General features: G+C 61.1%; 55 protein-coding genes and 1 tRNA gene (2 of these 56 running past the window's edge). 28 read left to right on the top strand and 28 right to left on the bottom strand.

The window, feature by feature from the left end:
• Both MF4836_RS17205 and MF4836_RS17200 read left to right on the top strand, forming a co-directional pair.
• Positions 1-260: the final stretch of an HlyD family secretion protein gene (locus MF4836_RS17205; protein WP_078471258.1), read on the top strand. It extends 787 nt beyond the left edge of the window; only the last 260 of its 1,047 coding nucleotides appear in the window; its start codon lies beyond the left edge, outside the window; its stop codon occupies positions 258-260.
• Positions 250-1,800 carry an MDR family MFS transporter gene (locus MF4836_RS17200; protein ID WP_078471257.1) on the top strand — a complete coding sequence of 517 codons (1,551 nt, stop codon included), beginning with the start codon at positions 250-252 and terminating at the stop codon, positions 1,798-1,800. Before MF4836_RS17205 ends, MF4836_RS17200 begins: the two co-directional genes overlap by 11 nt.
• 66 nt (positions 1,801-1,866) lie before the next feature.
• On the opposite strand, the gene uvrB is transcribed toward MF4836_RS17200, so the two are convergent.
• The gene (gene uvrB, locus MF4836_RS17195; RefSeq protein WP_078471256.1) at positions 1,867-3,882 is read right to left on the bottom strand and encodes an excinuclease ABC subunit UvrB; all 2,016 of its coding nucleotides are present in this window, start codon (positions 3,880-3,882) and stop codon (positions 1,867-1,869) included.
• Positions 3,883-4,219: 337 nt separating this feature from the next.
• Between uvrB and MF4836_RS17190 the strand changes: the two genes are divergently transcribed.
• A complete protein-coding gene (locus tag MF4836_RS17190; RefSeq protein ID WP_078471255.1) occupies positions 4,220-5,416 on the top strand; it encodes an amino acid aminotransferase in 1,197 nt (398 codons plus the stop codon).
• 123 nt (positions 5,417-5,539) lie between these two features.
• Positions 5,540-5,737, top strand: a complete 198-nt coding sequence (locus MF4836_RS17185; protein WP_078471254.1) for a hypothetical protein — start codon at positions 5,540-5,542, stop codon at positions 5,735-5,737.
• Between the two features lie 5 nt (positions 5,738-5,742).
• Here MF4836_RS17185 and MF4836_RS17180 read toward each other — a convergent pair whose 3' ends face one another.
• Positions 5,743-5,976 carry a hypothetical protein gene (locus tag MF4836_RS17180; RefSeq protein ID WP_078471253.1) on the bottom strand — a complete coding sequence of 78 codons (234 nt, stop codon included), beginning with the start codon at positions 5,974-5,976 and terminating at the stop codon, positions 5,743-5,745.
• Positions 5,977-6,243: 267 nt separating this feature from the next.
• On the opposite strand from MF4836_RS17180, the gene MF4836_RS17175 reads away from it, so the two are divergent.
• Positions 6,244-6,319: transfer RNA gene (locus MF4836_RS17175), tRNA-Asn, on the top strand.
• 191 nt (positions 6,320-6,510) lie between these two features.
• Here MF4836_RS17175 and MF4836_RS17170 read toward each other — a convergent pair.
• The 3 genes from MF4836_RS17170 to MF4836_RS17160 all read right to left on the bottom strand — a co-directional run bounded on the left by MF4836_RS17170 (position 6,511) and on the right by MF4836_RS17160 (position 10,614).
• Positions 6,511-9,036 carry a TonB-dependent siderophore receptor gene (locus tag MF4836_RS17170; protein WP_078471252.1) on the bottom strand — a complete coding sequence of 842 codons (2,526 nt, stop codon included), beginning with the start codon at positions 9,034-9,036 and terminating at the stop codon, positions 6,511-6,513.
• Positions 9,037-9,133: 97 nt separating this feature from the next.
• Positions 9,134-10,081: a FecR domain-containing protein gene (locus tag MF4836_RS17165; protein ID WP_078471251.1), complete on the bottom strand. Its 948-nt coding sequence runs from the start codon at positions 10,079-10,081 to the stop codon at positions 9,134-9,136.
• The gene (locus tag MF4836_RS17160) at positions 10,078-10,614 is read right to left on the bottom strand and encodes a sigma-70 family RNA polymerase sigma factor (protein WP_078471250.1); all 537 of its coding nucleotides are present in this window, start codon (positions 10,612-10,614) and stop codon (positions 10,078-10,080) included. The genes MF4836_RS17165 and MF4836_RS17160 overlap by 4 nt, the downstream gene beginning before the upstream one ends.
• A 536-nt stretch (positions 10,615-11,150) precedes the next feature.
• On the opposite strand from MF4836_RS17160, the gene MF4836_RS17150 reads away from it, so the two are divergent.
• A complete protein-coding gene (locus MF4836_RS17150) occupies positions 11,151-12,308 on the top strand; it encodes an MFS transporter (protein WP_078471248.1) in 1,158 nt (385 codons plus the stop codon).
• A gap of 95 nt (positions 12,309-12,403) precedes the next feature.
• Positions 12,404-12,820 carry an SH3 domain-containing protein gene (locus MF4836_RS17145; protein ID WP_078471247.1) on the top strand — a complete coding sequence of 139 codons (417 nt, stop codon included), beginning with the start codon at positions 12,404-12,406 and terminating at the stop codon, positions 12,818-12,820.
• 62 nt (positions 12,821-12,882) lie between these two features.
• Here the strand turns inward: MF4836_RS17145 and MF4836_RS17140 are convergent, their stop codons facing one another.
• Positions 12,883-14,427 (bottom strand): nucleobase:cation symporter-2 family protein, encoded by a 1,545-nt coding sequence (locus MF4836_RS17140; RefSeq protein ID WP_078471246.1) that lies wholly within the window; start codon positions 14,425-14,427, stop codon positions 12,883-12,885.
• A 239-nt stretch (positions 14,428-14,666) separates the two neighbouring features.
• On the opposite strand from MF4836_RS17140, the gene MF4836_RS17135 reads away from it, so the two are divergent.
• The gene (locus MF4836_RS17135; protein ID WP_078471245.1) at positions 14,667-15,119 is read left to right on the top strand and encodes a hypothetical protein; all 453 of its coding nucleotides are present in this window, start codon (positions 14,667-14,669) and stop codon (positions 15,117-15,119) included.
• A 25-nt stretch (positions 15,120-15,144) separates the two neighbouring features.
• Positions 15,145-15,570 carry a DUF4952 domain-containing protein gene (locus MF4836_RS17130; protein WP_178102958.1) on the top strand — a complete coding sequence of 142 codons (426 nt, stop codon included), beginning with the start codon at positions 15,145-15,147 and terminating at the stop codon, positions 15,568-15,570.
• A gap of 40 nt (positions 15,571-15,610) precedes the next feature.
• Here MF4836_RS17130 and MF4836_RS17125 read toward each other — a convergent pair whose 3' ends face one another.
• Positions 15,611-16,447: an arylamine N-acetyltransferase family protein gene (locus MF4836_RS17125; RefSeq protein WP_078471244.1), complete on the bottom strand. Its 837-nt coding sequence runs from the start codon at positions 16,445-16,447 to the stop codon at positions 15,611-15,613.
• A gap of 204 nt (positions 16,448-16,651) precedes the next feature.
• Between MF4836_RS17125 and MF4836_RS17120 the strand changes: the two genes are divergently transcribed.
• A complete protein-coding gene (locus tag MF4836_RS17120) occupies positions 16,652-17,242 on the top strand; it encodes a GNAT family N-acetyltransferase (protein WP_078471243.1) in 591 nt (196 codons plus the stop codon).
• Here MF4836_RS17120 and MF4836_RS17115 read toward each other — a convergent pair.
• On the bottom strand, positions 17,239-18,810 hold the full coding sequence (locus MF4836_RS17115) for a sensor domain-containing diguanylate cyclase (RefSeq protein ID WP_078471242.1): 1,572 nt from the start codon (positions 18,808-18,810) through the stop codon (positions 17,239-17,241). The genes MF4836_RS17120 and MF4836_RS17115 overlap by 4 nt on opposite strands.
• 191 nt (positions 18,811-19,001) lie before the next feature.
• Between MF4836_RS17115 and MF4836_RS17110 the strand changes: the two genes are divergently transcribed.
• The 5 genes from MF4836_RS17110 to tal all read left to right on the top strand — a co-directional run bounded on the left by MF4836_RS17110 (position 19,002) and on the right by tal (position 22,896).
• Positions 19,002-19,490 carry a hypothetical protein gene (locus tag MF4836_RS17110; protein WP_078471241.1) on the top strand — a complete coding sequence of 163 codons (489 nt, stop codon included), beginning with the start codon at positions 19,002-19,004 and terminating at the stop codon, positions 19,488-19,490.
• A 146-nt stretch (positions 19,491-19,636) separates the two neighbouring features.
• The gene (gene dusA / locus MF4836_RS17105; RefSeq protein WP_078471240.1) at positions 19,637-20,638 is read left to right on the top strand and encodes a tRNA dihydrouridine(20/20a) synthase DusA; all 1,002 of its coding nucleotides are present in this window, start codon (positions 19,637-19,639) and stop codon (positions 20,636-20,638) included.
• 137 nt (positions 20,639-20,775) lie between these two features.
• Positions 20,776-21,246, top strand: a complete 471-nt coding sequence (gene parS / locus MF4836_RS17100) for a type II RES/Xre toxin-antitoxin system antitoxin (protein ID WP_078471239.1) — start codon at positions 20,776-20,778, stop codon at positions 21,244-21,246.
• Positions 21,243-21,743 (top strand): RES family NAD+ phosphorylase, encoded by a 501-nt coding sequence (locus tag MF4836_RS17095; RefSeq protein ID WP_078471238.1) that lies wholly within the window; start codon positions 21,243-21,245, stop codon positions 21,741-21,743. The genes parS and MF4836_RS17095 overlap by 4 nt, the downstream gene beginning before the upstream one ends.
• A 226-nt stretch (positions 21,744-21,969) precedes the next feature.
• On the top strand, positions 21,970-22,896 hold the full coding sequence (tal, locus tag MF4836_RS17090; protein ID WP_078471237.1) for a transaldolase: 927 nt from the start codon (positions 21,970-21,972) through the stop codon (positions 22,894-22,896).
• A 76-nt stretch (positions 22,897-22,972) separates the two neighbouring features.
• Here the strand turns inward: tal and rssC are convergent, their stop codons facing one another.
• Positions 22,973-23,455, bottom strand: coding sequence for an anti-sigma factor antagonist RssC (gene rssC, locus MF4836_RS17085; RefSeq protein ID WP_068587814.1), 483 nt, complete (start codon positions 23,453-23,455; stop codon positions 22,973-22,975).
• Positions 23,455-24,636: a two-component system response regulator RssB gene (gene rssB, locus MF4836_RS17080; RefSeq protein ID WP_078471236.1), complete on the bottom strand. Its 1,182-nt coding sequence runs from the start codon at positions 24,634-24,636 to the stop codon at positions 23,455-23,457. The genes rssC and rssB overlap by 1 nt, the downstream gene beginning before the upstream one ends.
• A 275-nt stretch (positions 24,637-24,911) precedes the next feature.
• Here rssB and MF4836_RS17070 point away from each other — a divergent pair, with 275 nt between their 5' ends.
• A complete protein-coding gene (locus tag MF4836_RS17070; protein ID WP_078471235.1) occupies positions 24,912-25,211 on the top strand; it encodes a PilZ domain-containing protein in 300 nt (99 codons plus the stop codon).
• 58 nt (positions 25,212-25,269) lie between these two features.
• On the opposite strand, the gene MF4836_RS17065 is transcribed toward MF4836_RS17070, so the two are convergent.
• Complete coding sequence (locus MF4836_RS17065; protein WP_421547604.1) at positions 25,270-25,908, bottom strand: MlaA family lipoprotein; 639 nt, start codon at positions 25,906-25,908, stop codon at positions 25,270-25,272.
• Positions 25,909-26,152: 244 nt separating this feature from the next.
• On the opposite strand from MF4836_RS17065, the gene MF4836_RS17060 reads away from it, so the two are divergent.
• On the top strand, positions 26,153-26,761 hold the full coding sequence (locus MF4836_RS17060; protein WP_078471233.1) for a phosphatase: 609 nt from the start codon (positions 26,153-26,155) through the stop codon (positions 26,759-26,761).
• Positions 26,762-26,884: 123 nt separating this feature from the next.
• Entirely contained in the window at positions 26,885-27,148 is a 264-nt protein-coding gene (locus tag MF4836_RS17055) for a DUF4404 family protein (RefSeq protein ID WP_078471232.1), read from the top strand.
• 45 nt (positions 27,149-27,193) lie between these two features.
• Here the strand turns inward: MF4836_RS17055 and queF are convergent, their stop codons facing one another.
• Both queF and copI read right to left on the bottom strand, forming a co-directional pair.
• A complete protein-coding gene (queF, locus tag MF4836_RS17050) occupies positions 27,194-28,024 on the bottom strand; it encodes an NADPH-dependent 7-cyano-7-deazaguanine reductase QueF (protein WP_078471231.1) in 831 nt (276 codons plus the stop codon).
• Between the two features lie 67 nt (positions 28,025-28,091).
• Positions 28,092-28,664, bottom strand: a complete 573-nt coding sequence (copI, locus tag MF4836_RS17045) for a copper-resistant cuproprotein CopI (RefSeq protein WP_078471230.1) — start codon at positions 28,662-28,664, stop codon at positions 28,092-28,094.
• A gap of 155 nt (positions 28,665-28,819) precedes the next feature.
• On the opposite strand from copI, the gene MF4836_RS17040 reads away from it, so the two are divergent.
• Both MF4836_RS17040 and MF4836_RS17035 read left to right on the top strand, forming a co-directional pair.
• Positions 28,820-29,500, top strand: a complete 681-nt coding sequence (locus MF4836_RS17040; RefSeq protein ID WP_078471229.1) for a heavy metal response regulator transcription factor — start codon at positions 28,820-28,822, stop codon at positions 29,498-29,500.
• Complete coding sequence (locus MF4836_RS17035) at positions 29,500-30,861, top strand: heavy metal sensor histidine kinase (RefSeq protein WP_078471228.1); 1,362 nt, start codon at positions 29,500-29,502, stop codon at positions 30,859-30,861. Before MF4836_RS17040 ends, MF4836_RS17035 begins: the two co-directional genes overlap by 1 nt.
• 27 nt (positions 30,862-30,888) lie before the next feature.
• Here MF4836_RS17035 and MF4836_RS17030 read toward each other — a convergent pair whose 3' ends face one another.
• The 3 genes from MF4836_RS17030 to MF4836_RS17020 form a co-directional block, all read right to left on the bottom strand.
• Positions 30,889-32,133 carry a lipoprotein-releasing ABC transporter permease subunit gene (locus tag MF4836_RS17030; RefSeq protein WP_078471227.1) on the bottom strand — a complete coding sequence of 415 codons (1,245 nt, stop codon included), beginning with the start codon at positions 32,131-32,133 and terminating at the stop codon, positions 30,889-30,891.
• A 72-nt stretch (positions 32,134-32,205) separates the two neighbouring features.
• Positions 32,206-32,889 carry a lipoprotein-releasing ABC transporter ATP-binding protein LolD gene (gene lolD, locus MF4836_RS17025; RefSeq protein ID WP_178102957.1) on the bottom strand — a complete coding sequence of 228 codons (684 nt, stop codon included), beginning with the start codon at positions 32,887-32,889 and terminating at the stop codon, positions 32,206-32,208.
• Between the two features lie 7 nt (positions 32,890-32,896).
• Positions 32,897-34,147: a lipoprotein-releasing ABC transporter permease subunit gene (locus tag MF4836_RS17020; protein WP_078471225.1), complete on the bottom strand. Its 1,251-nt coding sequence runs from the start codon at positions 34,145-34,147 to the stop codon at positions 32,897-32,899.
• A 94-nt stretch (positions 34,148-34,241) separates the two neighbouring features.
• Here MF4836_RS17020 and MF4836_RS17015 point away from each other — a divergent pair, with 94 nt between their 5' ends.
• Together MF4836_RS17015 and MF4836_RS17010 are read left to right on the top strand one after the other, a co-directional pair.
• Entirely contained in the window at positions 34,242-34,829 is a 588-nt protein-coding gene (locus MF4836_RS17015; RefSeq protein ID WP_078471224.1) for a PilZ domain-containing protein, read from the top strand.
• Between the two features lie 51 nt (positions 34,830-34,880).
• Positions 34,881-35,603, top strand: coding sequence for a glycerophosphodiester phosphodiesterase (locus tag MF4836_RS17010; protein ID WP_078471223.1), 723 nt, complete (start codon positions 34,881-34,883; stop codon positions 35,601-35,603).
• A gap of 42 nt (positions 35,604-35,645) precedes the next feature.
• Here the strand turns inward: MF4836_RS17010 and sthA are convergent, their stop codons facing one another.
• Entirely contained in the window at positions 35,646-37,040 is a 1,395-nt protein-coding gene (gene sthA / locus MF4836_RS17005) for a Si-specific NAD(P)(+) transhydrogenase (RefSeq protein WP_078471222.1), read from the bottom strand.
• 201 nt (positions 37,041-37,241) lie between these two features.
• The gene (locus MF4836_RS17000; RefSeq protein ID WP_078471282.1) at positions 37,242-38,219 is read right to left on the bottom strand and encodes an FAD:protein FMN transferase; all 978 of its coding nucleotides are present in this window, start codon (positions 38,217-38,219) and stop codon (positions 37,242-37,244) included.
• A gap of 332 nt (positions 38,220-38,551) precedes the next feature.
• Here MF4836_RS17000 and MF4836_RS16995 point away from each other — a divergent pair, with 332 nt between their 5' ends.
• A complete protein-coding gene (locus MF4836_RS16995; protein WP_078471221.1) occupies positions 38,552-39,844 on the top strand; it encodes an MFS transporter in 1,293 nt (430 codons plus the stop codon).
• Positions 39,845-39,907: 63 nt separating this feature from the next.
• On the opposite strand, the gene MF4836_RS16990 is transcribed toward MF4836_RS16995, so the two are convergent.
• Entirely contained in the window at positions 39,908-41,371 is a 1,464-nt protein-coding gene (locus MF4836_RS16990; RefSeq protein ID WP_078471220.1) for a glyceraldehyde-3-phosphate dehydrogenase, read from the bottom strand.
• A gap of 339 nt (positions 41,372-41,710) precedes the next feature.
• Here MF4836_RS16990 and mfd point away from each other — a divergent pair, with 339 nt between their 5' ends.
• The 3 genes from mfd to MF4836_RS16975 are packed head-to-tail and all read left to right on the top strand — an operon-like array spanning position 41,711 to position 48,439.
• Positions 41,711-45,160, top strand: coding sequence for a transcription-repair coupling factor (mfd, locus tag MF4836_RS16985; protein ID WP_078471219.1), 3,450 nt, complete (start codon positions 41,711-41,713; stop codon positions 45,158-45,160).
• Positions 45,161-45,170: 10 nt separating this feature from the next.
• Complete coding sequence (locus tag MF4836_RS16980) at positions 45,171-45,737, top strand: CsiV family protein (protein ID WP_078471218.1); 567 nt, start codon at positions 45,171-45,173, stop codon at positions 45,735-45,737.
• A gap of 11 nt (positions 45,738-45,748) precedes the next feature.
• The gene (locus MF4836_RS16975) at positions 45,749-48,439 is read left to right on the top strand and encodes a DEAD/DEAH box helicase (RefSeq protein WP_078471217.1); all 2,691 of its coding nucleotides are present in this window, start codon (positions 45,749-45,751) and stop codon (positions 48,437-48,439) included.
• Between the two features lie 45 nt (positions 48,440-48,484).
• On the opposite strand, the gene MF4836_RS16970 is transcribed toward MF4836_RS16975, so the two are convergent.
• The 3 genes from MF4836_RS16970 to MF4836_RS16960 all read right to left on the bottom strand — a co-directional run bounded on the left by MF4836_RS16970 (position 48,485) and on the right by MF4836_RS16960 (position 51,151).
• Positions 48,485-49,228, bottom strand: a complete 744-nt coding sequence (locus MF4836_RS16970; RefSeq protein WP_078471216.1) for an S-methyl-5'-thioinosine phosphorylase — start codon at positions 49,226-49,228, stop codon at positions 48,485-48,487.
• 12 nt (positions 49,229-49,240) lie between these two features.
• A complete protein-coding gene (gene nagZ, locus MF4836_RS16965) occupies positions 49,241-50,239 on the bottom strand; it encodes a beta-N-acetylhexosaminidase (RefSeq protein WP_178102962.1) in 999 nt (332 codons plus the stop codon).
• 204 nt (positions 50,240-50,443) lie between these two features.
• A complete protein-coding gene (locus MF4836_RS16960; protein ID WP_078471214.1) occupies positions 50,444-51,151 on the bottom strand; it encodes a TetR/AcrR family transcriptional regulator in 708 nt (235 codons plus the stop codon).
• 252 nt (positions 51,152-51,403) lie between these two features.
• Here MF4836_RS16960 and lexA point away from each other — a divergent pair, with 252 nt between their 5' ends.
• On the top strand, positions 51,404-52,012 hold the full coding sequence (lexA, locus tag MF4836_RS16955) for a transcriptional repressor LexA (RefSeq protein ID WP_078471213.1): 609 nt from the start codon (positions 51,404-51,406) through the stop codon (positions 52,010-52,012).
• A gap of 10 nt (positions 52,013-52,022) precedes the next feature.
• On the top strand, positions 52,023-52,496 hold the full coding sequence (gene sulA / locus MF4836_RS16950; protein WP_078471212.1) for an SOS-induced cell division inhibitor SulA: 474 nt from the start codon (positions 52,023-52,025) through the stop codon (positions 52,494-52,496).
• A gap of 106 nt (positions 52,497-52,602) precedes the next feature.
• Here the strand turns inward: sulA and MF4836_RS16945 are convergent, their stop codons facing one another.
• The 6 genes from MF4836_RS16945 to topA all read right to left on the bottom strand — a co-directional run.
• On the bottom strand, positions 52,603-52,836 hold the full coding sequence (locus tag MF4836_RS16945; RefSeq protein WP_078471281.1) for a hypothetical protein: 234 nt from the start codon (positions 52,834-52,836) through the stop codon (positions 52,603-52,605).
• Positions 52,837-52,983: 147 nt separating this feature from the next.
• Positions 52,984-53,541 (bottom strand): LemA family protein, encoded by a 558-nt coding sequence (locus tag MF4836_RS16940; protein ID WP_078471211.1) that lies wholly within the window; start codon positions 53,539-53,541, stop codon positions 52,984-52,986.
• 2 nt (positions 53,542-53,543) lie between these two features.
• Positions 53,544-54,560 carry a hypothetical protein gene (locus tag MF4836_RS16935; protein WP_078471210.1) on the bottom strand — a complete coding sequence of 339 codons (1,017 nt, stop codon included), beginning with the start codon at positions 54,558-54,560 and terminating at the stop codon, positions 53,544-53,546.
• Between the two features lie 154 nt (positions 54,561-54,714).
• On the bottom strand, positions 54,715-55,731 hold the full coding sequence (locus MF4836_RS16930; RefSeq protein ID WP_078471209.1) for a hypothetical protein: 1,017 nt from the start codon (positions 55,729-55,731) through the stop codon (positions 54,715-54,717).
• A 49-nt stretch (positions 55,732-55,780) separates the two neighbouring features.
• Positions 55,781-56,305, bottom strand: a complete 525-nt coding sequence (locus MF4836_RS16925) for a DUF6586 family protein (protein WP_078471208.1) — start codon at positions 56,303-56,305, stop codon at positions 55,781-55,783.
• Positions 56,306-56,461: 156 nt separating this feature from the next.
• Positions 56,462-56,707, bottom strand: partial view of a type I DNA topoisomerase gene (topA, locus tag MF4836_RS16920; RefSeq protein ID WP_078471207.1) — the 3' end only. 2,364 nt of this gene lie beyond the right edge of the window; the window shows 246 of its 2,610 coding nt (coding positions 2,365-2,610); the start codon falls outside the window, past its right edge; it ends in the stop codon at positions 56,462-56,464.

Raw genomic sequence — 56,707 nt, 5'->3', positions numbered from 1 at the left:
CTGGGCAGAAAGCCGAGCTGATTTTCGACGCCTACAGCGACACACCGATCGAGGGCCGGGTCGAGAGTCTGTTCGCCGCCTCCGGCGCGCAGTTCAGCCTGCTGCCACCGGACAACGCCACCGGCAACTTCACCAAGGTGGTGCAACGCATTCCGGTGAAGCTGACCTTCGCCGCCGACAACCCGCTGCACGGCAAGATCCGCCCGGGCATGTCGGTCACCGTCAATGTGAATATCAAAGACCCTGTCGATGGCCGGTGACCAACTGCTGCGCCCGGTCGGCGAACCGACCCGGCGCGACTGGATTGCCGTCATGAGCGTGATGCTCGGCGCCTTTATGGCGGTGCTCGACATCCAGATCACCAACTCTTCGCTCAAGGACATCCAGGGCGCGCTGTCCGCCACCCTGGAGGAAGGCTCGTGGATTTCCACTTCCTACCTGGTGGCGGAGATCATCATGATCCCCCTCACCGCCTGGCTGGTGCAGCTGTTGTCGGCACGCCGGCTGGCGGTCTGGGTCTCGGTGGGGTTCCTCCTGGCGTCGCTGCTGTGCTCCATGGCCTGGAGCCTGGAGAGCATGATCGTGTTCCGCGCCCTGCAGGGTTTTACTGGTGGCGCGCTGATCCCGCTGGCGTTCACCCTGACCCTGATCAAGCTCCCCGAACATCACCGCGCCAAAGGCATGGCGATGTTCGCCATGACTGCCACCTTCGCCCCCTCCATCGGCCCCACCATCGGCGGCTGGCTCACGGAAAACTGGGGCTGGGAGTACATCTTCTATATCAACATCCCGCCGGGCCTGATCATGATCGCCGGCCTGCTGTATGGCCTGGAGAAGAAAGCCGCGCACTGGGAACTGCTGAAAAGCACCGACTACACCGGCATTTTCACCCTGGGGGTGGGTCTGGGATGCCTGCAGGTGTTTCTCGAGGAAGGCCACCGCAAGGACTGGCTCGAATCAAACCTGATCGTGGCTCTGGGCAGCATCGCGCTGCTCAGCCTGATCACCTTTGTCATCGTCCAGGTGTCCAAGCCCAACCCGCTGATCAACCTCGGCATCCTGCGCAATCGCAATTTCGGCCTGGCAAGCATTTCCAGCCTGGGAATGGGGGTCGGTCTCTATGGCTCGATTTACCTGCTGCCGCTGTACCTGGCGCAGATTCAGAATTACAACGCCCTGCAGATCGGCCAGGTGATCATGTGGATGGGCATTCCCCAGCTGTTCCTGATTCCGCTGGTGCCCAAGCTGATGAAGTACATTTCGCCGAAATGGCTATGCACCCTGGGCTTCGGCCTGTTCGGCCTGGCGAGTTTCTCCTCCGGGGTGCTGAACCCGGACTTCGCCGGGCCGCAGTTCAACCAGATCCAGATCATCCGCGCCCTGGGCCAGCCGCTGATCATGGTCACCATCTCGCTGATTGCCACCGCCTACATACAGCCACAGGACGCAGGGTCGGCGTCGAGCCTGTTCAATATCCTGCGCAACCTGGGCGGCGCGATCGGGATTGCCCTGCTGGCCACCCTGCTGGATGCGCGAACCAAGACCTACTTCGACTACCTGCGCGAAGCCATTGTCCCGAGCAACCCGCAAGTGGCCGAGCGCCTGGCGAGCCTGGCCGAGAAGTTCGGCAGTGACAACGCAGCGCTGGGCAAACTCAGCGAAATCACCCACCAGCAGGCGCAGATCATGGCCTACAACGACGCCTTTCATTTTGTCGGGATTGCCCTGGGCATCAGTATGCTCGCGGTGTTGCTGACCAAGGCCTTGCCGGCGGGCGTGAAGGCGGGGGAAGCGCACTAGACAGGACTGCACTGCAGCCTGGCGCGAGCACGCTCCCTTGCCACGGGAGCCCTGCCCCACAACCAATCAAACGGCGAGCAGACGCTCACGCAGCTTGCCGATTTCATCGCGCATCTGCGCGGCGGCCTCGAACTCCAGGTCGCGGGCCAACTGGTACATCTTCTCTTCCAGCTGGCGGATGCGCTTGGTGATCTCGCTCGGCGAACGCAGTTCGTTTTCGTACTTGGCGTTTTCCTCGGCCGCCTTGGCCATGCCCTTGCGCTTCTTGCTGCGCGAACCTGGCACGGTGGCGCCTTCCATGATGTCGGCGACATCCTTGAACACGCCCTTGGGGGTAATGCCATTGGCCAGGTTGAAGGCGATCTGCTTTTCCCGGCGACGATCGGTTTCGCCAATCGCCCGCTCCATGGAACCGGTGATCCGGTCGGCATAGAGAATCGCCCGGCCATTAAGGTTGCGCGCGGCGCGGCCGATGGTCTGGATCAGCGAGCGCTCGGAGCGCAGAAAACCCTCCTTGTCCGCATCCAGAATCGCCACCAGCGATACCTCGGGCATGTCCAGGCCCTCACGCAGCAGGTTGATCCCCACCAGCACATCAAAGGTGCCCAGGCGCAGATCGCGGATGATCTCGACCCGCTCCACGGTGTCGATATCCGAGTGCAGGTAACGCACTCTGACGCCGTGGTCGGCCAGGTAGTCGGTCAAATCCTCGGACATACGCTTGGTCAGAGTGGTAACCAGCACGCGCTCCTCCAGGGCCACGCGTTTGGTGATCTCCGACAGCAGGTCGTCGACCTGGGTCAGGGCCGGGCGAATTTCAATCTGCGGGTCCACCAGACCGGTGGGCCGTACCAACTGCTCGATCACGCGGCCGGCATGTTCGGCCTCATAGTTGCCCGGGGTGGCCGAGACAAAGATGGTTTGCGGGCTGACGCTTTCCCACTCGTCAAAGCGCATTGGCCGGTTGTCCAGCGCCGACGGCAGACGGAAGCCGTACTCCACAAGGGTTTCCTTGCGCGAACGGTCGCCCTTATACATCGCGCCGACCTGGGGCACGCTGACGTGGGACTCATCGATGACCAGCAAGGCATCGGCCGGCAGGTAGTCATACAAGGTCGGCGGCGCTGCACCCGAGGGGCGGCCCGAGAGGTAGCGCGAATAGTTTTCGATGCCGTTGCAGTAACCCAGCTCGAGGATCATCTCCAGGTCGAAACGGGTGCGCTGCTCAAGACGCTGGGCTTCCACCAGCTTGTTGTTGGAGCGCAGGTACTCCAGGCGCTCCTGCAACTCGACCTTGATCCCCTCGATGGCGTCGAGCAGGGTTTCCCGCGGCGTCACGTAGTGGCTCTTGGGGTAGAAGGTGAAGCGCGGCAGTTTGCGAATGACCTCACCGGTCAGCGGGTCGAAGGCAGACAGGCTCTCGACCTCGTCATCGAACAGTTCGATGCGGATCGCTTCCAGGTCGGATTCCGCCGGGTAGATGTCGATCACATCGCCGCGCACACGAAAGGTCGCACGGGCGAAGTCCATGTCATTGCGGGTGTATTGCAGGTCGGCCAGGCGGCGCAGCAGGGCGCGCTGGTCGAGTTTGTCGCCGCGGTCCACGTGCAGGACCATTTTCAGGTAGGTTTCCGGACTCCCCAGGCCGTAGATACAGGACACGGTGGTGACGATGATCGCGTCCTTGCGCTCCAGCAGCGCCTTGGTCGCGGACAGGCGCATCTGCTCGATGTGGTCGTTGATCGAGGCGTCTTTCTCGATAAAGGTGTCGGACGACGGTACATAGGCTTCGGGCTGGTAGTAGTCGTAATAGGAAACGAAGTACTCCACCGCGTTATTCGGGAAGAACGCCTTGAACTCGCCATACAGCTGCGCGGCCAGGGTCTTGTTCGGTGCCAGCACCAGGGTTGGGCGGTTGATCTGGGCAATCACGTTGGCAATGCTGAAGGTCTTGCCCGAGCCGGTCACACCCAGCAGCGTCTGGTGCGCCAGCCCGGCCTCGATGCCCTCGACCATCAAGCGAATGGCTTCCGGCTGATCGCCGGCGGGCTCGAAGCGGGTGACTAGCTGGAAGTCGGACATAACATACCTCTGGATTCACTCCTGGGCCGGGGGGTGGCCAGGCAGGAATGAGAAAGACCGCGAACGACGACTGTCGCCGGGGAAACGGGGATTGTCCTAGATGTGGTGGCAAATACCACCGCTTTCAAGGCAAAGGTCATACACCCCTTAACGCCTTTGACGTTGCAATAAGACTAACGGTCGAAAAATAAACCGAAAAACTTGCGGCAAAAGCTCAATCGCCTGTCGCCGCCCGCAGTGATGGCCTCTATACTAGCTCCCCGTTTGTGCACCGCTCTAGTGCATTCGGCTGGAGCGCGACACGTCCCTCCACACTCCATTCAGAGCCGCCGTAAAAATGAGCCTGTTCTCCGCTGTCGAAATGGCACCACGCGATCCAATCCTGGGCCTCAACGAAGCATTCAACGCTGACACCCGTACCAACAAGGTCAACCTTGGGGTCGGTGTTTACTGCAACGAGGAGGGGCGAATTCCACTCCTGCGCGCCGTTGTCGAAGCCGAGACGATTCGCGTAGCCCAACACGCTTCCCGGGGCTACCTGCCGATCGACGGTATTGCTGCCTACGACCAAGCCGTGCAAAAACTGCTGTTCGGTAACGATTCGCCGCTGATCAGCGCTGGTCGAGTCATCACTACCCAGGCCGTTGGTGGCACGGGTGCCCTGAAAATCGGCGCTGACTTCCTCAAGCAGCTGCTGCCCAATGCCGTAGTCGCCATCAGCGACCCAAGCTGGGAAAACCACCGCGCGCTGTTCGAAACCGCCGGTTTCCCGGTGCAGAACTACCGCTACTACGACGCCGCCACCCACGACGTTAACCGTGCCGGCCTGCTGGAAGACCTCAACGCCCTGCCCGCCCAGTCCATCGTGGTGCTGCACGCCTGCTGCCATAACCCGACCGGCGTCGACCTGAGCCCGGCCGACTGGAAAGACGTGCTGGAAGTGGTCAAGGCGAAAAACCTGGTGCCGTTCCTCGACATGGCCTACCAGGGCTTTGGCGATGGCATCGACGAAGACGCCGCCGCCGTGCGCCTGTTCGCCGAATCGGGCCTGAACTTTTTTGTTTCCAGCTCGTTCTCCAAATCGTTCTCGCTGTATGGCGAACGTGTTGGCGCGCTGTCGATCGTCAGCGAGTCGAAGGAAGAAAGTGCCCGCGTACTGTCGCAAGTCAAACGCGTGATCCGCACCAACTACTCCAATCCGCCGACCCACGGCGCCAGCATCGTCGCCGCGGTCCTCAACAGCCCGGAACTGCGCGCCCAGTGGGAGCAGGAACTGGCAGAAATGCGCCTGCGCATTCGTGGCATGCGCATGCAAATGGTCGACATGCTGGCCAAGGCCGCGCCGCAGCGCGACTTCAGCTTCGTCGGTCGCCAGCGCGGCATGTTCTCCTACTCCGGCCTGACCGTTGAACAAGTGACGCGTCTGCGCAGCGAGTTCGGCATCTATGCCCTGGACACCGGCCGCATCTGCGTCGCCGCGCTGAACCAGAACAACATCGAAGCCGTGACCAAGGCCATCGTGCAGGTGATCTGAGTCCAACCCGGCAACACAAAAAAGGGGAAGCCAATCGGCTTCCCCTTTTTAGTCCACACTACGCTCACCTGTAGAAGCCGGCTTCTACCACGATCCGCCTCCTCTTCCCTGTCGAGAATGCCTATGAAAAACGATGACCTGCGGGCAGACCGCGACGAGCTTGACCATTTCATCCCACGCCAGCAAAAGCGTGAAAAAAGCCTGGTACTGCAAGTTGCCCTGGGGGTGTTTCTCGGCGGCCTGGCGCTGTGGCTGGTGCAATTGGCTGCGACCACACTGGCCGCCAAGTTCATGCTGGGCACCCTCACCTTCGGCGGCTGAGAAACTCAGCCAGCCAGCTCGGCGGCACGCTGGCTGGCAGCGTCGTCAAAGGCGACATACAAGGATTCGGCAACCTGGCTCTTGATCGCCTTGGCGCTTTCCAGGCCCAGGACAAAACCCTCGGCCTTGCCCCCGGCGCGATTCAGATCCTCGGCGGTGCCGGCCTGGGTAATGGCGTCCCACAACTTGCTGGCCTGTGGACCTACGCCCTTGGGCAGGCTGATCTGGTCGATGCTCATGCGAACACCTCCCACAGGGCGCAGAAAATGGCAGGTGCAACGGGTGAAACCATGAAGCGGGTCATAAAGCGTACCTTTGCGGCTTGAGGCCGGCAGCGCGTGAAACCACTTCCGGGGCGCCATGGTAGACCGCTACCGCCGTTCTGGTAACCGCCAACTGCCGATTGACCCTTAACCGCCGCGCGCGCGACGGTTGACCCCCCCAGCACCGACAAAATCGCTTCTCGCGCTTGACTTCTCTTTTCCAATCAGTAAGATACGGCGCATTCCGCGATAGCTCAGTTGGTAGAGCAAGTGACTGTTAATCACTGGGTCCCTGGTTCGAGTCCAGGTCGTGGAGCCATACAAGGTTGCGGAGAAGGCTTTCAAAAGCTCTGAAACCACCAAAAAACCCGCCTTCTGGCGGGTTTTTTCGTTTTGGCCTGGCGCTGGTTGCTCGCCGTTTTAAACAGCGTTGCGCTGAATGAGCCCAAACCGGTCACGGGCCATCGCAGACGAGGGAGGTTACCCCTCGCCCACGAAGCGGCTACCGGCTTAGAAGCTGTATTTGGTGCTCACCATCAAGTTGCGCGGCTCGCCGTATGAACCGCTGTAGAAGTTGCTATCCAGGGAACTGATGTACTTCTTGTCAAACAGGTTGTTGACCGTGGCAGTGGCCGACCACTGGGGCGTCAGTTGATAGCGGGTCATCAGGTTCACGGTAGCGTAGTCGCCCTGCTTGACCTGTGTCGGGGCAGGCAGGCGCCCGCTATCGATCGTCATGTGGATCCCGCTTTGCCAGTTCACACCCCCGCCTATGGTCAGGCGATCCAACTCGCCGGGCAGGCGGTAGGTGGTCCAGATTTTCAGCAGATCGGCAGGGATCGTGGTTTTGATCCGCTCGTGGTCATCGTCCTTGACCACGCTGTGGCTGTAACTGGCAGCCAGGTTCCAGTCCGGTAGCAGCTCGCCGCTGGCTTCCAGATCGACGCCCCGGGTCCTGGTCTTTTTCGCCACATAGGCCGTCAATGTATCGCTGCCAGCGACCATGCCATCGGCCACGGCATCATTCTCCAGATCAACTTCGAACAACGCGATGGATGTGTTCAGCCGACCGTCGTAGTAATCACTTTTGAGGCCGATCTCGTAGTTGTTGCCTTCCCGGGGATCCAGCATCTTTCCCGCGCTGGTGCGGTACGGCTGCGGCTTGAAGATGCTGGTGTAGCTGGCATAGACCGAGTGGTTGGGAGTCAGGTCGTAAACCACGCCGGCATAGGGCGTGACCTCACCGTTGACCCGCAATGTATCGTCGGTGTTATAGGCCACCATGTTGGCCACGTTGTAGTGCAGCGAGGCATCGTAGCGGTAGTTGCTTACCCGTGCCCCGAAGATCAGCGATAGCTCATCGGTGGGCTTGAGACGAGTCGCCAGGTAGGCGCCATTCTGCCATTGGTCGATGTTGTCGTCTTCGCGGTTGAAATTGTAGGCAGCGCGGGGCGCATAGTTGTCCCAGCTGTAGATATTCACCGGTTTGCCACTGACGCCGTTGTTGCTGGTGCCATTGGCCAGCAGGTTGCCAAAGCCGTTGCGGCGGTTTTCGTAGTCCTGGAAGTTGAAGCCAAACACCAACTCATGCTCGCGCCCCATGAACTGGAACGGGCCCGAGAACATGATATCCAGGCCTTTTTGTTCCTGGGTGTTGTCACCCTTGGTTGCGGTGTAGCTCAGGCCGCTGCCGGTCTGCGCGTTAACGAAACCGGTGGTGGTACCGACGATGATCGAGTCGTAATCCCGGGTGCCATACATGGCGTTGGCGGAGACTTTCAAGGTCCAGTCATACGCCAGCTTGTGCTCGATCGAGGCGAAGGTGTTCACCGATTCCTGGCGATTGCTGCTGTCGCGGCTGGCAGGGTTATCGCTGCGCGAGGTGTGCAGGCGATTGCCCTTGCTGTCGAGCAACGGCAACCCGGTGGTGGAGAACCCACGCGGGTCATTGTCGAGGTACTCGACACCCAGGGTCAGCAGCGTGCTGTCGCTCACATCAGCTTCCATCACTGCATAGAGGATGGTTTTTTCCTGCTGCAGATGATCGGTAAAACTGTTGCCCTGCTGATAGGCCGCCACTGCACGCCCGCGCAAAGCACCGTTCTCGGTGAGCGGGCCGGACACATCCACTTCGCTGCGATACAGGTTCCAGGAGCCCATGCCGGCACTGATGTACCCCTGAAACGTCGAGGTCGGTTTTTTGCGAATCAGATTGATTGTGCCGGAAGGATCACCAGCCCCGGACAGCAACCCTGAAGCCCCGCGCAGCACCTCGACCCGGTCATAGATCGCCATGTCGGACAGCGATTGCGGCAAGGCCTGGGTGAAGGCAAAGGACGTGGTGGGCATGCCGTCATATTGATAGTTATCAATGGCCAGACCCCGGGAGAAAACATACAGCCGGTCACTGCCCGGGCTTTGCACGTTGATTCCGGGCGTCTGTTCCAGCACCTGCCCGATACTGCGCAAGTTCTGGTCGTCGATGCGCTGGCGGGTCATAACGCTGACCGACTGCGGCGTTTCGCGCAGTGAAAGGTTCAGTTTGGTCGCGGTGCTGGTCACACCCGTGGTGTACGAGCCCGTCCCCTCAGTCGTGCCCTCCATTTCCTGGGCATCGATGCGGACGGCGCCAAGATCCAATGCTCCGTTAGGCTCCAGGCGGGAGACCAGATAGGTTCTTGCATCAATCTTCTGTGCCCGCAGACCGCTGCCTTCGAGCAATACGGCGAACCCCTGCTCGATGCTGTAGGCGCCATTCAACCCGGAAGTCTTGCGCCCGGCGGCCAAGCTGGCATCGAACGACACCACCACCCCGGCCTCTGCGGAGAAGCGGGTAATCGCCGCCCCCACCGGGCCTGCCGGGATCCTGAAGCTTCGCTGTTCGGTACTGGGCTGAGCCTGCCCGGCGTTGACGCCCATGGGCGTCAGGAGCATGCACTGCAAGGCCAGGCTTGCGCAGAGAATGGCCTTGGCCAGCGGCGATTTGCGAGCCCGATAGGGGCGATCATCAAGGTAGTTGATTTGCCGGGGGGACATGAAAGCTCCTGAAATGTTTGGCAGAGTTTTATAAGTTCAGGAGTAGGTCGAACAGACTCGGGCCTTTCTACAGAGACCCGAGTGATTTTTTTGCCGATCAGGTTTTCTTCAGCACACGGGTCCAGTAGCGGGTGCGCTGGAGCACCTGCACCGGAAGTGCACGAGCGATGGCGGCCAGGGCCAGCTCGGTGTTGTCCAGCGGGAACACACCCGACAGGACCAGGCTGCCTGCGTCGTCCGAGCAACCCAGGTAGCCCGGACGATAGCGGCTCAACTCGCCAAGCAGACGCTGCAAGGGCCAGTCGTCAACCCGCAACAAGCCCTCCACCCAACTGTCACTGCCCAGCGCCGCCGCTTGCAGTGGGCCGAAATCGTCGCGGCTGAAACTCATCGTCTGCCCGGCGTCGACCCTTTGAGTCCGACCGTTACCCAGGCGGACCTGCACCGCATGTTCCGACACGCTCAACGTGGTAGTGCCGGCATGCTGCCGCACGTCAAACCGGGTGCCCAACGCCTGCATATCGCCCTGGGCGCTACGCACGATAAAGGGCCGGGGGTCTTTGCCGGTCTGGACCTGGATTTCCCCGGCCCGCAGCTTGATCAAGCGCACTTGGGCGTCGAACTGGATATCCACAGCGGTCGAGGTGTTGAGGGTCAGCCGGGTGCCATCGGCCAATTGCAGGCTGCGCCGCTCGCCGATCGCGGTGCGCTGATCAGCCATCCACAGGGGTGCCTGCCGGTAGCCCGACCACCCCAGACCGCTGACACCACCGATCACGATGATTCCTTTGAGCAGTGAACGACGGTTCAGCTGCGCCAGCGCGACAGGCGCGTGATCAAGCACCTCGTACGCCATGGCACTCGGCAGTTTGCCCAATTGCAGTTGCAGTCGCTCAACTCGCTGCCAGGCCCAGTGGTTGGTCGGGGTTTCCATGCACCAGCGGCGCCAGGCGTCTTGCAGCGCCGTATCGTCTGGCGCCCCCGACCGGCGGGCTAACCATTGTGCTGCAGCGCGCAATGCCTGACGTTTTTCGTCGGCAGTCACAGCTCGGATTCCAGGGCGAACAACAGGCAATGCTCGGAAGCCTTGGCCACATACTGGGTAATTGAACTGACCGATACCCCCAGTTTGGCGGCGATTTCCTTGTAGCCCATGCCCTGCAATTGCGAGAGGAGAAACGCCTGTTTCACCTTGCGCCCCAAGCCGTCGAGCATGGCATCTACCGCATGCAGCGCTTCGACCATCAGCAGCTTGTCTTCAGGTGACAACGCATAGGCCTCCGGCTGCTGGGCCAGCGCTTGCAGATAAGCCTGCTCCAGCGCTCTACGGCGGAAACTGTCGACCATCACTCGCCGTGCGATAGTCGCCAGGTAGTAGCGAGGCTTTTGCAGCAGAGGAGTGGCCGGGCCTTTGCGTTCACTGAGCAGCAACCGCACAAAGGTGTCCTGGGCCATGTCTGCCGCCTGATGAGAACATCCCAGGCGCATCCGCAACCAGCGCACCAACCAACCATGGTGGTCACAGTACAGGCTGGTGATGGACTGAGGAGCTTCGGGTGGAGAGGCACCGGAGGACATGGTAATGATACGCAGTTGAGAACCAATCTCAATTTAACCGAAAAGGCATTCTGATGGCAATTACACGTAGACCAGCGTGCTCTCGATACCCGCAATTGCTTTGCCCTCCGGGCCTGGCGTAGGCTGTGCGACTCTTTTAATCCGACCCGACCAATCCGATGTATGTCCCTGCCCTATCCGCTTGCGCTTTTACCTCAATGAGCCCAACGGACATCCTCGCCGTCACCCGACACGACTGCGCGATCAATCGCCGGCGCCGCAGCGTGCTGTTCGCCTTCACCTTCTCGCCGCACCACGCCACCCACGGTTGCGACTGAACCCCGCGCGACTTTGATACCCCGGCAGCCCTGATGCCACGGATCAAAGCTGTTGACGCCTTTCACCGCAGAACCCGAAACCGCTAGCGCCCCCGCGCTTCGGAACCTCGTGCTGCGTCCAGAAAAGCGCCTTGCCCGGCAGTCATGTACAGGCCCGGCCCTTGCGGCCAGACCATGGAACAACCTCGATGCCTGATAACCCAGGCACAGGCACTTTTTATGAACAGCAAACTATTAGCAGCACTTATTCTCGGCATCTCGATCGTCGGCCTCAGCATCGGCTCGACAGTACCGGTGATTGCGCTACGCCTGTACCAGGCCGGCGCCTCCAATGCACAGATCGGCATCATGTCGGCACTGCCCGCCGCCGGGATGATGCTCTCGGCCTTCCTGGTGGACTGGCTGTGCCTGAAACTCAGTCGGCGGCAGATCTACCTGCTGTGCTTCAGCCTGTGTGCCTTGAGCATCGCCCTGCTGGAGATTCCCGGCGTCGGCCTCTATGGCCTGGGCATGGCGCGCATTGTCATGGGCCTCGGCGCCGGCCTGATCATCATCCTCGGGGAAACCTGGGTCAATGAAATGGCCGAAGAGGCCACCCGCGGGCGCATCATCGCGGTCTACACCACCTGCTTCACAGTGTTCCAATTGATCGGTCCGGGCCTGGTCGCCCTGCTGGGTACCGACGGCCCCCAGGTGCTGGCCATCGTTCTCGCCGGCTACGTACTGGCCATCGCGGTGATCTGGCTGACCCTGCCCCATCAGCACATCCTGGCCGATCACACCCAGAGCAAGACCTTTTCGGTGCTCGGCTTCATCCGTGTGGCGCCGGCCCTGTGCGTGGGCATCCTGTTCTTCGCGTTCTTCGATACGGTGATTCTCTCGCTGTTCCCGGTCTATGCCGCAGGCCACGGCTACAGCATCAAGCTCGCAGCCTTGATGGTCAGCATCATTCTGCTCGGCGACGCAGTGTTTCAGTTTCCCCTGGGCTGGCTATCGGACAAGACCGGCCGCGCCGCCATCTACCTCGGCTGCGGGTTGGTGTCACTGCTGATCGGCTTGGGCCTGCCGCTGCTGATCGGCTATCCGGCACTGCTCTGGCCCAGCCTGGTGGTACTCGGGGCCGCGGCCGGCGGGGTGTATACCCTGGCAATCATCCTGATCGGGCAAAAATTCAGCGGCCCGGACCTGGTCACGGCCAATGCCAGTGCCGGCCTGCTATGGGGCATCGGCAGCCTGCTCGGGCCGCTGCTCAGCGGCGCCGCCATGAGCGGCGGCTCCCATGGTTTGCCATTGACCCTCGCGGCCACCGCAGCGGTGGTGGTGCTGTTTGCCTGCTCGCTGCTCAGGCAACACCAGGCGCAACAGATCACGGAGTAATACGCGCCAGCCAAAGGGCATGTAGCCGGGGTGGGCAGCCTCGGCTTTTGTCACTACTATCGCGCCACCCGCCCCCTCGCCCTGGACCCACACCGATGGACCGATCCCTGCGCCTGCTGCCGTCCTGCCTGCTGCTCAGCCTGCTGCCCCTGGCTGTCGCCCAGGCCGAAACCATTGATTGCGACACCCTGGGCGACAACGCGTCCCTGGAGGCTGGCAGCTATCGTCCGCCCCTGGAGGCCACCGTCATCGACCAGGGCCGACTGTATTTCCACAGTGCTCCCAGCCCGGCCTGCATCAACAAGAAGCTGTTTGTCATCCCGGGTGACAGCCTGACGGTATATGCCTCCAGCCAAAGCGGCTGGGCGCAGGTGATGTACATCGCCAAGGACGGTCAGGACTACAGCGGCTGGGTCGAAGAAAAACGCCTGAAACTGGGCGACCACTACGGTGGCAACGATGCCGACGACGCCGAACCCGCGCCCGAGCAGCAAGCGCCTGCAACCCCATGAACAAAAAAACCGACGCCCTTGGGGGCGCCGGTTTGCTCAGGCTTCACTGCTGTCGGACGCACCTAGACCTTGCTGGTCTCGGCTGCGCTTCTGGCATGGCCGACCGCCGGCCCTTCCCCCCCATGTGCGCCCGCCTTGCCAACCGGCTCGACCACCACCGGCACTTCATTGCCTTCGGCATCGTGCAACTTGCCATCGCTGAAGTAATCGCCCTCGCGCAGCGCCGCCAGATCCTGGAAGCGCAGGGTGCGTTCGGTGCCCGCGGCAAATACTGACTGCTGATCCGAGTTGCCGGTGGTGAAATGGTTGAAGGTCAGGTTGAGGATAATCGCCATGATCGCCGACGAACTGATGCCGGAATGGAAGATAGTCGCGAACCAGCTGGGGAAATGATCGTAGAAGTTGGGTGCCGCGATCGGAATCATGCCGAAGCCAATGGAGGTGGCAACGATGATCAGGTTCACGTTGTTGCGATAGTCGACCTTGGACAAGGTGCGAATGCCGCTGGCCGCCACGGTGCCGAATAATACGATACCGGCGCCGCCGAGTACCGAGGTCGGTACGGCAGCGATCACCCGCCCCATGAATGGCAGCAGGCCGAGGATCACCAGGAACACCCCGCCGGTGGCCACCACGAAGCGGCTCTTGACCCCGGTGACCGCCACCAGCCCGACGTTCTGCGCAAAGGCGCTCTGGGTAAAGGAACCGAAGATCGGTGCCAGCACGCTCGACAGCATGTCGGCCCGCAAGCCGTTGCCCAGGCGCTTGGAATCGACCTTGGTGTTGATGATTTCACCGACCGCGAGAATATCGGCCGAGGTCTCCACCAGTGTCACCATCACCACGATGCACATCGACAGAATCGCCGCCAGATGGAAGGTGGGCATGCCGAAGTGGAAGGGGGTCGGCAAGCCGAACATCGGCCCCTGGGTCACGCCGGAAAAGTCCGCCATGCCGACCATGACCGCGATCAACGTGCCAAACACCATCGCCAGCAGGATCGACAGGCGAGAAATGGTCGCACTGCCGATTTTGCTCAACAGCAGCACCAGCACCAGGGTGATTGCCGCCAGGCCGATATTGGACATGCTGCCGAAATCCGCCGCCCGGCTGTTGCCGCCCATGGCCCAGCGCGCGGCCACCGGCATCAGCGTCAGGCCGATGGTGGTGATGACAATGCCGGTCACCAACGGTGGGAAAAACTTGGTGATACGCGAGAACACCGGAGTAATCAGCAGCCCGATCAACGAAGCGGCGATCACCGCCCCCAACACCGACTGAAAACCACCTTCGCCGCCACTGCTGACAATCGCCACCATGGTCGAGACGCCGGCGAAGGACACCCCCTGAACCAGCGGCAAACGGCAGCCAAAGAATGGAATGCCCAGGGTTTGCAGCAAGGTTGCCAGCCCCCCTGCGAACAACGACGCAGCGATCAGCAGACCGATTTCCGCCGCAGACAGCCCGGCCGCCTGGCCGACAATCAGCGGTACCGCAACGATGCCACCGTACATGGTCAGCACGTGTTGCAGGCCGTAGGCCATGTTGGCGCCCAGACCCAGGTTTTCATCTTCCGGGCGCTGCTGTGAATCGAGGGGGGTAGTCATGGTTTGGGGTTCCCTGTTTTTGTTATGGGCACACTGTATTCAACATCCAAGACAACTGTCCATACAATTGTATACAGTTTGTCGGACAATACAGGACGGATTTTGTGCCATAACACCCCACTGATGCTTCGCAACTCCCGTCCAAGTGGCTCCGGACGAGCAACGATCCGGGCCCAGGATATAAATCACTGGCTGCTGAGCCCTGCTAGAATGCCGCCTCGCCCTCTTCGCCTCGACTCATGCAAACGATCGAACGATTCGCCCTGCAGCCCCACCATGGCTCGCCGCAGACCGACCCCGCCGATGCGCTCCTGATCGTCGACGGGCAAGTGTCCGCGCTGCGTATTCCGGGCCGGCTACTGCGGCGTCAGTACCAGACCGCACTGGGCTATGTGCTGATTACCGAGCTCGACTACTGGGTCGAAGAAGCTGTCCTTGTGGTGCTGGTCAGCCTCGACTTGCAACGGGTATTGGCCCACCGCACGCTGACACGCTGGTACAGCTCGTATTACCTGGAAGAGGTGGCGTGGCAGGATGATCGGCACTTTTACCTGACCATCGAAGGACTTGAGCACTACCGCTTTTATTTCACCCTGCGCCTCCGGCACTGGCCCCTGGTCAGCCCGCGATTGGGCATGCGCTGCCGGCGCCTGGACCGTAAAAGCGGGAAATGGACATTCGACCCCTGGTAAGGGCCCCGGCCCAGGAAACCCCACATTGAACCGACGTACATGGACCCGCTGGCTGCCGGTGGCGCTCCTGCTGCTGATCAGTAGCGCCCACGCAGAACTGAGCTGCGATGACTTTCTGGCGAATGCTGGCGGCAAGCCTGCCTACCTGGAGTTTCTCGAGTGTCATCAGGAGCCCGAGCTCCAGGGCGCCCCGTTCCGGGCCACCTACCGCCTGCCGGGGCGCGAGGTGTACAACGCTGAGCGCTATGCCGCCGAACGCTTCGCCATGAAGCCGCTGCGCCGCTCCTGCTGCATCTGGGATGCGCCCCCGGGCTTCTTCCGCGATCCGCATACCGGAATCGGTTACTCGGTCTTCATGGGCTCAGGAGAAACCCCGGTCAACCGTCGTGAAGCACTGCAGGACATCGACTTTATCTACCTGCGCGTCGACGCCTACGCTGAAGACCCTTAGGGCCGAGAGCGACTGGAGGCGTCCGCCAGCGCAGTGTCAGTCACACCGCCGCGGGTTCGCTGATCAGTTGCGCAACCACCTCGCGCAACGCCGGGTGCTGCGGCAAGCGGATCCGAAACTCGCGCTGCAGCAAGTCGAGCAGTTCATCCGCATCGCTGATCTGTCGCCGCTCGCTGGGCTGGCCCATGCGGTGCAGGGCATAACTGCCGTTGTTGAGCGTCCGGCGCCAGCCGTCACCGGTCAGCGCGGCTTTCAATTGCCCGAGAAATGGCGAGCGGCTGTGGGTCGAGACGTACCAGTTGCCCATCTCGTAGTCGGCGTCGCCCTGCACCTGCAGATCGAACACATACATGGGTCGCCACTCGCCCATGACCTTGGCGCGCAAGGCATAACCGCTATCGCGCCGGACGATGCAGTACGGCTCGTGGGGCGTGGCCTGCTCCGCATCGGTGTCCAGGCGCAGCGGAGCAGTTGGCACCATGCCGCCAAAACCGACATCCACCGAATACTGCACGTCGTCGAGGGTCACCAGCGCCAGGCGATGGGTGCGCGAAGTCAGGGCATCTTCCGGCCCGCCCAGCACCACGCGCCCGGTAATGCCCCGGGCCTGGAACCCGAGATGCTGCAGCAGTGCCAGGTACATCTGATTGAGCTCGTAGCAATAGCCGCCACGGCCGTCATGCAGGATTTTTTTCTCGACCGTCGGCAAATCGATGGGCACCGGCAGCCGCAGCAGGGTCGACAGGCTTTCGAAGGCAAAGGTGCTGGTGTGGCGCAGTTGCAGCCGGCGCAAGGTGTCCAGGGTCGGCGCGGGTGCGGCATCGAAGCCGAGCTGGTGCAGGTAGAGGTCGAAGTCCATCACAGCGGGTTGGCTCATAGTGCGGTCCTTGTCCACAAGGTATTACGAAGGTATGGCGGGCCAGTCTTGGGAATCGCGGGCTATGTATAAGTCATAACGGGCACGGCTCGACAATTGATTTAGCCAATCAGTTTTATGGCATTGGCCCTGGATTGGATCTTGCCAAGGCCACCGCGCTTGCCTGTAATACCGTCTGCCCGCCCCCGAATTAGAAGGCCCCGCATGCAAACCCTGGAAGGCCCGCGAATCATCCTGCGCCCGCTGCTGCCCAGCGACGCCGAGGCCCTGGTCGACGCCGCGCAAGATGGCGAGCTGTGGAACCTGCCATTCACCGTGGTGCCTTCGCGGGATACGGTCCACTCCTACATCGCACAGGCCTTGAGCGGGCGGGATGCCGGAACGGTACTGCCCTACGTCACGGTGCTGAAAACCACCGGTCAGGTGATCGGCTGCACGCGTTTCTGGAAGGTCGACCGTCAGCACCGCAAGCTGGAAATCGGCAGTACCTGGATCGCCAGCCGCTGGCAGCGAACCTTCGTCAACACCGAGGCCAAGTACCTGATGCTGCGCTACGCCTTCGAATCCCTGGACTGCGTACGGGTGCAATTCACCACTGACGAAATCAACCAGAAATCGCGCCAGGCCATCCTGCGCCTCGGGGCCCAACAGGAAGGCATCGTGCGCCATGAGCGGATCATGCCCGACGGCCGCAAGCGCAACTCGGTGCGTTTCAGCATCATTGACGATGAATGGCCCGCAGTACGCCGACAACTGGAAAGCAGACTCGCGCAGCAGGTGGAGGGACAGGGCTAGCGGTCAGAACGCAGCAGTGGCGCGGCCGCCTCTTCCATGGACAGCACCTCCACCCGGTTGCGCCCTCCCTTCTTGGCCTGATACAGCGCTGCGTCCGCGCGCTGGATAAAGGCCTCGATACTGTCCGCCCCTCGAGGCACAAAGGCGTAGCAGCCCAGGCTCACCGTCAGGCGACCCGTGGGAGAACCACCGTGCTCGATATTTTGCTCCATGACCCGGAGGCGAATCTGCTCGGCGATGGTCAGGGCGCCCTGGATATCAGTGTCCGGCAACAGCACCGCGAATTCTTCGCCACCGTAGCGCACCGCCAGGTCGGCCTTGCGCTGGCAGCAGTTTTTCAAGACCTGCGCCACTTCGGTCAGGCAATGGTCTCCCGCGACGTGGCCGTAGGTGTCGTTGTAGCTTTTGAAGTAATCGATATCGAGCATGATCAGGCTCAGCGGGCTTGACTGGCGCGCTCCGCGCCCGAACTCGATTTCCAGGGCCCGCTCGAACAGCCGCCGGTTGGCCAGCCCGGTCAGGCTGTCATGGGTGGCAATCACCTCCAGCGCCTCCTGAGCCTTGCGCAGGTCAGCCTCGATACGCTGGCCGTCACGCACCTGATGCACAAACACCCAGCCGAACAAGCCGATACCGAGCACCACCAGGGCCACAATCACGCTGGACTGATAAGCCGTGGCGTACCACCCCTTGAGGATCGCATCCCTTGACGTTGCGGCGGCCACCACCAGCGGGTAGGCCTCCAGCTGCCGATAGCCATACAACCTGACCACGCCATCCACTACCGAGGTGATCATCGCGTTGCCGTAGAGCGAGTTGGGCAAATACTTCTGGAAAATTTCGCCACGGCTCAGCGAAGCACCGATCTGCCGCTCTTCAAAAGGCCGACGCGTCAACAAGGTGCCATCGGACAAGGCCAGGAACATCGTGCCGTCGTCATCGATATTGAAACTTTTGAAGAACTGATCGAAGTAAGCCAACTTGATCCCGGCCATCAGCACGCCCTGGAAGTTGCCCTGCTTATCGTTGATCCGGCGCGACAGGGGAATGATCCACTCGCCGTTTTCCCGACTGCGAATCGCCGGGCCGATATGCACCAGCAACGAGGCATTCTGCTGGTGGAAGCGGAAATAATCACGGTCCGCCACCCCTTCCCCACGCGGCAGATCATCGAAGGATGTCACCACCCACTGCCCATGCTTGTCGAACATGAACAGCCCGCTCAGTTGTTGCAGCGCCTGCACTCGCCGGGAAAAGGTACTGTGCAATCGTGCGGCCGCCGCCCCTTCATAACCATCAGCCTGGACCCACTCGGCCAGGCTGGTCAGCACCAACTCGGCCTCCATAAAGGTGTCTTCCGCCTGCTGCGCCATGGCGCGCGTCAGGTTGATCGACACCACCTCCGCCATCGCCAGATCATGGCGCCGCGACTGTTCCAACTGCAGGTACAACAGACCACACAGGCACAGGCAAACCGTCGCGATAAATGCCACCGCAGCCTTGAGCAGAGGGAGGCGTTTCAGCGAGCCATCGGAGGTGGAGTGCGGGTCATGAATGGGGATAGGCAAAAGCATCATCCTGAAGGGGAAGGCATGAGCCAGCGCCCAAATCCCTTGATGTCGGTGAGCTTAGCGTAAGGGCCGATAGCGGGCAAATGAACCCCGGCGGTCAACAGTCGGCTTGGCGGACTGGCCAGCGCAGGCCAAGGTGCAGTAACTTGAGGCGCTACCCCACACTCACCACACGATAGGAAATCGGAATGAGTAAGGCTGATGAGCTCGCTGCCAAGCTAAAGCAAAAACAACAAGGCCGCGCCGACAAGGAGGCCAGCGCAGACAAAACCATCGAACTCTGGCCCGTCCAGGTCAACGAGTTGTACCAGCAGATCGAAACCTGGCTGACGCCCGTGTCCGAGGCCGGCCTGGGCATCCGCCGCAACGCCACCCGGGTCTTCGAGAGCACGCCTTCCGGCGCCACCTTCAACTACGCCATCGATCAACTGGTGCTCGAAGGCAACCACACCAGCATCACCTTCGACCCCATCGCACGCTTCATCCCGGGCGCCACCGGACGCATCGACATCCATGCCAAAGGCCAGGAAAAATACCTGCTGCGCACCGCCAGCGATCATGGCGAAGGGCATTGGATGATTCACACGGCTCCGCAATCGGGGCGACCGCAGCAGGAGCCTGTGGAGTTCAATGAAGACAACCTGCTGACGGTGGTGGAGGAAGGGTTGGGGCTTTGACGAAGTGACCGATATAGCGTGATTGGCGGACCCGACCAAGGTCCGCCAGTCCCCAATCAATTACTGATAAACTTCGCGCCGCCCTGCTTACGCCCATCAGGCCCGCGCGCACCTGCGCACCAGCCGAACCACAGCGACACTATTCCATGCCTTTGAACAACCCAGCCCCTTCCCGGCCAGAGCCGTCCCGCCGCTTTTCTGTGGCGCCGATGATGGATTGGACCGACCGCCACTGCCGCTACTTCCTGCGCATCCTGTCCAAACATGCCCTGCTCTACACCGAGATGGTCACCACCGGTGCGCTGCTCAATGGCGATCACGAGCGGTTTCTGCGGCATAACCCGTCCGAGCATCCCCTGGCCTTGCAGCTGGGTGGCAGTACACCGGCGGATTTGGCGGCTTGCGCGCGGATGGCGCAGGAGCATGGTTACGACGAGGTGAATTTGAATGTGGGCTGCCCCAGTGATCGGGTGCAGAACAATATGATCGGTGCGTGCCTGATGGCGCATCCGGGACTGGTGGCTGACTGCGTGAAGGCAATGCGCGATGCGGTGACGATTCCGGTGACGGTGAAGCACCGCATCGGAATCAATGGTCGTGACAGTTATGAAGAGCTGTGTGATTTCGTTGGCCAGGTGCGGGATGCGGGTTGCACCAGTTTTACCGTGCATGCCCGGATTGCGATTCTGGAGGGGCTTTCGCCCAAAGAGAATCGCGATATTCCGCCGCTGCGCTATGACGTTGCCGCGCGGTTGAAGGAGGATTTCCCGGAGCTGGAGATTATCCTCAACGGCGGAATCAAGACCCTGGAGGCCTGTCACGAGCATTTGCAGACCTTCGATGGGGTGATGCTGGGGCGTGAGGCCTATCACAACCCCTACCTGCTGGCCGAAGTGGACCAGCAGTTGTTTGACAGCACAGAGCCGGTGATTTCCCGCGCCGAGGCGCTGGCACAACTGCGCCCCTACATAGCCGAACACCTGGCTGCGGGCGGCGCGATGCACCATATCACCCGGCATGTGCTGGGCTTGGGTACCGGGTTTCCGGGGGCGCGTAAATTCCGCCAGTTGTTGTCGGTGGATATCCACAAGGCCAAAGACCCTTTGGCGTTGCTGGATCAGGCAGGGTTGTTGCTGGAAGGGCGTTGAGCCAGACGCTAATACCGCCAGGCCAGGCGCCTGGTGCTTTTTCCGTTCGGCGTAAAGCCTGGGCGAGCATTCGCCAGCTTCGCCAGCTTCGCCACTTGGCAGTATACTTTCGCCAGATGGCAAAACGAGGTGATTCCATGGCCGCTCAAAGCGAAACCCATCACTACCAGTCCCAAGACCCGACCAAGCCCCTGCAACTGCTGTTCGGCAACCGGCCTCCTCGCGCCCATGACGCCTTTGAGGTGCATGAGCTGATTGAAAAAGGCTTTCCGTCGGACGCGGTGATCAACTTTGTGCAGTCGGTCACGCGCTTCAAGGACAAGCAGGTGTTCGGCAAAATCATCGGCCTGTCGGAGCGAACCGTGCAGCGGCGGATCAAGAATCCAGAGCCTCTCACTTCGGAACAAAGCAGCAGTGCCTGGCGCCTGGCCAAGGTATTGAGCAAGGCCGAGGGTGTGCTGGGCGACCTTCAGGAGGCGGCGAACTGGATGGTCACACCCGCACTTGGCCTGGAAAACCGTGCGCCCATCGATTTGCTGACCACCCAAGTCGGCTTCGAGCTGGTCGATGATTTCCTGACCCGCATGGACTACGGGGTTTATTCTTGAGTCCTGCCCCACTCGCGCCGAGCGAACTGTACTTCTGGCGACTCGACCGCTCGGAACACGCCGCCACCTGGTTCAGCGGTATCGGTGCGGAGCTGGGCGGCGGTCGCTGGAACTCCAAAGGGGTCAAAGCGGTGTATGGCTCTGCCGATCCTTCCACCGCCATCCTCGAAGTGGCCGTGCATAAAGGCTTTCGCGCCCTTGATTGTGTCCCCCATGTGCTGACCGCAGCGCGTATCCTCGATACTTCCCGAGTCCCACGGATTGTGCCAAGCCAGATTGCCAACCCCAATTGGCTGATACCCGGAACTCCCAGCTTGGGACAACAGAAATTTGGTGACGAACTGCTGGAGCGCCATCCGTTTATCCTGATTCCTTCGACGGTGTCCCGACACAGCTGGAACATCGTCATGAACCCGCAACTGGCCCAGGGACTGTACGAAGTGGTCCAGCAAGAACGCTTTGCCCTGGATACCCGCCTCAATCCACCGCCCCACTGACCATTTGCGCCCGAGCAGAACGGCCGCCGTCACTCCACGCGACCGCCTTCGATCAATTACCCGGAACCTGTCGGCTATTTTGGCATCGTAGTTAGCGCATAGTGCCTGCGCACTCAAACGCCTGTTCTCAGGGAGTTGCCCCTGCAGCCGACGATACGCCTATGCGCCCTTGAGCCGCTGTCAGCGCTCGGGTAATGTCACCAGACCCACAGGACAGAGCACGCCCATGACTTCCAAGCTGGAACAACTCAAACAGATCACTACCGTCGTTGCCGATACCGGCGACTTCGAAGCCATTGCCCGGGTCAAGCCGGTGGATGCCACCACCAACCCTTCGCTGCTGCTCAAGGCTGCGGCCATCCCAAGTTATGCCGAACTGCTCAACGCCTGCGTCAGCGACTGCAAGGGCGATGTGGGCTTGGCCAGCGACCGCTTTGCCGTTGCCGTCGGCCAGGAAATCCTGAAAGTGATTCCGGGGCGCATTTCTACCGAAGTGGACGCACGCCTGTCGTTCGACACTGATGCCATGCTGGAACGCGCCCATCGCCTGATCGGGCTGTATGAAAAAGCCGGGATTGGCCGCGATCGGGTGCTGATCAAGATCGCCTCCACCTGGGAAGGTATCCGCGCCGCCGAGAAGCTGGAGCGCGAAGGTATCCAGACCAACTTGACCCTGCTGTTCTCCTTCGCCCAGGCCGTCGCCTGCGCCGAAGCCGGGGTGTTCCTGATTTCCCCCTTCGTAGGCCGCATCTACGACTGGTACAAGAAAGCCAACGGCACCGACTACAGCGGTTCCGACGATCCGGGTGTGCAGTCGGTAACCCGTATCTACAACTACTACAAAGCCAACGACTACAAGACCGTGGTCATGGGCGCCAGCTTCCGCAACCTGAACCAGATTGAGCAACTGGCCGGCTGTGATCGCCTGACCATCAGCCCGGACCTGATCGAGAAACTGGCTGCCGACAACGGCAAGCTGGAACGCAAGCTGGCCCCGGGCGCAGCAGGCGAAGCCCGCCAGAGCTTGACTGAGTCGCAGTTCCGCTGGGCCTCGAACGAGGATGCCATGGCCACAGAGAAACTCGCCGAAGGCATTCGCCAATTCGCCCGCGACCAGGAGAAACTGGAAGCCCTGCTGGCCGCCAAGCTGTGAACTGATCCACGCCCAAGCAAAAAAGGGCGAACCCGTGAGGGTTCGCCCTTTTTTATGCGCCTGGCGCCTTAATCGATCAGTGACGCTCCAACGCATTCACCAGGTCGTGAAAGGCTTCGCGGTTGGAGTCGTTGAGCCCCATGAGGATCTTGTGCGCTTCCAGCACCTTGATCCGCACCACTTCTTCCGACTGATCCTGAGACGGCAGATCAGTCAGGCATTCCGGGCAGGGAATCGGACGATCAACGATGTTGAACACCTGATCGAAGCCCATCGACTGCAACAGACGTGTGATGTCTTCGTGGGTGGTGACGACCGTCGGCAACAGACCGACCTTCTGCCGCGACAGGATCGACAATTTGGCCAGCAGGCCAAGGGTGGTGCTGTCGATGCTGCGGGTTTCGGTCAGATCGATCACGATGGCCGAGAAGTTCAGCGCCGTGAAAATCCGCTCAATAGTCGCATCCAACGCCGAACACAGGGTCAGGCGTACTTCACCGACGAACTTCAGGACAAAGGTGCCGTCCTGCTCGGCGAACTGGATTCTACCGGTACTCATTAAAGATTCCTGCTCAACACCAACAGGGCGATATCATCCGGCATCTCCCCTAGCGTGGCCAATCCAAAAACCTGCCGCAGACCATCCAGGCTGCCGCCTGCCGTTCTTACCCGTTCAGGCAAGGCGGCTTCTTTCTCTTTGAGTGTGGGTTCTGGCAAAAGGTCCAGAATGCCATCAGACATCAGCGTCAGGCTGAAGGTCGGCGGCAATTCCAGGATGTGGTCTTCATAGGTGGCTTCAGTGAACAAGCCCACCGGCAGACCGCGCCCTTCCAGGTAACGCACACTGCTTGGCGTGTACAACACAGGCAATGGCAGGTGTCCGCCAATGCTATAGGTCAACAAACCGGTCTCCTCGTCGATGACTCCACCGACCATAGTGACGTGTTTACCCAGCTTACAGCTGATAAGGCCACGGTTGATATGGCCAAGGACTTCCGAAGGCTTGAATTCTGGCAATGTGCCATTGCGCTTGGACTCAAACAACAAGCGCGTGGTCATGAACTTCAACAGGACAGTAACGAATGCTGACGAGGCGCCATGACCGGAAACGTCCGCCAGGTAGAAAGCAACCCGGCGCTCGTCGACCCTGAAGTAGTCGACAAAATCCCCCGACAGGTACAACGACGGGATGATCTGATGGGCGAAGTTGAACTCATCAATCGACCAGGGGCTGACCGGCAGCATATTCATCTGCACCTGGCGCCCGGCATTCTGATCTTCCTGCAACAGATTCAGGCTGGCTTCAAGCTCGCGGTTGGCGGCTTCAAGCTTCTCGCGGTAACGCTGGTTTTCAAGCAGCAACCGCGCACGATCCAGGGCCCGACGCACCGAGTGCTCGAGCACCGCCAGATCTTCCAACGGTTTGATCAGGTAATCCGCCGCACCAAGACGCAATGCTTCGACCGCGTCATTCATCACGCCCGCACCCGATACCACGATCACCGGCGTTTGCGGTGCGATGTCGGTTACCTGACGGATAAGTTCGAGGCCGCCCATCTGCGGCATGCGCAGATCGCAGATCACCAAGTCGGGCTTCTCTTGCTCGAATACCTGAAGACCCTGCTGGCCGTTGCCGGCCTGAAGGACGCTGAAGCCACTGTCTTCCAAATAGGCCGCGAGGCTCGCGCGCACTACTTCGTCGTCATCGATTATCAGCAGCGTGGCACTGGTTTTTTGCATGTGGGCAAACGGCGCCAGAATTAGGTTGGCGTAGGCGGCGAGGCTGAGACCCGGCGCACACTACTGGATTCGCTTTCTAGCCACTCTGGAGTTGGAGCCAAGGCTCGGAGCCCTGCACGCTCGTCCAACAGAGGTGCCCTTCTAAGGCGCAGACGGTACTCCCATCCGCGGGGCGTTTCAAGCTCACGCCGATGGTCGCCTGGCGTCTTTACACCGCAAATCACCGGGAGTTATAAGAACAGGCAAAACCGCAACGTAATCGCAGGACGGAACCCATGAGCCAAAACGAACGGGACTACAGTGAAAAGCGCGATTACATTCGCATGCGCGTGGATGCAGAGGTCACGCTGATTCATCAGGGGCAAGTGATTCCAGCCGTCTGTATCGACCTTTCCAGCAGCGGGATGCAGGTTCAGGCGACACGCTCGTTCAAGGTCGGTGATCGGCTCAGCGTGCGTATCGACTCCGAGCATACGGCGCTCAGAGGGCTGGAAGCAGAGACCGAAGTGGTCTGGGTCACCGAGCTTCAGGACCACACTCAGAAACTTGGCCTTACAATCCTTAAGATGAACTGAACCCTCGCCCACGAAAAAGGCGGCCCAATGGCCGCCTTTTTTCAGTTAACGCCAAAGATTAGAAGTCGTCTTCAACCTGGCCATCCTTGACCTTGAATTCGCGGTTCTGCAGGTAGGCATTGCGAATAAAGGTGTACTTGTCGCCGTTGATCAGCTTCTCGGCCGACAGCAGGCTGGCGCGCGTATCGATGATATCCAGGCCGATCGCCATATTGCGCGCCGGGATGTCATTCATGTAGCGGTAGGGTTCGGTGTAGCTGTCCACATACTTGGCCGGCGCGTCACGCACAGTGCTGGGCCCGAAGAACGGCAGCATCACGTATGGGCCGCTAGGCATGCCCCAGTAACCAAGGGTCTGGCCGAAGTCTTCGTCGTTGCGCTGCAGGCCCATCTTGGTGCCGACATCGAAAAACCCGGCCAGACCCAAGGTGGTGTTCATCAGCAGGCGTGCGGTGTCGACGCCGGCCGCGCGCGGCTTGACCTGAAGGAGGTCGTTGGCCAGATTGCCGACGTCACCGATATTGCGGAAGAAGTTGTGAATACCATCTTCCAGAAACTGCGGGGTAATCGCCTGGTAGCCTTGAGCCAGTGGCTTGAGGGCATAGGTGTCGAGTTTATCGTTGAAGGTGAAGATCGGGCGGTTGATGCTTTCCCATGGATCATCTTCAGCGGCCTGGGCCGCAAACGGCACCAACATCACACCGGCACACACGCATAGCTGAACTAGATGACTGCTCCAGCGCATAGCAGAAACTCCTTGGATTGTTCTGTCGCGGGGGCTATGCCCTGGCGTTAAGCGGCTCAGTATAAAACGGATGGCGACGTTTAGGCAGCATTGCGCACGCCAAGTTGATGCCTCAAGCACGACTTGCCATTCACCGGGCTGTCACCCAACCGTCATCAGGGCCCGCTAGCCTTGCGGCTATTTCAAGGACGTTGATATGCCGAACGCTGACGCCTTACCCCTGCCCTCTCCCACTTTGACCGCCGTGTTGTTCGGCCTTAGCGGTTGCCTGGTGGACTTTGGCGCCCAGACCCATCGCGCGCCCAAACGTGCCCACAGCCATGCCACGCCCGGCGCACTGGAGGCCCTGGGCAACCTCAAGCATCAAGGGATCCCCTGCGCCTGGCTCGATGAACTGCCTGGCGATGTCAGTCAGCAATTGGCGGCGGCGCTGCCGCCGTGGATCCAACCGACCATCGCCAACCCCACCCAATGGCCCGCCCCGGATGCCTGCTGGCAGGCGCTGATGGCGCTGAATGTCACTCGGCTGGACGGCTGCGTGCTGGTCAGCGGCGAACCGCGACTCCTGCAATCCGGTTTGAACGCCGGTCTCTGGACCATCGGTCTGGCATCCTGCGGCTCGCTATGCGGCCTGGCTCCGGCCGAGTGGCAGGCCTTGAGCCAGCAGGAACGCGAACTCAAGCGCGGCAGGGCAACCATGCAGTTGTTCGGCCTCGGCGTGCATTCGGTGATCGACCATCTGGGGGAGCTTTCCACCTGCCTGGCAGACATCGGCCTGCGCCGGCAAAAGGGCGAAAAACCCTGACATACCCTCGTTGATCGAGATCATGCAGCGCACGTGGGAGTGGATTACTCTAACAGCCTGGCCATGGACCTTTAGCTCAGTGCCGCGGTCCATGCCTGTGCCTATCAATAAAGGGAGAACGCCATGCCTGCCCGCGAACTGCAAGAACAACTCGATACCCTGCGCGAGCAATTGGAGCAGAACCCTCCGCTTTCGCAAGCCGAGCGCGACAATCTGCAAGATCTGATGCAACAGATCGAACTGGAAATCAAACTCGAGAATGCCACCCAGGACTCCAGCCTCGCCGACGGCGTCAACCTTGCCGTCGAACGCTTCGAGCTTGAACACCCCGCCATTGCCGGAACCTTGCGCAACATTGTGCAGACCCTCGGCAACATCGGAATCTGAACGGCATCAAACAAAAAAGCCCCGCTCAATAAGCGGGGCTTTTTATTACTGACGCACCAGCCTGAAGTTGGGGAATTGCGCCGTTTCGGTGCTGCGGTACGGGTTGATATCCAGCCCGCCACGGCGCACGTAGCGCGCATAGACCGTCAGCTTCTCCGGCTGCAACAGGCGCTGCAGGTCAAGGAAGATCCGCTCCACGCACTGCTCGTGGAAATCCGAGTGCTGGCGGAAGCTCACCAGGTACGCCAGCAAACTCGCATGGTCCAGCGCCGCACCGCGGTACTCCACCACCACACTGCCCCAGTCCGGTTGGCTGGTGACCGGGCAGTTGGATTTCAGCAGATGGCTGTGCACGCTCTCTTCAATGACACGTGACGGATCGCAGCGCAGCAGCTCCGGACGCGGATGCTCATAACTGCTGACACTGATATCCAACTCGTCGATGCAGGTCCCGGGTAACGCCACCACGCCTTCGGCCTCGACCTCGCCCAAGCTGCGAACACGCACCCCCACCGGCTTGCCGGCAGCGGCCGACAAATCGCGGCGCAGGGTTTCCTCGAGGCTCTGGCGATCGGCGAACGACGTCTGGTTCAGCGAATTGAGGTAGAGCTTGAACGACTTGGATTCGATGATATTCGGCGAGTCCGCGGGAATGCTGAACTCGCCGATCGCCACCACGGGCTTGCCAGAAGGCAGCAACCAGGACAGCTCGAAGCAATTCCAGAAGTCCACGCCCTTATAAGGCAGGGTCTCGGCGCTCAGGCCCAGCTCGGCCCACTTGGCCGCCCGTGGAATCGGGAACAGCAAGGACGGGGTGTAGGTAGAGACGTATTCACTGGACTTGCCCAGCGGCGAATGTTCGGCTGCGGGATGCATGGCGGAAACCTGACTGAAGAATCAGGCGATTCTACCAGCCTTTGCTCGCGCCTTGAGCCCCCGGCGCTTACTGGCTGACGGTCAGCTTGCCGACCATGCCCGCCTGATAATGCCCCGGGATATTGCAGGCGAACTCCAGGCTGCCGGCCTTGCTGAAGGTCCAGGTCAATTCCGCAGTCTTGCCCGGCTCCACCAGCACGCTGTTGGGGTCGTCGTGTTTCATCACGGCCTGATGATCCATGCCCGGCATCGACCCATGGCCCATGGCTGAATGGTCCATGGCCCCGGCGGGCATGCTGTTCATGGCCGTAGGGGTGAGCATTCCGCTCTGCTGCATCTTGAGCATTTCCTGCTGGTGTTCGGCGTGCATCGCCGCATTGCCCAGGTTGAACTCGTGCAGCAACTGCCCCTTGTTGATCAGCACAAAACGCACGGTCTCACCGGCCCTGATCTGCAGCGCCTTGGGATCGAACGACATATCCCCCATCACCACTTCCACCGTGCGTGTAGCCTTGGATGCAGCGGCCGGCTGGCCGAAATCATAGCCCTGGGCCGGCGAAGCCGGTGCCGGGCCACTCAAGACCAGCAAACAGCCGGCCACTAGCAGCGGGGTTAAAAGGTGCTTTCTTGCCAACGCCATAGTCACACTCCAACACGATTACATTCAGCTTGTGGGAAACTCTAACGCCGCGCCGCTGCCAGCCAGCTGACTGCTAGATTACAACTTTGTCAGCTTGCGCCACCTTGCAACCACCCAAGGTATAAAGCAGCCGTTACGTTTGCCACGAGTCGCCCATGAAACTGCTGATCGTCGAAGACCAACCGAAAACCGGCCATTACTTGCGCCAGGGCCTGAGCGAGGCCGGCTTCTGTACCGAGCTGGTGGCCGACGGCACCAGCGGCCAACATCTGGCGCTGACCGGCGATTACGCACTGTTGATCCTTGACGTGATGCTGCCGGGGCGCGACGGCTGGCAGATTCTCCAGGCCGTGCGCGCCGCCGGGCTCGATACGCCGGTACTGTTCCTCACCGCCCGCGATGCCGTGCAAGACCGGGTCCACGGCCTGGAACTGGGGGCCGACGACTACCTAGTCAAACCCTTTGCCTTCTCTGAACTGCTGGCCCGGGTCCGCAGCCTGCTGCGACGTGGCAGCGCCGCCCCGCAGGAAACCAGCCTGCAACTGGCCGACCTGCGCCTGGACTTGATCCGCCGCAGAGTCGAACGCGACGGCCAGCGCATCGACCTGACCGCCAAAGAATTCTCCCTGCTGGAAATGCTCCTGCGACGCCAGGGCGAGGTGTTGCCCAAATCACTGATCGCCTCCCAGGTCTGGGACATGAATTTCGACAGCGACACCAACGTCATCGAAGTCGCGATTCGGCGCCTGCGCCTGAAGATCGATGACGACTACCCCAACAAGCTGATCCACACCGTGCGCGGCATGGGCTATGTGCTTGAAGAGCGCCAGGCCTGATGCGCCGGCTGTCGTTGAGTGGCCGCCTGGCGCTGCTGTTTGCAGCGTGCACCGCCGTGGTTTCGCTGCTCGCCGGGGTGCTGTTCAGCCGCGCCAGTGAAGCCCACTTCATCGAACTCGACCAGCAATTACTGGACAGCAAGCTGATGACCTTGCGTAGCGCACTGCAAGGCGCCAGTGACATCCAGCGGTTTGCCGAGCGCAAGCATCAGTTGCAGGCTGAGCTCAGCCATCAGCCAGACCTGGCGCTGCGCGTCCAGGGTCCGGACGAGCAAACCTGGTTCGACAGCGCCGCGAACCTGAGCATGCCCGCGCCGATGGACGGCAACTTGCACAGCCTGCATGACGCAGACAACGCCTACCGCGTGTACAGCGTCGCGCTAGAACCGGACAATCCGCACTCGGCCACATTGACCCTGATGCTCGACATCACCCATCACCAGCATTTCCTGCAGCGCATGCAACACCTGATCTGGCTGACCGTGGGCCTCTCGGCGCTGGCCACTGCGGTGCTCGGCGCCTGGGCTGCCCGCAGCGGCCTGCGCCCATTGCGGCGTATGAGTGAAGTCGCCGCCGGGGTGTCTGCCAGCTCGCTGACCCAACGCCTGCCCCAGGACCAGATGCCCGCCGAACTGGCCAATCTGGCGCGCACCTTCAATGACATGCTCGGGCGCCTGGATGATTCATTTCAGCGGCTATCGGCCTTTTCTGCCGACATTGCCCATGAGCTGCGCACGCCGCTGTCCAACCTGCTGACCCACACCCAGGTCACCCTCACCCGCCCGCGCGCGCTGGAAGATTACCGCGAAGCGCTGCACAGCAACCTCGAAGAGCTGCAATGGATGGCGCAACTGGTCAACGACATGCTGTACCTGGCCAAGGCCGACCACGGCCTGCTGACCCCACGGCGTGAAGCCCTGGAGCTGGCGGACGAGGCCGACATGCTGCTGGAGTTTTACGCCCCCCTGGCGGAAGACGTGCAGGTCAGCCTGACCCGCGAAGGCACGGCGCGCCTGAATGGCGACCGCAGCATGCTGCGGCGGGCCCTGTCCAACCTGCTGGACAATGCTCTGCGCTTCACCCCGGCCGGAGGGCGGGTTCGGGTAAGCATCGAGGAGACACCTGGCGGGCTGCGACTGAGCATAGAGAACAGCGGCACGGGGATTGCCCCGGAACTGCTGCCGCGCCTGTTCGACCGTTTCTATCGCGCCGATCCGGCGCGCCGTGAAGGCAGCAGTGAACATGCGGGGTTGGGGCTGGCGATTACCCAGTCGATCATCCGCGCCCATGGCGGGCAGATTCATTGCGAATCAGGCAGTGCCTGGACCCGGTTTGTGATCGAGCTGCCGACCAGGGACTGACCCCGGCCGGCATAACGGCCTCAAGCCTCAGGAATAACGCAACGCATGCGCCGGTTCGACCTTGGACGCGCGCCAGGCCGGGTACACCGTGGCCAGGAAGCTCAGGACGAAGCCGGCACCACAGATCAGCGCCACATCGCCGCCTTGCAGCTCGGAAGGCAGGTTGCTGACGAAGTACACGTCGGAACTGAAGATATGCTGGCCGCTGATCCGCTCCAGCCAGCCCACCAGTTCGCTCACGTTCAACGCCGCAATCACACCGAGCACACCACCGATCAACGTGCCGACAATCCCGATCACCGTGCCCTGGACCATGAAGATCGCCATGATCTGCCGTGGCGTGGCGCCGATGGTACGCAGGATCGCGATATCCGCGCCTTTGTCGTTCACCACCATGATCAGCGTCGCGATGATGTTGAAGGCCGCCACGGCGACGATCATCAGCAACAGCAGGCCGATCATGGTCTTTTCCATCTTCATTGCGCTGAACAGACTGCCCTGGGTGTGGGTCCAGTCGTCGGCCTTGAAGTCAGCGCCGAGGCCCTTGGCGATGTCACTGGAGACTTGCGGCGCAGCGTACAGATCCTTGACCGCCAGCCGCACGCTCTGCACCTGATTGGGCTGCCAGCGTTGCATCTCGGCCGCGTCGGCCACGTGGATCAGGCCCATGGAGCCGTCCAGCTCGGCCCCGACCTTGAACACGCCGACCACGTTCAGGCGCTGCATGCGCGGCGTAATACCGCCTGGAGCGCTGCTGACTTCGGGCACGATCAGGGTCAGCTTGTCGCCGACATTCAAGCGAAAGCGCCGTGCGGTGATTTCACCGATCACCACCCCAAACTCGCCGGGCTTGAGGTCTTCCAGGCGACCCTGGACGATATGCTGGGCAACGATCGACACCTTGCCTTCCTGGGCCGGGTCGATGCCGCTGATCTGGATCGGCTGCATCGCGCCCTTGTACGACAGCATCCCTTCCATCTCGGTGAAGGGCACGGCGGCGGTGACTTCAGGATTTTTTAGCGCAGCAGCGGCGACGGGCTGCCAGTCATCGATCGGCTTGACGCCCACGATGGTGGCGTGGGGCACCATACCGAGGATGCGCGAGCTCATTTCGCGCTGGAAGCCGTTCATCACCGACAGCACCACGATCATCGCCAGCACACCGAGGGCGAGGCCGATCATCGAGGTCATCGAGATAAAGGAAACGAAGCGATTGCGACGCTTGGCGCGGGTATAGCGCGCGCCGATAAAGATCGATAACGGTCTGAACATGGGCGAGGCACCGTAGAAAAATTAAAAACCCGGCGCCGGCAGGTGTAGCCGCCAGCGCCGTGTGCGGCCGCATCAAATCGCGACCAGATGGCCTTCTTGCAAGTGCAGTACGCGGTCCATCTGCCGAGCCAGGTTCATGTCGTGAGTTACCACCAGGAACGCCGTGCGCATCGAGGTGCTGAGTTCCAGCATCAAGTCCTGAATGCCTTGGGCAGTGTGCGAATCGAGGTTGCCGGTGGGCTCGTCGAGCATCACCAGGCCCGGCTGGTTGACCAGGGCGCGGGCAATGGCCACGCGCTGACGCTCGCCGCCCGAGAGCTCGGCCGGTTTGTGTTCCAGGCGGTGACCCAACCCGACCCGCTCCAGCAACGCCGTGGCACGCTGGCGGGCCTCCGGGATCGCGGTCTTGCCGATCAGCAGCGGCATGCAGACGTTTTCCAGCGCGGTGAACTCCGCCAGCAAGTGGTGGAACTGATAGACGAAGCCCAGGGAGCGGTTACGCAACAGGCCGCGCTTTTTCTCGCTCAACGCTGAAAGCTCTTCACCGTCGAGCCAGACACTGCCCTTGGAAGGCGTATCCAGACCACCCAGCAGGTTGAGCAAGGTACTTTTGCCCGAGCCGGACGTCCCGACAATGGCCACGCGCTCGCCCGGGTGCAGCTCCAGCTGCAGGCCGGACAACACCACGACTGATTCCGGGCCTTCGTCATAGGACTTACCCAGATCGCGGCAGCTCAAGATTGCTTTTTCACTCATGCCCAACTCACTCATAACGTAGCGCCTCCGCAGGCTGGGTGCGCGCGGCACGCCAGGCTGGATACAGGGTGGCGAGGAAACTCAGGACCAGCGCGGCGCCGCAGACCATCAACACGTCGTCGGCCATCAGCTGCGACGGCAGGTAATCGATGAAGTAGACGTCGGCGTTGAGGAATTTGTGTCCGATCAGGCCTTCGAGGGCCGATATCGCCGCACTCACATTCAGCGCGGCGAATATCCCGACCACCGCACCGATCAATGTACCGACCACGCCGATCACCGTGCCCTGCACCATAAAGATGGCCATGATCGTGCCAGGGGTCGCGCCCAGGGTCCGCAGGATGGCGATATCGCCCTTCTTGTCGTTGACCACCATCACCAGGGTGGAAATGATGTTGAAGGCGGCCACCGCGACGATCAGCAGCAACAACAGGCCGATCATGGCTTTTTCCATGCGGATGGCCTGATACAGGTTGCCGTGGGTGCGGGTCCAGTCACGGGCGTAGTAGTGGCTTTCACCCAACTGCTGGGCGATTTCCCAGGCAGTGCGCGGCGCCTCGAACAGGTCATCGAACTTCAAGCGCAGACCCTGGATCTGGTCCGGCTTCCAGCGGTGCAGTCGGCTCAGGTCCTCAAGGTTGGTAACCCCCAGGTAACCGTCCAGCTCGCCGGCGCCGACATGGAAAATACCGACCACGGTAAAGCGCTTCATCCGCGGGAACATTCCGGCCGGGGTCACCGTGACTTCCGGCGCGACAAAGGTCAGCTTGTCGCCCAGGCCGACGCCGAGCTTGGTCGCCGCCTTGTCGCCGATGACGATGCCGAAACTGCCGGGCGCCAGGTCGTCCAGTTTGCCCTGCTGCATGAAGTTATCGATGATCGAAACTTGCCGCTCGCGGGCCGGGTCGATGCCGTTGAGCAGCACCTTCTGCACCTGGCCGTTGTTGGTCAGCAGGCCCTGCATCTGGGTGAAGGGCGCAACCGCCAGCACCTTGGGGTTCTGCCGGACTTTATCCGCCAGGCCCTGCCAGTCGCTGATAGGCTCACCGGATTCGATGGTCGCGTGGGGCACCATGCCCAGCACGCGGGTACGCATCTCATGATCGAAGCCGTTCATTACCGACAGCACGACAATCATCACCACTACGCCGAGGGCGAGTCCGATCATCGAGGTCAGGGAAATGAATGACACAAAATGATTGCGTCGCTTTGCACGGGTATAACGCGTGCCAATAAATACGAAGAGAGGTCTGAACATGTCGGGGCTTGTTCGGAGGAAAAGAAGACGTCCTTGTGGCGGGGCTTGGTAAGCAGCTTTACACTCAGACCACCGCCGCTACCATGGGTTCGCCATGTCGACATTAGATGAAGAAGATCGCCGCGAATACTACCGTATCGAGGACATGATCGCACTGGAAATTAGCCCCTTGTCCGCCCATGACGCGGCGAGCAAGGAAGTATTGCAGGATGCTTCGCCACTGTTCAATTTGCTCAGCGAATTGCACTTGAGCGAGTTCGAATCCCAGCATCTGCTGCGCCAGGTCAGCGAGCGTGATCGAACCCTGGCCAGCTACCTCAAAGTGATGAACAAGCGCATCGACCTGCTCGGCCAAGTGGTGGCGCAGACCGTACTCGGCAAGTTTGGCGAACCCCAGCGAGTGAAACTGTCCGAAGGCGGCATCGAATTCGAACATAACCTCGCCTACCCGGCCGGCAGCCACCTGGCCCTGAAGCTGTTGCTGATGCCCCAGGCCCTGGGCCTCCTGCTGCGGGCCAAGGTCACCCATTGCGAACCCCGCAGCTTCGGCAACTTCGAAATCGGCACCGAGTTCGAATCATTGACCGACGCCCAGCGCCAGCTCCTGGCGCGCTATATCCTGCAAAAACAGGCACAGGAACGCCGCCTGGCGCGCGAACAGAGCGACCCGACGCCGGATTGATCTACCTGGCAATCACCATCGAATGGAAATACTTTCCGTGAAGGAGCAATCGTGACCCTGATTTATGGCCATCGCGGCGCCAAAGGCGAAGCACCGGAAAACACCCTGACCAGCTTTCAGGAATGCCTGAAACACGGCGTACGTCGTTGCGAACTCGATCTGCACCTGTCCATGGACGGCGAGTTGATGGTGATCCACGACCCGACCCTCAAACGCACCACTGACCGTCGCGGCAAGGTGGTTGAGCACTCCGCTGCCGAACTGGTGACCTACGATGCGCGCAAGGGCGGCCCGGGCTGGGTCAACCCCTGCCCGATCCCGCGCCTGGAAGAGCTGTTCGAGAAATGCGCGTTCGAGCACTGGCAGCTGGAAGTCAAAAGCGCTTCGCGTACACGGGCGGCGACTACGGTCCTGGCGATTCGCGAGATGGCGCAGCGTTTCGGGCTGCTGGACAAGGTCACCGTGACCTCGAGTTCGCGCGAAGTGCTGAAGGCCGCGGTAGAGCTGACGCCGGACCTGTCACGCGGACTGGTAGCCGAATACGCCTGGCTCGACCCGTTGAAGGTCGCACAAAGCTATGGTTGCGAGATTCTGGCGTTGAACTGGACACTCTGCACCCCCGAACGACTGCAGCGCGCGCAGCGTCAGGGGTTGCATGTGTCGGTGTGGACGGTCAACGAACCCGCGCTGATGCGCAGGCTCGCCGACTTCGGCGTAGATAGCCTGATTACAGACTTTCCCGGTTTGGCCAGCGCCACGCTCGAGAATTACTGAAATCGGTCTCCCCGGCCGGCTCAGGCCACCGGCCGGAGTCGCTCAAAAAAGCCGGTTGAGGCCGTCGTAAGCCGCTACCCGATAGGCCTCAGCCATGGTCGGGTAGTTGAACGTGGTGTTGACGAAGTACTTCAGGGTATTGAGTTCGCCCGGCTGGCTCATGATGGCCTGGCCGATGTGGACGATCTCCGACGCCTGGTAACCGAAGCAGTGCACACCCAGCACTTCCAGGGTTTCGCGGTGGAACAGGATCTTCAGCATGCCCTGCGGCTCACCGGCAATCTGCGCCCGCGCCATGCTCTTGAAGAAGGCCTTGCCCACTTCGTAAGGCACCTTGGCCTGGGTCAGTTCCTGCTCGTTCTTGCCGATCGAGCTGATCTCCGGAATGGTGTAAATCCCGGTCGGTACGTCATTCACGAAACGCCAGCTGCCGTTATCGACAATGCTGCCTGCAGCCGAACGCCCCTGGTCGTGGGCGGCACTGGCCAGGCTTGGCCAGCCGATCACGTCGCCGGCACCGTAGATGTTCGGCACGCAGGTGCGGTAGTTCTCGTCGACTTCGATCTGGCCGCGGCTGTTAACCTTGACCCCGATGTTTTCCATGCCCAGCTTGTCGGTGTTGCCGGTCCGGCCGTTGCACCAGAGCAAGGCATCGGCCTTGATCTTCTTGCCCGACTTCAAGTGCAGGATCACACCGTTGTCGAGGCCTTCGACTCGGTCGTACTCCTCGTTGTGGCGCACGGTGATGTTGTTGTTGCTGAAGTGGTAACTCAGGGCCTGGGAAATCTCGGAATCGAGGAAGCTCAGCAACTGGCCACGGTTATCCACCAGCTCCACCAGCACCCCGAGGCCGCTGAAGATCGACGCGTATTCGCAGCCGATCACCCCGGCGCCGTACACAATGAGTTTGCGCGGGGTATGGCCAAGGCTGAGGATGGTGTCGCTATCGTAGATACGCGGGTGGTGGAAATCGATATCGGCCGGGCGATACGGACGCGACCCGGTGGCGATGATGATGTGCTTGGCCACCAGCTTCTCGACCACACCATTGGCGCACACCACTTCGATGGTCTGCTCGTCGGCAAAGCTGCCGGTGCCGAAAAACACATCGACGCGGTTACGGGCGTAGTAGCCGGTACGCGAAGCGACTTGCTTGGAAATGACCTTCTCGGCGCTTTTCAGTACGTCGGGGAACGAGAACCAGCGCGGCTCACCAATGGCCCGGAACATCGGGTTGGTGTTGAACTGCATGATCTGCCGGACCGAGTGACGCAGGGCCTTGGACGGGATGGTACCCAGGTGGGTGCAGTTACCGCCGACCTGACGACGGCTATCGACCATCGCCACTTTGCGTCCTGCTTTAGCGGCGTTCATCGCCGCACCTTCTCCAGCGGGGCCTGAACCCAGCACCACTACGTCGTAGTTGTAGACAGCCATGCGTACTCCTCAGAACAGGCCGAGACACCCTTCTGGCGCCTCCGGCTAAATCATGCCGCGGCCAGCGGCATGAAGGATCAATTTGGCTCGGTTACGAACCCGGGCACAGTCTATAGAAGCGTCAACGCCGCGCACATTAACCCTTGGTCGCGTCGTAGGCTACTTTTGCCTGCATTGCCCCGGCATCGGCACCGCGCAAGGTTACTGCTTTTCCCCAGCAAACAGGCGATCAAACGCCGGGTTGCTGCGTGTGACGAAACCTGTATCGGCGCGAATCACAAAAAATGCGGCGATATCCTGTTTTTCCGCGTACGCCCAGCCGCGCTCCGGACCCAGGATCAGCAACAGGGTCGATAAGCCATCGGCCATCAATGCCGAAGGATGAATCACCGTGACGGACGCCAGGGCATGCTCCACCGGCCGGCCACTGCGGGCATCGAAGGTGTGGGAGTAGCGCCGCCCGTCACGCTCGAAGTAATTACGGTAATCGCCAGAGGTGGAAACACCCTGGCCATCCACCGCGATGATGCGCTCGGCCACTTGCTGATCGTCCCGCGGCTCCTCGAGGGCGATGCGCCAGGCCGAGCCGTCAAGTTTTCTGCCGGCCGCCTTGAGCTCGCCAGTGGCCTCCGCCAGGTAGTTGTCGATACCCATGGCCTGCAATCGGGCAGCGATCCGATCGACCGCATAGCCGGCGGCGATGCTGTTGAAGTCCACTTCCACGGCTGCATCCTTGCACAACCGGTCGCCTTCGATCCGCAGATGCCCATGCCCGACGCGCTGCCGAGCCAGGGCCAGCGCCTCGTCGCTCGGCACCTGCTCTGCCCGCCCCTGAGGGCCAAAGCCCCAGAGGTCGAGCAAGGGTTCGACCGTCAGGTCGAACGCACCGTCACTCTCCCTGGACAAGCGCTCTCCCACCTTGACCAACTGCAAAACCGGCTCGGGCATCGCCTGGCAACTGCCCGCGGGCAGCTGGTTGAAGCGCTCGATATCCGAATCGCTGCGGTAGGTCGACATCTGCCGGTCGACCTCGGCCAGAATCTGCTCCACCTCGGCCTGCACCGCGCCAGGCTCCGCCCCTCCGGCCGGGCGGACATACTTGATCGAGTAGGTGCTGCCCATGGTCGGGCCGCCGAAACTTTCCTGGGAGCGCCCGTCGCCACACCCGGGGAGCGCCAGCACCAGCACCCACGGAGCAGCCCATCGTCGCCAATCATTTACCGCCAAAGACCTTCTCCAGCACAGGACCCAACCCCCATCAGCCATGAGATTTCAGGGGGCGCCATTATGACTCAGACACAGATGCGACCATCAGCCCTATTCCATTCCCTGATAAAGCTCTAGTCCGGGGTGCACCTCCCACTCCAAGGCCAAGAGTTTTTGTTGCCTGATAGCCCTCATACACATATCGTTACAAAACTGTTCAGCGTCCAGCTTCGCGCCCCGACTTTGCAGTAAGGACGAGTAATGACCAGGGATTGCTAACAAGACAGCCAAAGTGAGTGAAAAAAATGTCCACGACCACGGGCAAAGGCAAGGCGATATTTCGCGTTGTCAGCGGCAACTTCCTTGAGATGTTCGACTTCATGGTGTACGGCTTTTACGCCACGGCCATTGCCAAGACCTTCTTCCCTACCGACAGCGCCTTCGCCTCCCTGATGCTGTCCCTGGCGACCTTTGGTGCCGGGTTCCTGATGCGTCCGCTGGGGGCGATTTTCCTCGGTGCCTACATTGACCGTCACGGCCGTAAAAAGGGCCTGGTGATCACCCTGGCGCTGATGGCTGCCGGCACCGTCCTGATTGCCTGCGTTCCCGGGTATGCCACCTTGGGCGTCGCGGCGCCCCTGATCGTGCTATTCGGTCGCCTGCTGCAAGGCTTCTCCGCCGGTGTCGAGCTGGGCGGTGTGTCGGTGTACCTGGCGGAAATCGCCACACCGGGCCGCAAAGGCTTCTTCGTCAGCTGGCAGTCCGCGAGCCAGCAAGCCGCAGTGGTGTTCGCCGGCCTGCTGGGCGTGGGCCTGAACCACTGGCTCAGCCCCGAACAAATGGGTGACTGGGGCTGGCGCGTGCCATTCCTGATTGGTTGCCTGATCGTGCCGGTGATCTTCGTCATTCGTCGCTCCCTGGAGGAAACTCCTGAGTTCCAGGCGCGCAAACACCGCCCTACCCTGCAGGAAATCGTGCGTTCGATCGGTCAAAACTTCGGCATAGTGATCGCCGGCATGGCGCTGGTGGTGATGACCACAGTGTCGTTCTACCTGATCACCGCCTACACCCCGACCTTCGGCAAGGCCGAATTGCACTTGTCGGACTTCGACGCGCTGCTGGTAACCGTCTGCGTGGGTATTTCCAACTTCATCTGGCTGCCGGTGATGGGCGCGGTGTCCGATAAGATCGGCCGTAAACCCCTGCTGCTGGGAGCGACGATTCTGGCGATTCTCACTGCTTATCCAGCGCTGTCCTGGCTGGTGGCCAACCCGAGCTTCAGCCATCTGTTGATCGTGTTGCTCTGGCTGTCGTTCCTGTACGGCTCGTACAACGGGGCGATGGTTGTGGCACTGACCGAAATCATGCCGGTAGACGTGCGCACCACCGGCTTCTCCTTGGCCTATAGCCTTGCGACCGCGACCTTTGGCGGCTTTACTCCGGCGGCCTGTACCTACCTGATCCACGTGCTGGACAACAAGGCCGCACCGGGCATCTGGCTCAGCGCCGCAGCAGTGCTTGGCTTGATCGCTACACTGATCCTGTTCAAGGGCAACCGTCATGAACTGCGTACCGCCGAAGCGGCTATCGCCCGCTAAGGGTTAAATCCCAGGCAAAAAAACGCCCCGACATGTCGGGGCGTTTTCATTTACCGCTGACGCTTAGCGCGGGAATGCAGGCGGGTTGACCCCAGCCATGTCTTCCATCACGCGAACCACCTGGCAGCTGTAACCGAATTCGTTGTCGTACCAGACGTACAGAACAACGCGGTTGTCTTGGCAGATGGTCGCTTCGGCATCCACTACACCCGCGTGGCGCGAGCCAACGAAGTCGGTGGAAACCACTTCCTGGGAATTGACGAAGTCGATCTGCTTATGCAGATCGGAGTGCAGCGCCATGTAGCGCAGGTACTCGTTCATCTCTTCACGGGTGGCGGCTTTCTCAAGGTTCAGATTGAGAATGGCCATCGACACGTTAGGCGTCGGAACACGGATCGCGTTACCGGTGAGCTTGCCGGCCAGCTCAGGCAGGGCCTTGGCAGCAGCGGTAGCAGCACCGGTTTCGGTGATGACCATGTTCAGCGCGGCGCTACGACCACGGCGGTCGCCTTTGTGGAAGTTGTCGATCAGGTTCTGGTCGTTGGTGTACGAGTGAACCGTCTCAACGTGACCGTTGACGATACCGAACTTGTCGTTCACGGCCTTCAGCACCGGCACGATGGCGTTGGTGGTGCAGGAAGCGGCGGAAACGATCTTGTCGTCAGCGGTGATCTCGGCATGGTTGATACCGTGCACGATGTTCTTCAGCTTGCCTTTGCCAGGAGCGGTCAGAACCACGCGGTCGATACCCGGGCAAGCCAAGTGCTGGCCCAGGCCGTCGGCGTCACGCCATACACCGGTGTTGTCCACCAGCAGGGCGTTCTTGATGCCGTACTGGGTGTAGTCCACTTCGGTCGGGTTCTTCGCGTAGATAACCTGGATCAGGTTGCCGTTGGCGGTAATGGTGTTGTTTTCTTCGTCAATGGTGATGGTGCCGTTGAACGAACCGTGTACCGAATCGCGGCGCAGCAGGCTGGCACGTTTGGTCAGGTCGTTGTCGGCGCCTTTGCGCACCACGATGGCGCGCAGACGCAGGCCGTCGCCACCACCGGTTTTTTCGATCAGGATGCGGGCCAGCAGGCGACCGATACGACCGAAGCCGTACAGCACCACGTCAGTGCCTTTGCGCGCCGAAGCATTTTGCTGGCCAACGACGTCGGCCATTTCTTCACGCACGAACTGCTCGGCGGTGCGGCCATTGCCTTCGACGCGGAATTTGAACGCCAACTTGCCCAAATCTACCGAGGCCGCGCCGAGCTTGAGCTCGCTCATGGCTTTCAACAGAGGGAATGTTTCGTGGACGGAGAGTTCGCTGTCGTCGGAGGAACGATGGCGAGCAAAGCGGTGAGCTTTGAGAATCGCGATGACAGACTGGTTGATCAGGCTGCGGCCATAGATCGAGCTCACCACATTGTTATTGCGGTACAGCTGACCGATAAGCGGAATCATCGCTTCTGCGAGTGCTTCACGGTCGATCCATTCACCAAGACACTGGTCGGGCTTCTGAGTCACGGGAACCTTCCACATGTAGGGGCTTAAAAAAGGGGCTACATTATGCCGCCCAGTCGCCCTGCGAGCAATGCGCGGCCCGCAACAAAAGCCCTTGCGCAAAAAACACGCGTCGCTCCAGCCCAGTAAATACGCGGCTTTCAGAGCACCCCTAGTGGAAAGCCCGCGGCGACTTGTCCGTAACCCTCCGAACCATACGTGCATTTTGGCACTACATATTGAGTCAAAGAGCGGCATTGTTTGTCATAACCACTACATTTCCCTCATTACGTAATAGGCACAGTCAGCAACTGACAGGCGGCACCCGGGGCCGCTACAATTACCGACTTTGTCGCAACGCTTGGAGCTCAACCTTCCGTGCCCGTTCTGCGTCTACCGCTACTCCCTGCCGCGGCAGGTAAACAGCACTGGGGCAACCTGCCCGGTGCCGCTCTGAGCCTGGCCATTGCCGAGGCTGCCAGCGCTGCCAAGCGCTTCACCCTGCTGCTGACCGCCGACAGCCAAAGCGCCGAACGCCTGGAGCAGGAACTGAGCTTCTTCGCCCCCGATTTGCCGGTGCTGCATTTTCCCGATTGGGAAACCCTGCCCTACGACCTGTTCTCGCCGCACCAGGACATCATTTCCCAGCGCATCGCCAGCCTCTATCGGTTGCCCGAACTGGACCATGGCGTGCTGGTGGTGCCCATCACCACCGCCCTGCACCGCCTGGCGCCGACCAAGTTCCTGCTGGGCAGCAGCCTGGTGCTGGACATCGGCCAGAAGCTGGATGTCGAGCAGATGCGCACGCGCCTCGAAGCCAGTGGTTACCGCTGTGTCGACACGGTGTACGAGCACGGCGAGTTCGCGGTACGCGGCGCCCTGATCGACCTGTTCCCGATGGGCAGCAAACTGCCTTATCGCATCGACCTGTTCGACGACGAAATCGAAACCCTGCGCACCTTCGATCCGGAGAACCAGCGCTCGATCGACAAAGTGGAATCGGTGCGCCTGCTGCCCGCGCGGGAATTCCCCCTGCAAAAGGATGCCGTGACCCGCTTCAAGGCGCGCTTTCGCGAGCGCTTCGATGTCGACTTCCGCCGCTGCCCGATCTTCCAGGACCTGAGCAGCGGGATCACCCCGGCCGGTATCGAGTACTACCTGCCGCTGTTCTTCGACGACACCTCGACCCTGTTCGACTACCTGCCCCAGGACACCCAGGTGTTCTCCCTGCCGGGTATCGAGCAGGCTGCGGAAAACTTCTGGAACGACGTGCGCAACCGCTACGAAGAGCGCCGCGTCGATCCGTCCCGTCCTTTATTGCCACCCGCCGAACTGTTCCTGCCGGTGGAAGACTGCTTCGCCCGCCTGAAAAACTGGCCGCGCGTCGTTGCCAGCCAGCAGGACATCGACACCGGCGTCGGCCGCGAGCGCTTCCCGGCCCAGGTCCTGCCGGACCTGGCCATCGAAGCCAAGGCTAACCAGCCGCTGGCGGCATTGGCCGGCTTCCTCGAGCAGTTCTCCGGGCGGGTGCTGTTCACCGCCGAGTCCGCCGGACGCCGCGAAGTGCTGCTGGAACTGCTCGAACGCCTGAAGCTGCGCCCGAAAACCGTCGACAGCTGGCCAGACTTCGTCGCCGGCAAGGATCGCCTGGCAATCACCATCGCCCCCCTGGACGAAGGCTTGCTCCTGGAAGATCCGGCACTGGCGCTGATCGCCGAGAGCCCGCTGTTCGGCCAGCGTGTGATGCAGCGTCGGCGCCGGGAAAAACGCGCCGATGCCAACAACGATGCGGTGATCAAAAACCTCACCGAGCTGCGCGAAGGCGCGCCAGTGGTGCATATCGACCATGGGGTCGGCCGCTACCTGGGCCTGGCCACTCTGGAAATCGACAACCAGGCCGCGGAATTCCTGACCCTGGCCTATGCCGAGGGCGCCAAGCTGTATGTGCCGGTGGCCAACCTGCACCTGATCGCCCGCTACACCGGCAGCGACGACGCCCTGGCCCCGCTGCACCGCCTGGGCTCGGAAACCTGGCAGAAGGCCAAGCGCAAAGCCGCCGAACAGGTGCGCGACGTGGCCGCCGAATTGCTGGACATCTATGCCCGGCGCGCCGCCCGCGAAGGTTATGCCTTCGCCGACCCGAAAGCCGACTACGCCACCTTCAGCGCCGGCTTCCCGTTCGAAGAAACCCCGGATCAGCAAACCACTATCGAAGCCGTGCGGGCCGATATGCTCGCGCCCAAGCCGATGGATCGCCTGGTGTGTGGCGACGTGGGCTTCGGCAAGACCGAAGTGGCGATGCGCGCAGCCTTTATTGCAGTCCACGGCGGTCGCCAGGTGGCGATCCTGGTGCCAACCACCCTGCTCGCCCAGCAGCACTACAACAGCTTCCGCGACCGCTTCGCCGATTGGCCGGTGACCGTGGAAGTGATGAGCCGCTTCAAGTCGGCCAAGGAAGTGAATGCCGCCATCGCCGACCTGGCCGAAGGCAAGATCGACATCGTCATCGGCACCCACAAGCTGCTGTCGGATGACGTGAAGATCAAAAACCTCGGCCTGGTGATCATCGATGAAGAGCACCGCTTCGGGGTTCGCCAGAAGGAGCAGCTCAAGGCTCTGCGCAGTGAAGTCGACATCCTGACCCTCACCGCCACACCGATCCCGCGCACGCTGAACATGGCTGTGTCGGGCATGCGCGACCTGTCGATCATCGCCACGCCGCCGGCACGCCGGTTGTCGGTGCGCACCTTCGTCATGGAGCAGAACAAGAGCACGGTCAAGGAAGCCCTGCTGCGTGAGTTGCTGCGCGGCGGCCAGGTGTACTACCTGCACAACGATGTGAAAACCATCGAGAAGTGCGCCGCCGACCTCGCCGAACTGGTGCCGGAAGCACGGATCGCCATCGGCCACGGCCAGATGCGCGAACGCGAACTCGAACAGGTGATGAGCGACTTCTATCACAAGCGCTTCAACGTGCTGATCGCCTCGACCATCATCGAGACCGGCATCGACGTGCCCAGTGCCAACACCATCATCATCGAGCGTGCCGACAAATTCGGCCTGGCCCAGTTGCACCAGTTGCGCGGCCGGGTCGGGCGCAGTCACCACCAGGCGTATGCCTACCTGTTGACGCCACCGCGCCAGCAAATCACCCCGGACGCGGAAAAGCGCCTGGAGGCGATCGCCAACACCCAGGACCTCGGTGCAGGTTTCGTGCTGGCCACCAACGACCTGGAGATCCGTGGCGCCGGCGAACTGCTGGGCGACGGCCAGAGCGGGCAGATCCAGGCCGTGGGCTTCACCCTCTACATGGAGATGCTCGAACGCGCGGTGAAGGCCATCCGCAAGGGTGAACAGCCGAACCTGGACCAACCCCTGGGCGGCGGCCCGGAAATCAACCTGCGCCTGCCGGCACTGATTCCCGAGGACTACCTGCCGGACGTGCATGCGCGGCTGATTCTGTATAAGCGCATCGCCTCGGCCACCGACGAAGACGGCCTCAAGGACCTGCAAGTCGAGATGATCGACCGCTTCGGCCTGTTGCCGGAACCGACCAAGAATCTGGTGCGCCTGACCCTGCTCAAATTGCAGGCCGAGCAACTGGGGATCAAGAAGGTCGATGGCGGGCCGCAGGGTGGTCGCATCGAGTTCGCCGCCGACACTCCGGTCGACCCGCTGGCACTGATCAAGCTGATCCAGGGCCAGCCCAAACGCTACAAGTTCGAAGGCGCTACGCTGTTCAAATTCATGGTGCCGATGGAGCGCCCGGAAGAGCGCTTCAATACATTGGAGGCGCTGTTCGAGCGCCTCACTCCGAAATCTGCTTGAAGGACGCCACATGCGCCTGTTTCGCTCGCTGACCCTGCTTCTGGTCCTGGTCGCTCCTGCCGTCCTGGCCGACGACCTGTACCAGGTGGAAATGATCCTGGTACGGCAGAACGCCGAGCCGGCCATCATCAGCCGGGCAGCGCCCGAGGACTGGGCCGCCGGGGCGCAGCGCCTGTCAGCGGACAGCCAGCGCACCCCGGCCCTGGGCGGTATCGTGGAAAAACTCGCCGCCAGCAGCGACTACAGCGTGCTGATGCACAAGGCCTGGCAACAGCAACTGGGCGAGAACCCGGTCAAGGTGGCCGTCAGCGACGGCCAGGAACAGTTCGGCCAGTTCCCGATCGAAGGCACCCTGGGCCTGAAGCTCGGGCGCTTTACCGATGTCGATGCCGACTTCTGGGTCAACCAGATCGATGGCAACGGCCTGGTCACCGCCAGCGAACGCCTGAAGCAGCAAAGCCACACCCGAAACGGGCAGCTCAACTACCTCGACAATGGCCACCTGGCGCTGCTGATCAAGATCACCTCACTCTCTGCACCTGCGCCACGCCAAGCGCCTGCTGAAATACCGGACTGAATCAAGTCCCCATGCCCTCGACCCTGACCAAACCCCTGGCGCCTTCGTGGGTCAGCCGTTTCAAGGAACAAGCCCTGGAGCGTGGCCGACGCTACGCCCTGGAAAACCGCGTAAGGATTGTCCAGGCCGGCGACAGCACCATCACTGCCAGCTGTGAAGGCTCCGGCGGCAACGTTTACCGCCAGACCATCCACTTGCGCGAGTCGGCCAAGGGCACCCTGCTGCTGGGCGAATCCAGCTGCAGTTGCCCGGTGCACAACCACTGCAAACACCTGGCGGCGGTGCTGCTGCAGGTCCAGGAAACCCTGGCCTACCCCGCAGCCGCCAAGGACGCCGAACTGCTGGAGAAGCTGCAGGCGGTGCTCGACAATCGCAGCCCCGCCGCCCTGCCGCAGCAGCTGCTGGACAACGTGCAGCCGGTGCCGCGCCTGTGGCTGGCGAGTGTCGAATTCAGCGCCTTCGAGCCGCGCAACGGCAAGATGCAGCGCTATATTCAGCACCGCGCCGCCCTCTCCTTCAGTTACCTGGACGAGTACGTCAGCGGGCAGAAAAACGCTGACATCCTGATCCGCCAGGAACATCAGGTCCTGCGCATCAAGCGCCAGCCCGAGGTCGAGCAACGTCATCGGGAAACACTGCGCGGCCTGGGCTTCAAGATCGCCACTCGACAAAGCAAGGCCCTGCCGGAAAGCGCCGGCGAACTGTTCGAGATGGTCAATGACAGCGCCTGGCTGACCTTCACCCTCAATGAGCTGCCGAAGTTGCGCAGCCAGGGCTGGGAACTGCAGATCGACGAAGATTTCGGCTTCGACCTGACCACCGTCGATGACTGGTACGCCACTGTTGAAGAGGCACCCGGTCGCGACTGGTTCGACCTGGAGCTGGGGATTATCGTCAACGGCGAACGCCTGAGCCTGCTGCCGATCCTGCTTAACCTGATGCGCTCCCACACCGAACTGCTCAACCCGGAACGCCTGGCCAAACGCCGCGACGACGAGCTGATTCTGGTGAACATCCCCAATCGCCCCAACTCGCCCCACGGCGCGCTGCAGGTGGCGCTGCCCTATGGCCGCTTGAAACCGGTGCTGGCGACCCTCGGCGAGTTTTACCTGCAAGAGCCGGGTGAAACCGCCCTGCGCCTGAACAGCGCCGATGCGATCCGCCTCAATCCGCTGGAAGAACTGCCCCTGCTGTGGGAGGGCGGTGATCACATCCGCACCTTTGCCCAGCGCCTGCGGGATATCCGCGACTATTCAGCCCCGGCCCCCGAGGGCCTGAATGCCACGCTGCGGCCCTATCAGCTGGAAGGCCTGAACTGGATGCAGTCGCTGCGGCAACTGGAAGTGGGCGGCATCCTCGCCGACGACATGGGCCTGGGCAAAACCCTGCAGACCCTGGCCCATGTCCTGAGTGAGAAAAACGCCGGGCGCCTGGATCGCCCGTGCATGGTGGTGATGCCCACCAGCCTGATCCCCAACTGGCTGGATGAGGCGGCGCATTTCACGCCGCAGCTCAAAGTCCTGGCGCTGTATGGCGCGGGGCGTAAAAAGCATTTCGAGCAACTGGCCGACTACGACCTGCTCCTGACCACCTACGCCCTGCTGCCCAAGGACATCGATCAGCTTAGCGCCGTGGCGCTGCATGTGCTGGTGCTCGATGAGGCGCAGTACATCAAGAACCCGTCGAGCAAAGCCGCCCAGGCCGCCCGCGCGCTGAACGCCCGGCAACGCCTGTGCCTGTCCGGCACGCCCCTGGAAAACCACCTGGGGGAACTGTGGTCGCTGTTCCACTTCCTGCTGCCCGGCTGGCTCGGCGACGTCAAAAGCTTCAACCGCGACTACCGAGTCCCGATCGAGAAACACGCCAGCGAAGTGCGCCTGCAACACCTGAACGGCCGGATCAAACCCTTCCTCCTGCGCCGCACCAAGGAGCAGGTCGCCACCGAACTACCGCCCAAGACCGAGATCATTCACTGGGTCGACCTCAATGAAGCCCAGCGCGATGTGTACGAAACCATGCGCCTGGCCATGGACAAGAAAGTCCGTGACGAGATCACCCGCAAGGGCGTGGCCCGCAGCCAGATCATCATCCTTGAAGCCCTGCTCAAGCTGCGCCAGGTCTGCTGCGACCTGCGCCTGGTGAATGACACGCCACCACCAAGGGGCAGTACCTCGGGCAAGCTCGACAGCCTGATGGAAATGCTGGAAGAGCTGTTCGAGGAAGGCCGGCGAATTCTGCTGTTCTCCCAGTTCACCTCGATGCTGACCCTGATCGAGGCCGAACTGAAACGCCGCAACATCGCCTACGCCCTGCTGACCGGGCAAACCCGCGATCGGCGGACACCGGTCAGGGACTTCCAGAGCGGCAAACTGCAGATTTTCCTGATCAGCCTGAAAGCCGGCGGGGTCGGCCTGAACCTGACCGAAGCCGACACCGTGATCCACTACGACCCGTGGTGGAACCCGGCCACTGAAAACCAGGCCACCGACCGCGCCTACCGCATCGGCCAGGAGAAGCCGGTATTCGTCTACAAGATGATTGCCCGGGGCACGGTGGAGGAGAAAATCCAGCACCTACAAAAGGAAAAGTCCGACCTGGCGGCGGGCGTGCTGGATGGGCGCAAGGCCGGGGACTGGAAACTGCAGAGCGAAGATATCGAGGCACTGTTCGCGCCCCTGCCAGACAAAAAGACCGGCCGCTGAAACAGCCTGCGCCCCCCCTGAGGCACGCAGGCTCTTCGTCGCAGCTTAAGCGTTGGCCGCCAACACCCGGGCCAAGGTTGATTTCACCTTGCCCATGCCATCATGCAGCGCCTGCTCGATCTCGGCCATGGTAATCACCGCGGTGGACTTGCCAGCCGCCGGGTTGACCACCAGCGCCAGACAGGCGTAATCCAGCTCCAGCTCACGGGCCAACGCCGCTTCAGGCATGCCGGTCATGCCAACGATGTCGCAGCCATCACGCTCCAGGCGCGCGATCTCGGCCACGGTCTCCAGGCGCGGGCCCTGGGTGCAGGCATACACGCCATGGCTGCTGTAGGCGGCGCCTTCAGCGGCCAACGCGGCAATCAACTGCTGGCGCAGCGGCTCACTGTAGGGGTAGCTGAAGTCGATATGGGTGACCTGCTCCAGATCATCCGCAAAGTAGGTGTGTTGGCGCCCGCTGGTGTAGTCGATCAGTTGGTGCGGCACACAGAAGTGCCCGGTACCCATTGCCGAATGAATGCCACCCACCGCGTTGACCGCCAGGATCGCTTCGGCCCCGGCCTGCTTCAAGGCCCAGAGGTTGGCCCGGTAGTTCACCTGATGCGGCGGCAAGCGGTGCGGGTGACCGTGGCGCGCCAGGAACAGCACTTCACGGCCGGCATACTCGCCGATCTGGATCTCGGCCGAAGGCGCGCCATAGGGCGTGTCCAGCGGCAACGACTGGCGAATGCTCAAGCCTTCGAGCTGAGTCAGGCCGGTACCACCGATAATCGCGTAAACCGTCATTGTGAAAAGTCCTTAATCGATCAGTTGGGCATCTTTGAGCGCGCCAAGCGCAGTCAGCCAGCGCGGGTTCTGGCGATATTCGGTGCTGGCAACGGCCTGCCCGCGCATCCGCGCAATCCGGGCCGAGGGCTTGACCTTGAGCCGCTGGGCAGCACTGAGGGCCAGCTCGGCGGCAGCACGGTCGTTGCACACCAACCCCATGTCACACCCGGCCGACAGCGCCGCCTCGATCCGGCTCGCCGCATCGCCGACCACGTGGGCGCCTGCCATCGACAGGTCGTCGCTGAAGATCACGCCATCGAACTGCAATTCGCCGCGCAGGATGTCCTGCAACCAGCGCCGGGAGAAGCCGGCGGGCTGGGGGTCTACCTGTGGATAGATCACGTGGGCAGGCATGACTGCGGCGAGCTGCCTGCTCAGACGGGCGAAGGGAACCAGGTCCTTGGCGCGAATCTCGTCGAGGCTGCGCTCGTCATTGGGGATCGCCACATGGGAATCCGCCTCGGCCCAACCGTGCCCGGGGAAATGCTTGCCGGTAGCCGCCATGCCCGCGCTGTTCATCCCGCGGATAAAGGCTCCGGCCAGCAGCGCAGCACGCTCTGGATCGCCTTCAAAGGAACGGCTGCCGACCACCGCACTGCGCTGATAGTCGAGGTCCAGCACCGGGGCGAAACTCAGGTCCAGCCCGACCGCCAGCACTTCTGTGGCCATGATCCAGCCACACTGCTCGGCCAGGTACTCGGCATTCGGGTTGTCGGCAATGGCGCGCATGGCCGGCAGCCGCACGAACCCCTGGCGCAGGCGCTGCACACGGCCGCCCTCCTGGTCCACAGCCAGCAACAGGTCGGGGCGAATGGCACGAATGGCTGCGCTCAACTCGCGCACCTGGCGTGGATGTTCGATGTTACGGGCAAAAATGATCAGGCCGCCCACTTCGGGCTGGCGCAGAAGTTGGCGATCTTCGGCCGTCAGCCAGGTACCGGCGACGTCCACCATCAAGGAGCCTTGCAGGCCAGCGCTCATAGAAAATCCTTAGTAACCCGGTGCATGCCCGGCGCCGAACATCGTGCCGGCAAGACGCGGGCACAGCAACGGCTTGCCACGAATACAACCCGGCAAACCGCAGTCGGCGAAGAGAGTGAAAAGAGGTGTAAAACCAGAGTCGGCATGGGCGGCTAGCTTAGCGGATGTAAGCTGCCGCGCCCACCCGTGCGATCAGGCCTTGGCGACTGCCGGGGCCGATTTGCTGCGCGGCTTCAACTGCGCACTGGCCATGGCGTCATCGGTGACGCCGGTTTCGGCGCGCATCCCGGCCGCGAGGAACGGCACCATCAGGCGCATCACCTGCTCGATCGAGGTATTGACCCCGAAATCGGTCTCGGCAATGGCCCGCAACGCCTTGATCCCGGACATGCTGAACGCCGCAGCACCGAGCATGAAGTGCACGCGCCAGAACAATTCGATGGGAGGAATACGCGGAGCCGCTTCGTTGACCAGCAACATGTAGCGGCGAAAGACCTTGCCGTACATATCTTCCAGATAACGCCGCAAGTGACCCTGGCTCTGACTGAAGGCCAGCCCCAGCAAACGCATGAAGATCGACAGGTCGTTGCCGCTGCGTGGTTGCACCACCAGCGCCTGCTCGACGAGGATTTCCAGCAGTTCTTCGAGGCTTGGCTTGTTGTCCGGCTTGGACTGGCGACGTTCGAGCTCTCGATCGAGGCTCGCGCAGAACGGCCCCAGGAAGCGTGAAAACACTGCCTGGATCAGGGCCTTTTTTGAACCGAAATGATAATTCACCGCCGCCAGGTTGACCCCGGCCTTGCTGGTGATCAGCCGCAATGAAGTCTCGGCAAAACCTTTCTCCGCGAACAACTGTTCCGCAGCGTCAAGAATGCGTTCAACGGTTTCCGACTGGGCCATGACTACTCCGCCTGACAAACACTTGTTTGAAACATACGTTTCAGCCCTTGTATTGTCAAGCCTGCCGGTCCGTTTTGCGGCCGGCCAGTCAGCTATTTAATCACACCTGCAGCCCGCTGTAGCCAGCCTCGCCCGGCAAGGCCCCGCCACCCCCACGGTGACCGCCCGGCGGCAGCGGAAAAAAGGAGGATTGCCAAGTACGATTCACTGTATATAATCCCAGTCACTGTATAAAAAGACAGAGCGATCGAGATGATAAAACTGACGCCACGCCAAGCTGAAATTCTGGCCTTTATCAAACGCTGCCTTGACGACAACGGCTATCCGCCAACCCGTGCGGAAATCGCCCAGGAGCTCGGCTTCAAATCGCCCAACGCCGCCGAGGAACACCTCAAGGCCCTGGCCCGCAAGGGCGCGATCGAGATGACCCCAGGCGCCTCTCGCGGCATCCGGATCCCCGGCTTCGAAGCCAAGAATGACGACTCCACCCTACCGATCATCGGTCGTGTTGCGGCCGGTGCGCCGATTCTTGCCCAGCAGCACATTGAAGAGTCCTGCAACATCAACCCGACCTTCTTTCACCCCCGTGCCGACTACCTGCTGCGCGTCAACGGCATGAGCATGAAAGACATCGGCATTTTCGACGGCGATCTGCTTGCCGTTCACACCACTCGCGAGGCCCGTAACGGCCAAATCGTGGTGGCGCGCATCGGTGATGAGGTCACGGTAAAACGCTTCAAGCGTGAAGGCAGCAAAGTCTTCCTGATTGCCGAAAACCCTGAGTTTGCCCCCATCGAAGTCAACCTGAAAGATCAGGAACTGGTGATCGAAGGCTTGAGTGTCGGCGTGATTCGCCGCTAAAGGAGGCTTTATGCAGTTCCCACACGCACCACAGCAAACACAACTGCCACTGTTCGAAGCATTCATGATGCAGCCCCTGGCACCGCTGCTCAACGAAGTAGTCGAGACGCCCTGGAATAACGATCCGGAAGTTTTCAGTGAACTGTCGTTACGCGGTGCGGCGGGGAGCTGCCTGAGCTTGCTGGCCCCAATCCTGAGGGAGCTGAGCGAAGAGCAGGACGCACGCTGGCTGACCCTGATCGCCCCACCCTCCAGCCTGACCCAGGCCTGGTTGCGAGATGCCGGGCTCAATCGCGAGCGGATCCTACTGCTGCAGCCAAGGGGCTCGCAAAGTGCTCAACAACTGACCTGCGAGGCACTGCGCCTGGGCCGTAGCCATACCGTGGTCAGTTGGCTCAACCCGCTGAGCAGCAACGCCAAGCAGCAGTTGATCAGCGCCGCGCGCACGGGTGATGCGCAGAGCCTGAATATCCGCCTGGGCTAGTTGAGAGGGATCTCGACCCGTAGTCGTTCAAATGACACAGGGCTTCTCCAGGATTGAGAAGCCGATATAAAGCGACGAATAACCGCCGAAAAACCGACAAACGGACTCAGTGAAGAACCCGCGGCCCATCTTCCTTCTCGATTTCGCCTTCAACCAGACGTCCAGCCATCTGTACGCCGACGCTCAACATGGCTTTTGCCACTTCCACGTGCTGACCTTGCAAAAAGGCTTTGGCATCCTCGGAGAAATCCAAAGTAACCAGAGAACCCTCGTCCTCAGCTCTGCGCAGCTCGATACGGCCGTCTGGCAACTCGACAATTTCTAGAAAGGACGTTGGCATAAAGGTCTGTTCTCCACGAAAGGGCGCGATTATATCAGTCATCGCCCCCGCCCCGCTCAGGATCTTGCGTATGGGGCGCGAGAGCTTCCACCCTGGCCCCACACATCAAACCTCTAGCCGAGCCGACAGCGCAGCATGCCAGGGCCTTCAGAAATTGGGTTTGTATTCAAAACCTGCCGAGGCCTGGCTGTCGGAGAACGGAGTGATCAGCGACTTCTTCAGGGTCAGTTGATTGACCACGGAACCAGGGAACAACTGAATGGTGTTATTGAAATTCTCCACACTGAGGTTGAACAGCGTAATAGCGCCACCGATATTGCTCTCCTGCTCGGCAACCTCGCGCATCAAGTTGTTCAACAAGCCTGCAGACTTGAGATCCGGGTACGCCTCAAACGCCAGGTTCAATCCCCCCAGCAACGCTTTGGTGCCCTGATCCACCGACTTCAGCGCATCGCCATCCGCAACCGATGGCAAGCTGGTGATGGCCGTGCGCAGCCCGACTATCTTCTCCAGCAACTGACTTTCGTACTCCTGAAAACCAGCCACCTGCGGCTCTAGCACATCCAGCACCTTGATCTTCTGCCGCTCATAGGTCAGCACATCCGACCAGGCGCGCTGCACGCGGTTATAGGCACTGACGATCTTGTTGTAGTGCACATAGGCCAGGACTCCCACGGCAACCGCGATGATCAACAACAATTCCATACTTACCGCTCCATTTGATCAGTGGCTTTCAAGGCAGGCTCGAAATTATTGTCATGCAACTCTGCCAGCTCGTGCACCAACGCCAGGACTGGGAACAGACCCGGCAGTTCCAGTCCTTGTTTGATATTGGCGTAGAAGGCCGGCAGGTCTTTTAGCGTCCCAGGGTCCTTGTAGGCCATGACCTCGGGATTATCGAAACTCAGGCACAGGCGGCCTTGATCGGAAAATTCCAGATTCACATTCGTCAGCCGTCGGGAAAGGTTGAGCAAGAACGCCAGGGTGGTAGGCGTCGCGAATTTCGCGCAAGCCAACTCGCTCTCGCCGCTCAGGCTGAACACCCGATTGAATTCATCGGACGTAGTGTCGAACCCCTTGAGCTTGGTTCTTTTTTTATTCGAAGGATGGGTGCGCGCCTTCACACCTTTGACCCAGGGAAAATCCACCACCAGGCTGTAGCGATCAAAACCGGTATAGATCCTCTCGGTCTTGCCGTCAGAGTCGGTTTTATCGCGGGAATTCACGTAATACAGGTGGTGAAAAACAAAGGACAGCTGGTGCAGCGTCCCCTGATAGACACCTTTGGCCGAGTCCGTAATGCGGCGGCTGTCATTGCCGCGGTCATAGTCATCGAACTCTTCGCTCAATCGCTGGAAACGCTCATCGGCGGAACCGCCCGGATCGCGCAGGCCGTTACTGAGAAAGGAGCACTTGCGGGCTATTTTCTTCGGCAGATCATCAATGACATTGGCGCGGCTCATCCAGGTATACAGGCTGGCAAACCCCAGGCATCCGGTGGCAAACCACATCCAGATCACGCCCGCCATGGCCGGTATCGCCGAAACGACGGCCAGCAGCAGCAATACCAAAGGCAGAGCATGATCGAACGTCAGCCCCCCCTTGAACGACTTGAGGTTATCGATGATTTGCAACAGATCGTCATTGGACCTGGCGCGTGCGACCTCTGAGTCACTGCGCTCCAGGAGCCGGACCAACTCAGCATCATGTTTCAGAAACTGCATCACTCTTCCTTGATCAATCTGCTGGATTCAGAACTTTCTGTAGATGGCGCAGGCCTGATGGCCGGTTTCCACGAAAGGTCGGAATTGTACCAGCCATGGCCGGTCGCTCTTTCGGGTTTTTCAGGTGAGGGAACCACGCCAAAGCCTGCGCAGGTTACAGCGCCACTTTCTTGGTGACGGCCAAAAGATGATCAAGCGGATGGTCGTGCAACTCCGCCAACCGATGCATGCGCTCCAGTGCCGGATTAAGCCCCGGCAACGCGATGCCCTCGATCATCCGCTGGCGAAACGCCGCCAGGTCACTGAACGGCCCCGGATCGGCATGGGCAAAGACTTCTGCATTATCAAAGCTCAGGCAGAGCCGGCCCTCACTGGAGAACTCCAGATTCACCTTGTTCAAAAGCCGTGACAAGTCCAACAGCAGGCTCAGGGTCGCGGGCGTGGCGAAGCTTTCGAAGCGGGCCTGATCACTGCTTCGCAGCAGAAAAGCGCGATCGAATTCGTCGCAGTCGGTTTTGAAGCGCTGACCCGCCAAGGGCATTTCCAGAGGGTCGGACTGGACCGAAATCCCCTTCAACCAGGGAAACTCCAGCACCAGGCTATAGCGATCGAAGCTTTTATAGGCGGTCCTGTAACCGCTGGCGCCCCGCTCACTGACGGCGTTTACGTAAAGCAGATGGTGATACTCGAACGCCAGCGAATGGCGGGCGCCTTGGTAGACACCCTGGGCCGAGGCCACAATATGACGCCGCTCATTACCGCGCCGGTAATCACCGAATTGGCTGTCGAGCTTCGTCAGGCACCAGTCAGCACTGCTGTCTGGCTCGCTCAAGCCATTGCTGAACAGCGCACACTTGCGGGCGATACTCGCCGACAGCTCCGTCAGCGAACCAGAAAGTCCTTTCTTCACGTAGTAGCTGAAAATACAACACGCCACGGCCACCCAGACCATGCCACCCATGCCGTCCATCAACAGCGCAACGACCAGCGAAGCAAAGGCCACTACCAGCAGCAGTATTGACTGCGCGTGATCAAACTCCAGCTCACCGGGGAAGACTTCAAGCCTGTCCAGCACGTCTAACAGGTCGGCCGTGGACTGGGCCCGAGTGACCCGTACCTGGCAGTCTTGCAACAGTCGATTCAACGCGTGATCACGCAAGAAAAACAACATGATTCATCCTTGATCTCAACCCTGAGCGCGGATCAATCCGCGCTCGGCCTCAGCATTCGTTCAAGCCATCGCGAAAGCGAATCGCCAGGGCCTTGAGGTTCTGCCGCCAGCTTTCCAGCTCGTCCCGGCTCAACTCATCCACCGGCTCTTCTTCATCCAGGCTGACAGCCACAATCAACGGCTGGGTAACGTCGCCCTTGGGCTTGTGCGGGGCGCGCGGCGGCTGGAACAGCGCGGCATGAGCCGCCAGCAGTTTCGCCAGCCAGGTTTCGCGGTTTTGCGCCAACTCGACCAACTCGGCGAGTTCGGGGATCGCAAGGCTGTCCAGCACCTCACGGGTCAGGATCAATTCCGCACGGGCTGCATTGGCCTGGGGCAAGCGATAGAAGCCCGCAATCTCATGACACAGCCCCAGCAACGCACCGTACAAGTGAAACAGCACCGACTCGCGACCGGCCTGTAACAGCGCCTGGGCGTTCATCGCCCGCCCTTCCTCGGCTCGGGCCAGCGCTTCGAGGGACAAGCCGGCGAAGTAAATTTTCTGATTGGTACGGGTATAGAGTTCGTGGGCCATGACGGCAGCCTCCACAACGGAAAGAAAACAGCGAGCTGGTCGCACAGTGTCGTGGATCATTCCCGCCAACCGCAAGCCAAAAGAAAGGCCGCGTAGCCCTTGAGAGCGCACGCGGCCTGTCTTCAGCACCCGGAAATGAACCCGGGCATCACCCTATCAACGCTTGTCTTCGACCTTCCATTTGCCGCCGTCGTAGAACGCTTTCCAGCCGGTAGGCTTGCCGTCCACCTCGGTCTGCACGTACTGCTCCTTGGTCTTGCGACTGTAACGGATCACCGCTGGACGACCGTCCGGATCCTTCTGCGGTGCATCACAGAGGAAGTGGTACTTCGGATCGATCTCGTCCTTGTGCGGCAGGATCTCGATCACCAGCGGCGCACGGGTTTCGCGGTTTTTCGGGAA

The sequence above is a fragment of the Pseudomonas sp. MF4836 genome, from assembly GCF_002018875.1.
Lineage (GTDB): Bacteria > Pseudomonadota > Gammaproteobacteria > Pseudomonadales > Pseudomonadaceae > Aquipseudomonas.
The sequence above is the reverse complement of the archived record's forward strand: the minus strand, read 5'-3'. Positions and strand labels throughout refer to the sequence as shown.

Coding starts and splice junctions, on each gene's coding strand:
- MF4836_RS16960 (WP_078471214.1), bottom strand. CDS start 51,151: ATGGCCCAGTCGGAAACCGTTGAACGCATTCTTGACGCTGCGGAACAG.
- MF4836_RS16925 (WP_078471208.1), bottom strand. CDS start 56,305: ATGGCCCACGAACTCTATACCCGTACCAATCAGAAAATTTACTTCGCC.
- MF4836_RS17200 (WP_078471257.1), top strand. CDS start 250: ATGGCCGGTGACCAACTGCTGCGCCCGGTCGGCGAACCGACCCGGCGC.
- MF4836_RS16980 (WP_078471218.1), top strand. CDS start 45,171: ATGCGCCTGTTTCGCTCGCTGACCCTGCTTCTGGTCCTGGTCGCTCCT.
- MF4836_RS16935 (WP_078471210.1), bottom strand. CDS start 54,560: ATGCAGTTTCTGAAACATGATGCTGAGTTGGTCCGGCTCCTGGAGCGC.
- MF4836_RS17185 (WP_078471254.1), top strand. CDS start 5,540: ATGAAAAACGATGACCTGCGGGCAGACCGCGACGAGCTTGACCATTTC.
- MF4836_RS16940 (WP_078471211.1), bottom strand. CDS start 53,541: ATGGAATTGTTGTTGATCATCGCGGTTGCCGTGGGAGTCCTGGCCTAT.
- lolD (WP_178102957.1), bottom strand. CDS start 32,889: ATGAGTGAAAAAGCAATCTTGAGCTGCCGCGATCTGGGTAAGTCCTAT.
- MF4836_RS16945 (WP_078471281.1), bottom strand. CDS start 52,836: ATGCCAACGTCCTTTCTAGAAATTGTCGAGTTGCCAGACGGCCGTATC.
- dusA (WP_078471240.1), top strand. CDS start 19,637: ATGCCTTTGAACAACCCAGCCCCTTCCCGGCCAGAGCCGTCCCGCCGC.
- uvrB (WP_078471256.1), bottom strand. CDS start 3,882: ATGTCCGACTTCCAGCTAGTCACCCGCTTCGAGCCCGCCGGCGATCAG.
- MF4836_RS16975 (WP_078471217.1), top strand. CDS start 45,749: ATGCCCTCGACCCTGACCAAACCCCTGGCGCCTTCGTGGGTCAGCCGT.
- MF4836_RS17120 (WP_078471243.1), top strand. CDS start 16,652: ATGCAAACCCTGGAAGGCCCGCGAATCATCCTGCGCCCGCTGCTGCCC.
- sthA (WP_078471222.1), bottom strand. CDS start 37,040: ATGGCTGTCTACAACTACGACGTAGTGGTGCTGGGTTCAGGCCCCGCT.
- lexA (WP_078471213.1), top strand. CDS start 51,404: ATGATAAAACTGACGCCACGCCAAGCTGAAATTCTGGCCTTTATCAAA.
- MF4836_RS16990 (WP_078471220.1), bottom strand. CDS start 41,371: ATGTGGAAGGTTCCCGTGACTCAGAAGCCCGACCAGTGTCTTGGTGAA.
- MF4836_RS16930 (WP_078471209.1), bottom strand. CDS start 55,731: ATGTTGTTTTTCTTGCGTGATCACGCGTTGAATCGACTGTTGCAAGAC.
- MF4836_RS17180 (WP_078471253.1), bottom strand. CDS start 5,976: ATGAGCATCGACCAGATCAGCCTGCCCAAGGGCGTAGGTCCACAGGCC.
- MF4836_RS16995 (WP_078471221.1), top strand. CDS start 38,552: ATGTCCACGACCACGGGCAAAGGCAAGGCGATATTTCGCGTTGTCAGC.
- MF4836_RS17035 (WP_078471228.1), top strand. CDS start 29,500: ATGCGCCGGCTGTCGTTGAGTGGCCGCCTGGCGCTGCTGTTTGCAGCG.
- copI (WP_078471230.1), bottom strand. CDS start 28,664: ATGGCGTTGGCAAGAAAGCACCTTTTAACCCCGCTGCTAGTGGCCGGC.
- MF4836_RS17055 (WP_078471232.1), top strand. CDS start 26,885: ATGCCTGCCCGCGAACTGCAAGAACAACTCGATACCCTGCGCGAGCAA.
- MF4836_RS17190 (WP_078471255.1), top strand. CDS start 4,220: ATGAGCCTGTTCTCCGCTGTCGAAATGGCACCACGCGATCCAATCCTG.
- MF4836_RS17110 (WP_078471241.1), top strand. CDS start 19,002: ATGAGTAAGGCTGATGAGCTCGCTGCCAAGCTAAAGCAAAAACAACAA.
- MF4836_RS17160 (WP_078471250.1), bottom strand. CDS start 10,614: ATGTCCTCCGGTGCCTCTCCACCCGAAGCTCCTCAGTCCATCACCAGC.
- MF4836_RS17065 (WP_421547604.1), bottom strand. CDS start 25,908: ATGTTGGTGCCGTTTGCGGCCCAGGCCGCTGAAGATGATCCATGGGAA.
- rssB (WP_078471236.1), bottom strand. CDS start 24,636: ATGCAAAAAACCAGTGCCACGCTGCTGATAATCGATGACGACGAAGTA.
- MF4836_RS16970 (WP_078471216.1), bottom strand. CDS start 49,228: ATGACGGTTTACGCGATTATCGGTGGTACCGGCCTGACTCAGCTCGAA.
- MF4836_RS17060 (WP_078471233.1), top strand. CDS start 26,153: ATGCCGAACGCTGACGCCTTACCCCTGCCCTCTCCCACTTTGACCGCC.
- MF4836_RS17040 (WP_078471229.1), top strand. CDS start 28,820: ATGAAACTGCTGATCGTCGAAGACCAACCGAAAACCGGCCATTACTTG.
- MF4836_RS17135 (WP_078471245.1), top strand. CDS start 14,667: ATGCAAACGATCGAACGATTCGCCCTGCAGCCCCACCATGGCTCGCCG.
- MF4836_RS17170 (WP_078471252.1), bottom strand. CDS start 9,036: ATGTCCCCCCGGCAAATCAACTACCTTGATGATCGCCCCTATCGGGCT.
- MF4836_RS17145 (WP_078471247.1), top strand. CDS start 12,404: ATGGACCGATCCCTGCGCCTGCTGCCGTCCTGCCTGCTGCTCAGCCTG.
- MF4836_RS17030 (WP_078471227.1), bottom strand. CDS start 32,133: ATGTTCAGACCGTTATCGATCTTTATCGGCGCGCGCTATACCCGCGCC.
- MF4836_RS17070 (WP_078471235.1), top strand. CDS start 24,912: ATGAGCCAAAACGAACGGGACTACAGTGAAAAGCGCGATTACATTCGC.
- MF4836_RS17150 (WP_078471248.1), top strand. CDS start 11,151: ATGAACAGCAAACTATTAGCAGCACTTATTCTCGGCATCTCGATCGTC.
- sulA (WP_078471212.1), top strand. CDS start 52,023: ATGCAGTTCCCACACGCACCACAGCAAACACAACTGCCACTGTTCGAA.
- queF (WP_078471231.1), bottom strand. CDS start 28,024: ATGCATCCCGCAGCCGAACATTCGCCGCTGGGCAAGTCCAGTGAATAC.
- parS (WP_078471239.1), top strand. CDS start 20,776: ATGGCCGCTCAAAGCGAAACCCATCACTACCAGTCCCAAGACCCGACC.
- MF4836_RS17125 (WP_078471244.1), bottom strand. CDS start 16,447: ATGAGCCAACCCGCTGTGATGGACTTCGACCTCTACCTGCACCAGCTC.
- MF4836_RS17020 (WP_078471225.1), bottom strand. CDS start 34,147: ATGTTCAGACCTCTCTTCGTATTTATTGGCACGCGTTATACCCGTGCA.
- MF4836_RS17140 (WP_078471246.1), bottom strand. CDS start 14,427: ATGACTACCCCCCTCGATTCACAGCAGCGCCCGGAAGATGAAAACCTG.
- MF4836_RS17015 (WP_078471224.1), top strand. CDS start 34,242: ATGTCGACATTAGATGAAGAAGATCGCCGCGAATACTACCGTATCGAG.
- rssC (WP_068587814.1), bottom strand. CDS start 23,455: ATGAGTACCGGTAGAATCCAGTTCGCCGAGCAGGACGGCACCTTTGTC.
- tal (WP_078471237.1), top strand. CDS start 21,970: ATGACTTCCAAGCTGGAACAACTCAAACAGATCACTACCGTCGTTGCC.